This window comes from Amphritea sp. HPY (assembly GCF_050870985.1).
In the GTDB taxonomy this organism is placed as follows: Bacteria; Pseudomonadota; Gammaproteobacteria; order Pseudomonadales; family Balneatricaceae; genus Amphritea.
Genome location: NZ_CP194015.1, coordinates 633,042 through 690,712 on the forward strand (window position 1 = coordinate 633,042; position 57,671 = coordinate 690,712).

Genomic DNA, 57,671 nt, shown 5'->3' on the forward strand with positions numbered 1-57,671 from the left:
CAGTGATGAATGTCCGGTACCGAAATCATCCAGCGCCACCTGAATGTTCGCATCCCGCAGGCTGAGTAATTTATTCTGAGTTTCCTTACTCTGATCCATCAGCAGTCCTTCGGTGATCTCTATGGCGATCGCCTGACCACTGATCTGGGCTTCTTCTATCTGGATCAGCCAGCTCTCGAGCGTGGTGTTGGTCAGACTATTTTCGAAATGAACAGGTGATGTGTTGATACTGAGCTGGAATAACGGATCCAGGTTTTGGCGCCACTGCTTAACCTGTCCGATCGCCTGGCTAACCGTCCAGTTTCCGATATCCTGAATCAGGCCGCTCTCTTCGGCGATCGGGATGAACGCATCCGGCATGATAATTCCGCCGTCCGGGTGATGCCAGCGGATCAGGGCTTCTGCTTTATGGATATTTCCACTTTTCATATCGACGATTGGCTGAAAATAGAGTTCAAACTGTTCCTCCTCGATCGCCTTGCGCAGGTTCTTTATGATTTCGACCCGGTGTATCGCATCTTCCTGCATACTCTGGGTGAAATAATGCATCTGATTACGGCCGCGTTCCTTAGCTGCATACATCGCCTGGTCAGCATTTTGTATTAACTGATCGGAGCTATCGCCATCTTGTGGGTACAGGGTTACGCCGATGCTCGCGGTAACGTACACCTGTTGCTGATCCAGAGTGATAGGTTCCGCTAGTACGGTGAGCATCTTATCAACGACCCGTTCAACCTGATGGCTGCTGTCGATCTGCGGCAGGATTACGGTAAATTCGTCGCCCCCCAGGCGAGCGACTGTATCACTGCTACGCATCAGTTTTTTAAGCCGATTGGCGGCTTCCTGTAGCAGCAGGTCTCCCTGGGCGTGCCCCATCGTGTCATTGATCTCTTTAAAGCGGTCCAGATCAAGGAACAGCAGAGCCAGAGATTGATCAGCACGGGTTGTCAGCTTGATCTCCTGGGACAGGCGATCTAAGAACATGCGGCGGTTGGGCAGGCCGGTGAGTGGGTCAAAGTTGGCCTGCTTCCAGATCAGTTCCTCAGATTGTTTCTTTTCTGTGATATCGGAGAATACGGCAACTCGGCTGTTAACGGAGCCGTTGTCGTTATAGTGGGTACTGATATTAAGCCAGGCGATAAAGATCTGACCGTCTTTGCGGCGGTTCCATACCTCGCCCTGCCAGTGGCCGGTGTCGTTGAGGCAGCTCCACATTTCGCTATAAAAATCATTGCCGTGAATACCTGATTGCATCATTCTGGGGTTCTGATTTTGTACTTCGGCGTGGTTGAAACCGGTAATCTGGCAGAAGGCATTATTGACCTTGATTATCTTATCTTCGGCGTTGACGATCATGATTGCATCGTTGGTCTCAAATGCTGCTGCAGCCAGTCGGAGTTGCTCGGTCTGTTTCTGTTTATCGATATTGACGTGGGTACCGACAATGCGCAGCGGTTTACTATGGTTATCAAACAGAATGGGTCGGCCACGGCTCTGCACCCAGAGCCAGCCGCCTTGTTTAGTTCTTAGTCTAAACTCAGTTTCTACCGAGGTATTGCCAAGCAGCTGGGGCATGAAATTGATGAAAAAGTCGACCCGATCGTCAGGATGCAGCAGATTTTTAAATGACTCCCGGTTCAGTTCAAACTCTTTATTGCTATAACCCAGCATGATAAAACACTGGCTGTTCCAGCTGATCTCATCAAGGTGCAGGTCCCAGCTCCAGATACCGGTTCCGGTTGCTTCCATAGTCATTCGGTAGCGGGATTCTGAGTCACTCAGGGCTTGTTCATTATCAAGGCGGGTCTTATGCAGTTCGTTAAAAGACTGGATCAGGTTGCCGACTTCGTCTTGTTGGATGATTTCCAGCTCGTGGGTCGGCTGCTGACCGCTAGCCATACGCATAATTGTGTTCGAGGCCAGTTCCAGCGGCGTTAACTGGCGCTTTAGAAGGTAGGCAATAAATGAGGCCATAAACAGCATCAGGGCCAGTATCAGCGACGTGATATTGATGGTCAGAGTATCGACCGGGCTGGTGGCCATCTGTAATGGATAGGTGCGTATAACCAGCCAACCCATCTGTTTGATCTCGGCTGAGGCATAGAGTATTGGCTGATTGCCAGCGTCAATGGTGATACCTGAACTGTGTCCGCTCAGCACCTGATTGATGCAGCTGCAGCGGTCATTATTGTTGTAGCTGGTAAGGGCTGCGCCTTTATCGGAGTCGGTGACATAGATTTCCAGATTTGGATCGATGATCAGCAGCTGTCCTGCATTACCGAATGCCCGTTCGGAAATGTTTTTTAATACGTTGTCTCTGGCCAGAACGTTGACGCCAAAGATAAAGCCGATCACCTTTTTGTTAGCGTCCAGAATCGGGGTGTTGATGGCAAATAGCGGTGTTTGCAGGCCTTTACCGATCAATGGCCGGGAGATAACCGAACTGGCGCTGGCCCGGGCTTGTTGCAGATGTTGGCGGTCGGAGAAATTTATACCGGTGCGGCCTTTAACTACAGGATAGTCGACCACCGATATGCCGCTGCGGTTAAGTACTACCAGTCCGCCATTAAACAGCTGTTGTAGGTGACTTTCGCTGTTAAGTCGTTGCTGGATTTTACGGTTTGATAACAGACGCCCGTTACTTTGTAATTTGGCGGCGAATGCTTCCAGGTAATCAAGCCGGGATTGCAGGGCGCTATCCATGCGTTGCACTACCATATCAACCATGGTCTGTTGCTGTTGGATCAATATTTTTTGTACATCATTCTGCAAGTAGCGAACGACCAGAATTGCCAGGGTAACTGACGCGATCAGGAAACCCGCCAGGGTAAGCAGCAGGACCCGGTTGCGTAACGAATTAAATGAGAATCTTGGCAGATTCATAGCCTATCTTCCTTACGGATCTGTTATTGCTCTCGGCTCAGCTCCGGTAGATTGGATTAGTAATTAGCATCCGGTACGTGCTACAGCACTGGTAGCTTAGTTCAGTGCTGCTACTTTTATAAAGTTTAGTCACCCCGGTTTGGGTACTCCTTAATTTTTGTAATGGTTTGTTTTTGTACTTGATAATAGATCAGGTGCTGGATGTTAGTGTGCACTTAGATATATGCTTTTGTTGGCTTACAGAAGGAGTGAATACTTATTTATAAAGGTTCAGATAGTCTTAAACAGGTTTAGTCAGATAGTCTTAAACGGGCTTTAATCGGATAGCCTTAAACAGGGTTTAAAAAGAACCTTGTACGGTACAAGTATTTGTTTATACCTATTTGACTGGTTGAATTTTACTTCAGTCTTGAGGTTATGTGCCGATACGCAATAATGAATTATTACGTGCTACAGAATTGATCTGTTCAAATCTGTTGATCGGTTATCGTGACCCGGGGGGGAGCCACTTTGAATAACTGGAGTGGAGTGTATCTTGTCGTGCAGCTGTTAAGTACAGCGGTGCTGGCGGATGAACGGCAATTACTATTGGTGGGTAAAGGTGCCAATAGCTGTACTAATTATCTGTTTGAACTGCATATGTCGCGTATCAACGATGAACAGGAAACCGTTCGTGACTACCACCATTGGGCATCTGGCTATATCAGTGCGGTGAGTATGGTAACGCCCCGTGGGGAAGAACTACTGCGAATACACCGTAATGATAATGCTTATATCTATATCCGTAGCTATTGTCGCCGACATCAGGAATCTACCTTTGTTGAGGCGGTCGCCGGATATGTACTTGATTTAGCCGGGCGGTTGTAAGCTAAAACACAGTTTGTGGTGAGATCTTACCTTTCAGGCCCTGTCAATAAGAGCTGGAGGCCGTACATCGGTCAGGATGATGAGCGGCCTGGTCCGTTAAATTAGCCCCGTGTGGAACGGCCCTGGCCACCGGGTGAAGGCCGTCGGCGCTGATTTCGGGTGCTGTTTCCGCTCGCCGGTGCACCACTTCTGTTACCACCAGTGCTGCCACTTGTATTTCCAGCTTTATTACCAGAGGTTTTAGTCGAAGCTGATTTTTTTGCTCCTGCTGCGCTGTTACCGGAGCGGCTTTTCTGAGCGGAATCGCCCTCTGAGCGCTGTTTCTGGCCGGTATGTCTGCGGTTTTTGCCGGTTGGCTTATGGCCGCGGGCGTTTTCTGACGAACGTTGGCCGTCTTTATGCTCTGTTTTAGGCTTTTTCGGTTTCTTGGGCTTTTTGGCTTTGAACGGGCGCTTGTCCAGTGTTGATTCCGGCAGGGCGTGCATCGGCTCAAAGCCGACAATATATTCACGTTCCAGCAGTTTTCCGGTCAGGCGCTCGATATCCCTCAACTGATCGATTTCGTCTGCGGCGACCAGTGAGACCGCCTGACCAGTAGCGCCAGCACGGCCAGTACGGCCAATCCGATGAACATAGTCTTCAGCAACATTAGGCAAAGCAAAGTTGACTACCTGTGGCAACTGATCAATATCCAGACCGCGGGCGGCGATATCGGTTGCTACGAGAACCTGAACTTTGCCGCCCTTGAATTCAGCCAGTGCTTTGGTACGCGCGCCCTGGCTCTTGTTGCCATGGATTGCGGCTGCGGTGATACCTTCACCGTCCAGATGCTGGCTGAGTTTATTAGCGTCGCGTTTAGTCCGGGTAAATACCAGTACCTGGTGCCAGCTGTTATCTTGTATCAGTTGGGTTAATAGTCGTGATTTCTGCTTTTTGTCGACCGGATAGATCCACTGCTTTACAGATTTTGCCGTGGTATTACGCGGCGTTACTGAGATCTCAACCGGATCGTTTACCAAACCTTTCGCCAGGTTTCTGATCTGGTCAGAGAAAGTTGCTGAGAACATCAGGTTTTGCCGCTGCTTTGGCAGCAGTGCCAGAATCTTACGGATATCGTTGATGAAACCCATATCCAGCATCCGATCTGCTTCATCGAGAACCAGAACTTCCAGCTGATTGAAACGTACCGCTTTCTGGTTATACAGATCCATCAGGCGGCCAGGTGTTGCGACCAGAACATCGACGCCACGGCGCAGTTTCATCATTTGTGGGTTGATCTTAACGCCGCCAAATACCACCGCAGAACTTAGCGGGAGGTTGCGACCATAGGTTTCAACACTCTCGCCTACCTGAGCTGCCAGTTCCCGGGTCGGGGTCAGAATCAATGCCCGTACCTGATTCGGTTTGGCGCGCTCGCCGGTGCTTAGCTGTTCCAGCAGTGGCAAGGTAAAACCAGCCGTTTTACCGGTGCCGGTCTGGGCCGCAGCCATTACATCCCGGCCTTGCAGGACGGCAGGGATCGCCTGAGCCTGAATCGGCGAAGGGGTGTCGTAACCTTTTTCAGTTACAGCTTCCAGGATAGCGGGGGAAAGGCCCAGGTCAGCAAAGCTCATACGGTGTTCTCTTAATGAAATCGGGTCGCCTTAAGGCGGGGGTGCAGGATACAGCATGCGGGGAGCGAGGGCTATTATGTCGCCAGATATTGGCTGTTTAATCCGGCAGAGGGTGCTGCCGGAACAAGGTTCATGCAGAATCAGCTGAAGCGTTGTAATACTGCCTGGCTATGCTGGAATAGTGCCGGGAGTTCTTCCCAGTCAATACTGTCGAGCAGGTTCTTGGTGCCCAGGCCCAGTTCGGTATCGCCTTCGATCAGTAATTTGCGCTGAAAGAAAAGGGTATCCGGATCTTCGCTACGGTTGGCCAGCTTCAGAAATTCCCCGCTTTCACCTTTGATCCAGGCATCACAGCCGTAACCGGGTTGTACAATGAGTTGCTCATCGATACAGGTAAATGCCAGTTTCAGTTTAAGATCGGTGACCTCAAGGCCAAGTGCACGGCCTTCCAGGTAATCAAACTCGCCATCCTCCAGTGCCACAACAAAGGCCCGGTTCAATGTTTCCTCAATCAAACGCTTCTTCAGCTTGAAGGGGACTACTTTATCGACTTTTCTGAAGGCGGTTTTCAGCAGCGGTTTAATCCGGTCAGTACCTGGCAGAGAGGGGCGGGGCAGATCCGGAAAATTAGGCAGAGAAGAAATCAGGGCCATAGGTAAACCACTTAAATCAGATTTAAAAAGCTATTTTAGATGACTGGGGGGGGGAGTGCCTTGATCAAGCTCAAAGGTATAAGCAGTGGCTAGACCGGAAGGAAACCTTCCTCGCTAGAACGTCGCTACGCGACTCGCTAGAACGTAGCTCAAGCGCTACTGCTAGAAAAAGCGTAACGGCCTTTTTAAATAGCTAAGTGAAAACGTGCGATGTAAGCAAGGATTGGTTTTTAAGTTTTTAAGTTTTTAAGTTTTTAAGTTTTTAAGTTTTTAAGTTTTTAAGTTTTTAAGTTTTTAAGTTTTTAAGTTTTTAAGTTTTTAAGTTTTTAAGTTTTTAAGTTTTTAAGTTTTTGACTTTGCTTTTTCTAGCCACTAGCAGGAAGGCTTGCCTTCCGTTCTAGCAAGCGGCGCAGCCGTGTTCTAGCGACTGGTTCTTTCCCTCTACAGTCTGTAAGTAGCTTTGGCGCTATTTCTAGTCTCCGTTAACGAAGAGAATAACCAGCGCGATCGTTGAGACAAACCAGATCAGGAACAGGATCTGCCAGAAGATCATGGTGCTCTTAGTGGTGATCTTCTCTTCCCGGGGGGCGAGGAAGTCCGGGTTGGGGTGGGTCAGGTCCTGCATAAAGTCCTGCAGTGATTGATATCGTTTCTCGGTATCGATCGCCAGCCCTTTTTCCAGGGCGCGGTCGAACCAAAGGGGCAGGATTTCGTTATAACGATCTGACGGAACATATGACAGTCGTTTAAGTTGTTGTGGTTTTTCGCATTTTTCGAGAGCAATGCCATAGGGCAGGTGTTTAGTGAATATCTCATAGGTGATCGAAGCCAGGGAGAATATATCGCCTTGGATGCCGGTGTTTTCACCGAGGCGGAATACCGGATCTGAGTAGTTTACGGTACCCAGAATACGGTCCCGCTGCAGGGGGACGAAGATCTCGTTGACCCCGGCGACGAATACCGAGCCGAAATCGACGATTTTAGCCGTCATATCGTCACTGATCATGATGTTGCTGGGCTTGAGATCCTGATGCAGCGTCTCTTTCTGGTGAAATGCTTCCAGACCGTGGGCAACCTGTCGGATCACTTTAATGGCATCCGCAGGTGTCGGCGCCATATTGTCTTCGATCCAGGCCTCCAGTGTGTCGCCTTCTACCTTTTCCATCAGGTAGTAGAGGAAGTTTTTCGGTCTGTTTGGCGTGATGACTTCAACCACGTAGGGACTTTTGATTCGGCTGCCGACCCACTCTTCCATGATGAACCGCTCAATATAGGCCGGGTCATCATCGAAATTGCGGGATGGAGTTTTCATTACCAGCTCTTCTCCACCGGACATATCCCTGACCAGGTAGAGCTGACTGCGGGTGCTGGCGTATAACTCTCTTAAAACCTCATAGCCATCTATCTTCATCCCCCGGTTAAGTTCCGGCGGAAATGGCAGTTCGGTTAGCTTATCGGTCAGCTCATTGAGGCTTTCATCGGGCAGGGATTCGATACGTACCAGCTGACAGCTGAGGTTGTCCGGGCTGCCGGCGGCATGCGCAGCTTCAGTGAGGTCAATACAGGCCTGATGCAGGTCGGGTGCCTGGTTAATTATCTCTATTTTGCGTTCCGGCTTCAGGTAATCATGCACACCATCGGTGCTTAGCAGGAACAGATCACCGGGTTCAACAGAAACGCCGCGATAATCAATTTCCAGGCGGGTGTCCATGCCCATGGCACGACTCAGACAGCTGTTACTTTCGCTCAGGGGGGTAATATGATCGGTGGTCAGCAGTTCCAGCTGATTATTTCGCAGGCGATAAATCCGGCTGTCACCGATATGGAACAGGTGAGCAGTATGGGATTTGATAATAAGTACGCTGAGGGTACAGATATAACCCCTTTCGGCGGACAGGAATTCGTGGCTTTTGCCGTACAGGTTGCGGTTGATCGCGGTGAGCACCCGCTGTGCAGACTTCTTTACGGTCCAGATATCGGGTGTATCGAAATAATCGTTGATAAACTCCCGCACGCAGAGTTCAGCAGCTTCACCGCCTGCTTCGGCGGTACTGACGCCATCGGCGATCAGGCTTACCGCGCCTTTCGTGGTAAGCAGGTTACCAACGGGCATAAAAAAGCTAAGACAGTCCTCGTTGCGCTGTTTGCGCCCCGTTTCACTGTACTGTCCTGTGCTCAGCTTGATTTCACCGTTGATATGCATGCAGTTATTCCATTTTAACTGAAAAGCCTTTAGATAAGTGTCTCTTTATATAGATCACTTTGCTAAAGGCTCTGACAAACTGCCGAGGAAAATAGATCTGAAAACAAAAGGACCGGCATCTATAACCGGTCCTTTTTACATCCAGATTACTGGACGTCGATCAGTTCTACAGTACCGTCCGGCAGTACTTCTGCCATCTGTCCCTGTGGCTCATCCATAAACTGGACTAGCAGGAAGCAAACCGCAGCGGAGGCACTAATCACCATAAAGAAGGTGGAGTAGTCTACGAAGGACAGTACAGTCAGATAGCATACAGCACCCACGTTACCGTAAGCGCCTGCCATACCGGCGATCTGACCTGTCATACGACGCTTAACCAGAGGTACTACCGCGAATACTGCACCTTCACCTGCCTGGACAAAGAAGGAACAACACATAGTGGCGACAACCGCCAGAGGAATCCACCAGCCGGATGTGATTTGACTGAGGATGAAGTAACCGACAGCCAGACCAATAATCAGTACAGAAAGCGTCTTACGACGACCGATAGTATCACTCAGGTGACCACCAGTAGGACGGGCCACCAGGTTCATAAAGGCAAAACCAGATGCCAGCAGACCGGCCTGTACCGGGCTCAGATTGTCGAAAGTATCCATGAAGAACAGCGGTAGCATGGAAACAACGGCCAGCTCAGAACCGAAGGTTACAAAGTAAGATACATTCAATACTGCAACCTGCTTAAACTTATAGCGCTGAATCTCTGGTACGCCATGCTTAAGGTTTTCTTCGTTGACGTGGTAGATTGCACGCACCTGCACCAGGAACAGTACAAAGAGTACTATATAGAGTGCGGTTGCAGCAGTGTCAGTCAGCAAGCCAACGCCGGTTGGTGACAGTTTCCAGGTCAGTACTGCCAGGGCCGCATACATCGGGATATTCATACCGATATAGAAGAAGAAATCTGTTTTTGAGGTTACTTCCAGGCCGCCATGTTTCTTCGGCTTGAAGTAAGTAGAGCCCTTCGGAGTATTACGGGCAACACGGTAGTAGATGAAACCGTAAATGATAGCCATGCAGCCAGTCATGCCCAGGGCATAGCGCCAGCCGTCGTCACCGCCAAACATCAGTGCGATTGTCGGCAGGGACATCGCGCCGGCAGCGGAGCCAAAGTTACCCCAGCCACCGTAAACACCTTCAGCCACACCAACCTGTTTTGCCGGGAACCATTCGCCGACCATACGGATACCGATAACGAAACCGGCACCGATGAAACCACTCAGGAAGCGTAAAAGTGCCAATTGCTCATAGGTTTGCGCGGAAGCAAAAGCGAGACAGATTAAGCCGCCAATAACCAGCAGCATGCTGTAGATAGAGCGGGGACCGTACTTATCTACTAATGTACCGATAATGATCCGTGATGGAATCGTCAGGGCAACGTTCAGGATTAACAATGCCTTTACTTCTGGCGTTGTCAGGTCAAAGGCCTCTTTAATGAAGACCATAAGTGGCGCGTGTGAAAACCACACAACGAAAGTCAGGAAAAAGGCAAACCAGGTGACGTGAAGAGTTTTAATCTTTTCATCACTGAAATTTAGCAGCCTGAGTCTATCAGTGGACATTGAATTTCTCCTTCGAGAAAAAAGCGGTTAAAGCGGCTGAGTGTTAAGTGCAAAGAACGCCTTTCATCATTTTTGGCTGGTGGCATAACCATGCATCAGCGGGCGGTGTTCAATGCTTCAGAGTTGAAACTAAAGTAGAAGGGCAGGGGAGTTGTTGACTTATATCAATAATCAAAGTGGCAGGGTTTATGGTTCGAACTTCATATACTACTTTAGGGGTATTACTTTTGAATGTGGTTATCTGTTTGATAAATAAAGATTTATTGTTTTTTGGTCATGGCCTTGGAGAGGCTTGTTTCAGGGTTGTAAAACAGGTGATTCTTAAGGGGTAGATTTTACAGAAAAATGAGGGCAGGGCTATGAATTGAAAAAGGGGCAATATTTTGCATAACGGACCGTCACTAATAAATGATCGTTATCAAGCTTTTCAGGTTCGTTGGTGGTAGCCAAAATTTATCTCTTTAGGGTAGTGTTTTTGTATTCCCGGGCTGAATATAGTGAGTTGCGTTGTTAGGAGGTTCAGCCACTGTTGAAAGGTCAGTGGTATTTGCGGGATCTTCTCAGTCCGGTGAAATTTCTGTGCAGACCACCCCTCCCTCAGGTCTGTACAGCCCAACTTCCGGATCGGGCTCTCTGACTTTCAGACTATGTGGAGTAGTTCTGTTGCGAAGTCTTTATTGAGTAACAATGTTGTGGACACCCCCGGTGGGATGGACCCGATTATTCGGGTAAATAAGCGACCCCATCAGCGCTTCCAGGCTCAAAACCCGCCGGGGATTTTTTTGCAGGTAAAAAATCAGTAGTCAGATCGCGGCTTCGCCGCTGCGAGAATGGAAGCAGGCCTTCCTGTTAGTTGCCAGAAAAAGCGTATAATCCTTCTTTCTCTCCTTGTGCTACAGATTAAGTCTACAGTCGCTTTTTTATCGATGTATCTTTTTTGGTTCGTGTCTATTGAGAATCTAGTTGGCCCAGCGTATCTCCGTGATGACCATATAAGTGAAACCGTTATCGGTGCGGGTGCGATAAGCGCCCCTGGCTTTTAGTATGCGGGCAGTAACCGATGTCATCTCCCAGCCGTCGATCTCATCCGCACTCCACTGATCTGCCGTCAGAGCAGAGTAGCCATGTGCATCACCGTATTCGCGGACTCGGTGCATCTGATTTTTGACATTGTCCAGGACCGTAGTATTCGCCCAGGACCATAGCCATGTATCTGATTGAGTTGAAACCGATCCGACAAACTGCACCTGAGCAATTACTGTAGGATCACCATCGCTGGAAAAAATCAGTGAACCGGACTCCTGATCCCAGTTGAACCTTTTATGATCGCTGAGATTGTATTCCTGCATCAGGGATTCTTGTTTCTTAGACAACCGCAGATAGGCCTCATGGAGAAAGTTGTTCCACTCTTCTTCGGTAATAGGGTCGGACATAAGCTAACCAATCTTAATTGAAGTTATTCAGTTACTTAAAGGTATAGCAGAAGAAAGCGAGGGCTGGTGCCAGAACAACGAACAAGTTCCATTGCCGGATTGGTGAGATATATCTGGGTTGTTGTTACTTCGGCTTATTTCGATTAAAGTCGCGGCTATCAGGGTATTGCAGGCAGAGACTGTCGGGAAGGGGTGCTATGTCGTTCGATATTACCGCTGTCGTGAATTTAATGGGCTTATCTGCAGTGGCGGTCTTTGCCATCTCAGGCGCTCTCGATGCGGCCCGTCAGAAAATGGATATTCTTGGCTTTATGCTGATCGGAACGGCTACCGGTCTCGGTGGTGGTACACTACGCGATGTGCTGCTGGGTAATCTACCGGTGTTCTGGATTCGCGAACCGGTATGGATCGCAATTTGCCTGGTTGCGTCAGCAATAACCTATTTTATCGCGCCCAAGCTGGCCTCCCGAACGCGGGCACTGATCTGGATGGACGCGGTCGGTCTTGCATTGTTTGCGGTGGTTGGAACTGAGATTGCGCTGGAGTTTGGGGCTTCGCCTTTGATCGCGGTTAGCATGGGTGTAATGACCGCCAGCTTTGGTGGTATCGCCCGCGATGTACTCTGTGGCAGTAACCTGACGCTGATGAACGAAGAGCTGTATATCACCGCTGCGCTGGTAGGTTCAGTCGTGTATCTATTGCTCAATACCTTAAATCTACCTAACAGTTATGATTTGGTAGGTGGTTTCCTGATCGCGTTAATATTGCGTGCACTGGCTATTCAATTCCATCTTAAGCTGCCAAACCCCTATCGTAAGGACTGATCTGCTTACTAAGTGGTAAAAGAGTGTTATTGCAATGAAAGGGTGATAATAAATAGCCCTAACAGGCCAATTGTCAGCTCCTGAATAAGGTGGTTTGGGCTCGGTATGAGGCCGAATCGATTGTGCCTTGCTATGTTCGTAGTGGGAGTGAAACGCCCATTAAATTGATTGGTCTTTTTTTCAGAGTGATTATGATTCGTATCGACACGAAGCCGAAGTTCCTACCGTTAGAATCTTCACCTTGGGACTTTACAGAGCGTGATACATTTCGAGATTGAGGCTATGTTATTTGAATGATGGTAAGGGTGAAACGAAACCCTTCCTGATGCTGCTATAGTTTTCGATGACTAACGCGCAGGAAGACGTCCTGGAAATCTCTTTTTAATCCAATCCAAGAGGCACCATATGAATCTAGTCGATCCCTTTGGGCGTATGAAGGCCCGCCGCCAGAAAGAGTATGAGTCTCTACGGGGTTCATTGATAAAGGCGGGGATCACCAGCCCTGCTCAGGCCGAAGCCTTGCTAATCAATGCCCAGCGACGAGGAAGATGGTCAATTTTGGTCGCTGTGCTGGTGACTATTCTGCTGTCAGTGTTATTTCCAGAGGCCAGAATCATCTTTATCACCCTGGGCGCACTCTTTTGTTTTTGGGTTAATAAAGTAACCAGCAACGGCCAAAAATATATTCGACGCTATATTGATGAGGAGCTAAACGAGGGCTTGGGCAATAATTCGGTAGAATAGTAGTGTTTATTTCTCGTGTTCAGGGCTTCTCTCATCCTTATTCAGGATGTTGCCAAATGGCATTGTAGCGATCAGATCTTTGATCTACAGCTTCGTAGGAGCTGTTTAGTCGCCTGTCGAGACAAAGCGGACATATCATCAAGGCGGCTTGGGTTTCAGCTAGCGGCACGAAGCAGCCATAGTCTAACCACATTTATAATGGTCAAAATCACTTTGTCTAAGACTTAATTGCCTGAATACATTATAGCTAGATAGATTGGTCTGTTAGGCTTATGAGCGTCTAGAGAACTGGGGGGCTATTCACAAGCGCCTTCGGGTAAGCAGAATGTAACCCTCTCCTATCAAGTGATCTTATACTTAGGGTTTGATTATTTAATAATCTTTTCCAGTAGCTTTTCCAGACGCTGGGCAATCACATCCCAGATGTACATTGGACCTGTCATTTCCAGTGATTTCTCTGAGCGGTTCTGTTCCAGTTCTTTAAGATAGTCAGCTAACTTGTTACGCTCTGATTTTAGCTCAGCAAGCTCGTCCAGGTGACTTTCTTCCTCCAGAGCGGCCGCCTGCTCAGCCAGTTCATCAATATGTTTCAAACGCGAGTTATATTCCTTAATATGCTGGTCAACCAGATCGTCTAACTTAGTCATAAGCATCTCCATCGTATCGTTCGATTAGACATCAAATAATCACTCACAATACTAATTATTATCGACTATTTAGGCCCTTCGAAACAGCCCTTACTAATTGCTAATAATTTCCCTGGGTAAAATTCAACTGAACGATGCACAAACTGCTTGGGAGACCACGCTTTCGAGCGAGGAACCATCTAAAGAACTTCTGAGCAAGTCGCTACAGACTGCGCCTCGCATCTCGCCCAGCACCTAAGCCTGAAAAACGGCTAGCGAAGCCATATCATGGACTTAATCAGAGGCTTCCTAATACAACACGCTGAATCGCCACTCAATTTCAATGTTGTGAATGACCGTTTATGGCTGTGGATTCAGTGGATCGTTGCAACATACACAGCACAAAGCAGACAATAAAAAAAGAGAGCCTGCGGCTCTCTTTTAGATTTTTCTAGCTACTAACTAGCAGTGGCGCTTGCGCCACGTTCCAGCAAGCCGCGAAGCGGCGGTCTGGCGAGTAGCTCCGCTACGTTCTCAAAAAGGCGTTATGACAAACCTTCCTGTACAGCCCAAACCGCAACTTCAACCCGTGAGCGCAGGCGAAGCTTCTTCAGCAGATGCTTAACGTGTACTTTGACTGTGCCTTCGGTGATGTTGAGTTTACGGGCGATCAGTTTGTTGGGCAGGCCGCCGGCGATCAGTTTGATGATCTGTTTTTCCCGTGGCGTCAGGCTGTCGGTATCGGCGCTCTTGTCGGTACGGCCGGATTGCAGGGCCTGGGCGAGCAGGGCGGTCAGACGGTCGCTGATGACCATCTTGCCCAGCGCGGCCTGCTCCAGGTTCTGCACCAGTTCTTCCGGCTCCATATCTTTCAACAGGTAGCCATCGGCACCGGCCTTGAGTGCCGCAACAACATCTTCTTCGTTATCGGAGACGGTGAATACTACGATACGTGAGGAGACCTCCGCTTCACGCAGCATCTTCAGGGTTTCGATGCCGTTGATTTCGGGCATGTTGAGATCAAGCAGAATCAGATCAGGGTCCAGCTCTTGTGCTCTGGCAACGCCTTCGTGGGCGTTGGAGGCTTCGCCGATTACGTCCATGCTGTCTTCAAGATCGATAAGCTGTTTGACGCCTTTACGTAGCAGTGGGTGATCATCAATCAGCAGGATAGAAGCGGGGCTGGTGTCAGTACTGGAATCTGTGCTCATAATCAATTCTGTATCTTCTCGTTTGCCGGGTGCTTACGCACTCAGTTTTGTTGTTTTGGCTTGAACGTTACCTTAACCTGGAGGCCGCCTTCGGCCTGGTTATTCAGGTTGAGGGTACCACCCAGAGTGCTGGCCCGGTCGCGCATAATGATAACGCCGTAGTGATTTTTCACTTCGTGGTTATCCGGTATGCCGATGCCGTTGTCCTCAATCAGTACTTCGATAATATCTTTTTTCTGGGTCAGTAGCACGGCGACATCACTGGCCTGAGCATGCTTGACTATATTTGCCAGGGCTTCGCGCACTAGTTGCAGTACATGGATCTCTTCGTTGGGGGACAGAGACTGGTGTCGAATATCGTAGTTAAAGTGAATGGCAAAGCCGAGTCGGTCAGAAAATTCGGCAATAGTGGCTTCCAGTGCCGGCTCAAGTCCGGGCTTATCAAGCTTGAGGCGGAAAGTGGTCAGCAGCTCACGCAATTGACGATAGGCGTTGTTGAGGCCCTCGCGCAATTCAAGAATAACCTCATTGATCTGCTCTTCAGGTTTGTCTTTCTCGCGAAGGATCTGCAAGCGGGTGACCTGCATCTTAAGGTAAGAGAGTGATTGCGCCAGTGAGTCATGTAGTTCCCGGGCGATTACGGTGCGCTCTTCTATCAGCGACATCTTCTCTTTTTGCTGGGCTTTGAGTTCCAGTGAGAGTGCAGTGCTGAGGTTTTCAACCACGGTTTCGATCAGTTTAAGCTGGTCCTGATTAGGTCGGTTGGCAGGATTGAATTGCGCATTGAACTCGCCAAAATAGGTTTCGTCGGTCTGGATCGGTAGCGCCAGCGTTTGCTGAGGGGCTTCGATCATCTGCGGCACGATACAATTTTCACAGCTCTGATCGCTGCAGTCCAGTGGTCGCTCCAGCGACTGGGTACTGATCTGGCGGTAATGCTGTTTTTTGTTCGGCTCGTTAAGGGTGATCTGGATCGGACCGACCGGGGTAATGCTTTCCAGCTGTTTAAGTACCGGAATCATACGTCGACAGATATCGTCTTTGCGGGTGAATTGACGGCTGGTTTCATAGAGCAGTTGCAGTGACTCATTACTCTGGCGTAGCTGCGCGGTTTTTTGATTAACCCGGTTCTCTAGGTGGGAGTACATCTTAGAGAGTTCTTCCGCCATATCATTGAAGCTGCGACCCAGTACTCCAAGCTCATCTTGACTCTGATAGGTGGAGCGGGAGGTTAGCTTGCCGCGGCTTACCTGTCGAGCCATATCCACCAGTTGGCGCAGTGGTACAACAACGTTGTTGCGGATATCCAGCATTGCGATGAAGATGATCAGGATGGTCATAAACAGGCTGATGCCCTGTACCAGGCTGAGCAGCTTGATCTTGGACTCGGTGCTGCGCTCCAGCAGTTGTACCATCTTATCGATACGGGGCACGAACGCTTCGATATTGTGGATGTAATCGTCACCGCCGTCTGATCCTTTCTGCAGTGCCAGTTGCAGCGAAGGTGCCAGGTGTTGCTCCCACTCCAGGACGATATTTTTATACTGGCTGTAAAGTTGGTGATCCCGGGTTTCAGGGATGACTTCTGCCATAACCGGGCTGTTGATCCGCTTACCGAACTCTTTGATAGTTTCTTCTGCCTGTGCGCGCATCCCGAGAGATGGCCTGGACTGATATTGCTGAGTTTCCGAGACTATGCGAAATGAAAGCATGCGCAGTGAGCCGGCCAGATTGATACCGGCCGCATCACCCTGGGTGCTCTCTGCCACGATAACTGAGCCGATCATGCTGATCAGTGCCATCAGGCTGATAGCGAACATCGATGCGCCGAGGCGGGCGATTATTGAATGTTTAAATATCTTCATACGGCGAATGAACCTACCAACAGATTGCCAGGCTCAGATAGCGCAAGAGCGGATTGTCATCCGTGCAGCGAGTACAGGCCAGAAAGTATAAGCCAGATTATACCTTGGCAACCCATGAGGAAGTCCAATCTATTCTCGTTGGTTTGGTGTGTATTCATAGGCTAGCCGTTTTAATTCAGGATCGGTTGTGTCAGGTGTTAAAGCTTCGCTGAGAAATGCGGTGTACTCATAAAGAGTTGTGATTTTATTGTGATATTTTTATTCCTGTCTTGGATCTTGTTATTGTCTTTATTAAACAATGTCTTAGGGTTGTTTTGTTAGGTACTACTAAAGTGGTATTTGGTTGTTATTGGGTTCTTGTTTGATTCCGGTTCTTTGATTTCAATCAATATTCGCAAAGGGCTTTAGGCATAAGTTGGCCCTGTAATACAACGCAAAGCTACGGAAGCGCCTCTATGTTCGCTAATGAAACCCAACAACAGATCTCGGCACTGGTCATGAGTACCATCGCGTTTGCCGGCTGTTTTGCGGTCTGGACCTTGTTCTCGGTGATCGGTATTGAGATCAAGAGCGAGCTTGGTCTGAGCGAAACTGAATTCGGTATTCTGGTAGCGACCCCTATTCTGACCGGCGCTCTGACCCGCCTGCCCATGGGTGTACTGGTGGAGAGAATCGGTGGCCGACGCTTGATGGTAGTGTTGATGTTGCTGGTCAGCTTGCCGTTGTACGCCCTGTCTATCGCCGAAACGTACCAGGATTATTTGCTGGTAGGCCTGGGTATCGGCTTTGCCGGTAGCAGCTTCATCGTTGGCATTCACTATGTTTCCTCCTGGTCCAGCAGTGAAAATCAGGGCCTGAGTATGGGGTTTTTTGGCTCCGGTAATCTGGGCGCTGCGCTGACTAATCTGGTCGCGCCGCTGATTATTCTGGCTTATGGCTGGCGTCAGGCGCCGGTCGTGTATGCCTTCGTGTTGGTATTGCTGGCGCTGATGTTCTGGATGATGACCAGCGATGACCCTAAGCATGAGCGGCCTGAAACGACTCCGAAGTACCACTTGGCTGATCAGCTTAGTGTGCTTTGGGATCTGCGGGTGTGGCGTTTTGGCTTGTACTATTTTTTTGTTTTTGGTGGCTATGTTGCTTTGGCGTTGTGGTTGCCGGATTACTATGTCACCCACTACGGGCTGGATCTGACGACCGCTTCGTTTCTGACATTGTTATTTACCTTGCCGGGGGCTCTGTCCCGTATATTTGGCGGCTGGTGTGCCGACCGGCTGGGCGCAAGGCAGGTGAACTGGACAGTGTTCTGGATCTGCCTTGTGTGTCTGTTTTTCCTCTCCTATCCACCCACAACCATGACTATTCACGGCATCGAACGGGACGTAACTCTCAATATCGAAATGCCGGTCTGGCTGTTTACTGTACTGTTATTGGTTGTCGGTGTGGCGATGGGGTTCGGGAAGGCCAGTGTGTACCGCATCATCTATGACTACTATCCCGAGCGGATAGGGGTTGTTGGTGGCATGGTGGGCGCTCTGGGTGCGATCGGGGGCTTTGCGCTGCCGATCATGTTCGGCTTAGTCGCCGATGTTCTGGGGGTGCGTAGCTCCTGCTTTATGTTGCTCTATGGACTGTTAGCGGTGTGCATGATGGTGATGTTCTACGGTGTTCAGTTTGATGACAGGCGCAGGCGGTTGCGTGATGCGATCCAGAATAACTTTCTTAAGGAAGGTACAGATTTCAGGGACGTTTAGCACAGTTACCCAGTGGCTCTGGGAAAGTGTTTGGCTTAGCTGATCTCATCCGTTGCAGGATTAGTGTCAGAGGAAAGATTTAGAACAGTGTCTGCTAAACCGGGCACATAAAATATGAGAGTTCGTTTAAGTGTCAAAGTACCTCGCCCTTAAGGGCAGGACTGAGCACTGGGAGAAACTAAGGTATGGCTGATATTCATAAGTGGGATGTCGAAGACGACCAATTCTGGGAGTCTACCGGCAAGAGTGTTGCGAACCGCAACCTCTGGATCTCAATTCCGAGTTTGTTGTCTGGTTTTGCTGTCTGGTTGTACTGGGGCATCATTACTGTACAAATGCTCAACCTGGGATTTGATTTCGATAAAGCGGAACTGTTCACCCTTGCAGGTATCGCCGGTCTGACCGGTGCTACATTGCGTATTCCGAGTAGTTTCTTTATCCGTATTGCGGGTGGTCGAAACACCATCTTCTTTACCACGGCATTGCTGATGCTGCCTGCTGCTGGTGCTGGTTTTGCGCTGCAGGATAAGGATACACCACTGTATGTATTCCAGATCCTGGCATTCCTGTCCGGTATTGGTGGCGGTAACTTCGCCTCTTCAATGTCTAACATCTCTTTCTTCTTCCCTAAGAAGAAGCAGGGTCTGGCGTTGGGTCTGAACGCAGGTCTGGGTAATGCGGGTGTAACTACCATGCAGATCCTGATTCCGTTGGTGATGACTTTCGGTATCTTCGGCGGTGAGCCGATGATCCTGGAAAACACTTCCGGTACCCTGATCGGTAAGATTCCTGCCGGTTCTGAGACCTATATCCACAATGCTGGTTTCGTATGGCTGGTACTGCTGATTCCACTGGCGATCGCTGGCTGGTTCGGCATGAACAACATCCGTACCGATGCGGTATCGCCAGATATCGGTTCTCCTGCGGGTTCTATGGGTAAGATTGCTGGTCTGCTACTGATCGGTTTCTTCACCGCGGCTTGTGGTCTGTACATCATTCTGCCTGCGCCTGTTGGTATCGGTGCACCGGGCTGGGCTAAGTGGCCTGTCATCGCCGGTATTCTGTTCTCAACTATTATGTTGATGAAGCTGATTCCGGGTGATATCAAACCTAACCTGCAGCGTCAGTTCAAGATCTTTGATAACAAGCACACCTGGGTGATGAGTATCATCTACACCATGACCTTTGGTAGCTTCATCGGTTATTCCGCAGGTTTCGCGCTGGCGATCAAAGTAGTATTCGGTTACCAGCACCTGATGGTTGACGGTGCGATGACGCATAACGTTGTTAATGCTAACGGCCCGTCTGCTCTGATGTATGCCTGGATGGGACCTTTCATCGGTGCCCTGATCCGTCCGATCGGTGGTTGGATGGCCGATAAGATGGGTGGCGCAAAAGTAACTCAGTACTGTGCAATCGTAATGATTGGTTCTGCGCTGGGTGTAGCTTACTTCCTGAAAGCGGCTTACCAGTCTGCGACTCCGGAAGAGTTCTTCGTACCATTCCTGGTGCTGTTCCTGGTGCTGTTCGCGGCAACAGGTATCGGTAACGGTTCTACTTTCCGTACTATTGCTATGGTATTCCCGAAAGAGCTGGCGGGTCCTGCGCTGGGCTGGACTTCTGCGGTAGCGGCTTACGGTGCTTTCCTGATCCCTAAGATCTTTGGTGAGCAGATCAAACTGGCAACGCCTGAAAACGCACTGTACGGTTTCGCGGCATTCTACCTGGTTTGTCTGATCCTGAACTGGTGGTACTACTTAGGGCCTAAAGCTGAATTCAAAAACCCGTAGGTTTTTTGCTCTTCAGCTTCAGGCAAGACCGCAAAGCAAAGCTTTGCTCGCCAGACCGGTGAGCAAGCTCACCTAGCTAGATCGCCGAACAAGTTCGGCTAGCTAGAAAAGCAAAAGCAAAAACCGCCCCCGGGCGGTTTTTTTGTGTCTTGCAGAAAGTGTTGGGCATCGCTGCGCTCGGCACCAACCTACAATTCTTACAAAGTTCTGATGTTGAATCATGTACATATTGACTGAAGAAGGTAGTAACGTTTTTTCTAGCGAGCGGCGCAGCCGCGTTCTAGCCACTAGCTAGCAGAACTTGTTCTGCGGTCTAGCGACTCAAAAGCCTTCGGCTTTTGTGGGGGAATACCTACAAAGAAATGGTGTTAACACTATTTTCGTTACTTAAGGGTTGTATTGATTAAAAATAGATATAAAACAAGAGGTTAGGGCTTTTTAATGTTATACCTCAATGGTGGTATATCGGTGTTTATGGTGCATTGCAGCGTTTTCAAACATTGATCTGCGTCAACACCCTTAAATGGGAACTGCCGTACTTTGGAGCAACAGTAAGCTGCGGTACGGGTATGAGGTACCGGTACTGCTGTCTGCCAGAGTCAATTTCCGGTCTGTCATCCTAGCCAGATGACGAACTGGTTTTAAGCATAATAATAGAGTTCGGAGCTTGCTTCGTCCTGACCAACGAGAAGGTTTCAGGGGACACATTATGAGTCACTTGCTTGATCGATTAAGATTTTTGAATAAAAAAACGGGCACGTTTTCCAAAGGGCATGGTGATACCACTGCGGAAAGTCGTTCCTGGGAAGATGGTTACCGTAACCGCTGGCAGCACGATAAGGTCGTGCGCTCCACTCACGGTGTTAACTGTACTGGTTCCTGCTCCTGGAAGATCTACGTTAAAAACGGTCTGATCACCTGGGAAACACAGCAGACCGATTATCCACGTACCCGCCCGGACCTGCCAAACCACGAACCTCGTGGCTGTCCGCGTGGCGCCAGTTATTCCTGGTACATCTACAGTGCTAACCGTCTGAAGTATCCAACTGTACGTAAGAGCCTGCTGAAACTGTGGCGTGCCGCGCGTGCAACGATGGAGCCGGTTGAAGCCTGGGCGTCTATTGTTGAAGACGACGCAAAAGCACAGTCCTATAAGACTAAGCGTGGTCAGGGTGGTTTCGTCCGTTCCAGCTGGAATGAAGTGAATGAGATGATCGCTGCGGCGAACGTCTATACAACTAAGAATTTCGGTCCTGACCGGGTGATGGGCTTCTCGCCGATCCCTGCGATGTCCATGGTGTCCTACGCTGCCGGTGCCCGCTACCTGTCTCTGATCGGTGGTGTCTGCCTGAGTTTCTACGATTGGTACTGTGACCTGCCGCCAGCGTCGCCAATGACCTGGGGTGAGCAGACCGACGTACCTGAGTCAGCTGACTGGTACAACTCAAACTACATCATTGCCTGGGGTTCTAACGTACCTCAGACCCGTACACCGGATGCCCACTTCTTTACCGAAGTGCGTTATAAGGGTACTAAGACTGTTGGTATCACGCCGGATTACTCCGAAGTTGCTAAGCTGTGTGACCTGTGGATTAACCCTAAGCAGGGTACTGACGCGGCACTGGCGATGGCTTTCGGTCACGTTATCCTTAAAGAGTTCCACGTTGATAATCCAAGCGAGTACTTTACCGATTACGTACGTCGCACCACGGATATGCCATTCCTGGTAGAGCTGGAGAAGCGTGAAGACGGATCTTACGCTGCCGGTCGTTTCACCCGTGCCTCTGATTTTGACGCTGGCCTGGGCCAGGACAACAACCCTGAGTGGAAGACTGTAGCCTTTGATGAGCAGAGCAACAGCTTTGTTGTACCAAACGGTTCCATCGGTTTCCGTTGGGGTGAGAAAGGTAAGTGGAACACTGAAGAGAAAGAAGCCAGTGAAGGTCGCTCAACGACTCTGAAACTGTCTCTGCTGGATAGTCATGACGAAGTTGTCTCTGTCGGCTTCCCTTACTTCGGTGGTGAAGAGAATGAGCACTTCACCCACAACAAGTTTGCTGATGTAGTACATCACAACCTGCCGGCTAAGAAGATCAACACTGTTGATGGCGAAAAGCTGGTAGTAACCGTATACGACCTGATGCTGGCTAACTACGGTGTTGACCGTGGTCTGGGTGGTGACTTCGTTGCTAAGTCTTACGACGATAACGCGCCTTATACTCCAGCATGGCAGGAGCCTATCACTGGCGTAAGCCGTGATGTGGTTATCCAGGTAGCTCGTGAGTTCGCCGATAACGCTAACAAGACCAAGGGTCGTTCCATGGTTATCGTTGGCGCCGGTATGAACCACTGGTACCACATGGATATGAACTACCGTGGTCTGATGAACATGCTGATCTTGTGTGGTTGTGTTGGTCAGTCCGGTGGTGGCTGGGCACACTACGTAGGTCAGGAAAAACTGCGTCCACAGTGCGGCTGGTTGCCTCTGGCATTCGGTCTGGACTGGTCGCGTCCGCCACGTCACATGAACGGTACCTCTTTCTTCTACAATCACTCCAGCCAATGGCGTTATGAGCGACTGGATGTTGATGAGATCCTGTCTCCACTGGCTGATAAGTCTAAGTGGACCGGTAGCCTGATCGATTACAACGTGCGCGCTGAGCGTATGGGTTGGTTGCCATCAGCACCACAGCTGAGCCGTAACCCGCTGGATATCGTTAAGTCTGCTGAAGCAGAAGGTAAGTCACCACAGGATTACACGGTTGAGCAGCTGAAGTCCGGCGCACTGGGCTTTGCTGCAGAAGATCCTGATAACCCGCAGAACTTCCCGCGTAACCTGTTCGTCTGGCGTTCTAACCTGCTGGGTTCTTCCGGTAAGGGGCACGAATACCTGCTGAAGTACCTGCTGGGTACTAACAACGGCGTGATGAACAAAGATCTGGGTCAAGATGGTCTTAAGAAGCCAGAAGAAGTGGTATGGCATGACAAGGGTGCAGAGGGCAAACTTGACCTGCTGGTAACGCTTGATTTCCGTATGTCGACTACCTGTCTGTACTCCGATATCGTGCTGCCAACGGCAACATGGTACGAGAAAGACGACCTGAATACTTCTGACATGCACCCGTTCATTCACCCACTGTCTGCAGCAACCGACCCAGCATGGGAAGCACGCTCTGACTGGGATATCTACAAAGGTATCGCCGAGGCATTCTCTAAGGTTTGTGTTGGTCATCTGGGTGTTGAGAAAGATATCGTTACTGTACCAATGCAGCACGATACTCCGGGAGAGCTGGCGCAGCCGTTGGGCGTTATGGACTGGAAGAAGGGCGAATGTGAGCCTGTACCTGGTGTGTCTATGCCTACTCTTGCGGTGGTTGAACGTGACTACCCGAATACTTACAAACGTTTCACCTCTGTAGGTCCATTACTGGAATCTCTGGGTAACGGCGGTAAGGGTATTACCTGGGATACTAAGGAAGAAGTTGAGTTCCTGAAGCAGCTGAACTGGACGCACACTGAAGAGGGTGCTTCCGAAGGTCGTGCCAAGCTGGAATCAGCAATCGATGCTTGTGAGATGATCCTCAGCCTGGCGCCAGAAACTAACGGTGCTGTTGCAGTTAAGGCGTGGGAAGCTCTGAGCGAGTATACCGGTCTGGATCATACGCATCTGGCTAAGCCGAAAGAGGAAGAGAAGATTCGCTTCCGTGATGTACAGGCGCAGCCACGTAAGATTATCTCCTCTCCGACCTGGTCAGGTCTGGAAGATGAGCACGTGTCTTATAACGCTTGTTACACCAACGTTCATGAATTGATCCCTTGGCGTACCGTGACCGGTCGTCAGCAGTTCTACCAGGATCATGAGTGGATGCGTGACTTCGGTGAGAGCTTGCTGGTGTATCGTCCGCCGATCAACACCAAGTCGGTTAAGCCGCTGATGAACAAGAAGTCTAACGGCAACCCGGAAATCGCGTTGAACTGGATCACACCGCACCAGAAGTGGGGTATCCACTCTACTTACAGTGACAACCTGATCATGCTGACGCTGTCCCGTGGTGGTCCGATCATCTGGATGTCTGAAGTCGATGCTGAGAAAGCGGGTATTGAAGATAACGACTGGGTTGAGATCTTCAACGCTAACGGTGCGCTAGCTGCCCGTGCTGTTGTATCGCAGCGTGTCAACGAAGGTATGACCATGATGTATCACGCTCAGGAGCGTATCGTCAACGTACCAGGCGCTGAAACAACCGGTACCCGTGGTGGTATCCACAACTCGGTAACCCGTGTATGTCCTAAGCCGACCCATATGATTGGTGGTTATGCTCAGCAGTCTTACGGCTTTAACTACTACGGTACAGTAGGTTCTAACCGTGATGAGTTTGTTGTGGTACGTAAGATGAAGCGTATCGACTGGTTGGACGGCGAAAACAATGACACCGTTCAGGAGGCCGTGAAATGAAAATTCGTTCTCAAGTAGGCATGGTGCTGAATCTCGATAAGTGTATCGGTTGTCACACCTGCTCAATTACCTGTAAAAACGTATGGACCTCCCGTGAGGGTATGGAATATGCGTGGTTCAACAACGTTGAATCTAAGCCTGGTATCGGTTACCCGAAAGAGTGGGAGAACCAGGATAAGTGGAACGGTGGCTGGAAGCGTACTGCTACCGGTGATATCGAGCCGCGTATCGGTGGTAAATGGCGCGTGTTGGCGAATATCTTCGCCAACCCGGACCTGCCGGAGATTGACGACTATTATGAGCCGTTCGATTTTGACTACCAGCACCTGCACAATGCGCCGGAAGGCAAGCATCAGCCGGTTGCCCGTCCACGCTCACTGATTACCGGTGACCGCATGGAAAAGATCGAGTGGGGTCCAAACTGGGAGGAGATCCTGGGTACTGAGTTCTCCAAGCGGTCTAAAGATAAGAACTTCGATAACATCCAGAAGGAGATCTACGGCCAGTTCGAGAACACCTTCATGATGTACCTGCCACGTCTGTGTGAGCACTGTCTGAACCCTGCTTGTGTAGCATCTTGCCCAAGCGGCGCGATCTACAAGCGTGAGGAAGACGGTATCGTACTGATCGATCAGGACAAGTGTCGCGGCTGGCGTATGTGTGTCAGCGGCTGCCCTTACAAGAAGATCTACTACAACTGGAAAACCGGTAAGTCAGAGAAGTGTATCTTCTGTTACCCACGGATCGAATCCGGTTTGCCTACTGTCTGCTCTGAGACCTGTGTAGGTCGTATCCGTTACCTCGGTGTACTGCTTTATGATGCGGACCGCATTAAAGAAGTAGCGGCCAGCGGTAACGAGCAGGATCTGTACGAGAAGCAACTGGAGATCTTCCTTGATCCTAACGATCCGGAAGTTATCGCTCAGGCCCGTAAAGATGGTGTTACGGATAACGTGATCAAAGCAGCCCAGAACTCGCCGGTTTACAAAATGGCGATGGACTGGAAACTGGCTCTGCCACTGCACCCTGAGTACCGTACTCTGCCGATGGTTTGGTACGTGCCACCACTGAGCCCGATCCAGTCTGCAGCTGATGCTGGCAAGATCGGTATGAACGGTGCGCTGCCGGATGTTGATTCCCTGCGAATCCCGGTTAAGTATCTGGCTAACCTGCTGACTGCCGGTGACGAGAAGCCTGTTAAAGAAGCGCTCAAGCGTATCCTGGCGATGCGTGCTTACAAGCGTGATGAGCAGGTTGAAGGCAAGCTGAATCTGGAGGTTCTGGAAGAAGCTGGTCTGACCGAAAACCAGGCTAAAGAGATGTACCGCTACCTGGCGATCGCTAACTACGAAGACCGTTTTGTAGTACCGACCAGCCACCGTGAGCTGGCTAAAGAAGCCTTCCCAGAGCGTAGTGGTTGTGGCTTCTCCTTCGGTAACGGTTGTGCCGGTGGCGAGTCTGAGTTCAATCTGTTCGGTGCCAAGAAGCAGAACGTTACAATGGTCCAGAAGATCAGTGGCGTGACGCAGGTGGACCCGAAGGAGCTGACCGATGCGTAGCCTTAAAGTGATCTCATTGCTGATGGATTATCCTGAAGCTGAGCTCTTTGAGGGTCGTGAGGAACTGATTGAGGCGCTGCGCAGCGATGCGCAGCTGGCCGAAGACCAGAAAACGGCTCTGATTGAGTTCGTTCAGAAGATCTGCTCTCAGGATCTGCTGGATGCGCAGGATTATTACGTCGGTAACTTCGATCGTGGTCGCTCGCTGTCGTTGCTGTTGTTTGAACACGTGCACGGTGAATCCCGTGACCGTGGTCAGGCGATGGTTGACCTGATGTCCGTTTATGAGGACAAAGGTTTCGCAATCGACGTACGTGAACTGCCGGATTACATTCCGTTATTCCTTGAATACCTGTCGATGCGTCCTGCAGAGGAAGTGCAGCAGTGGTTAACGGAAGTCAGTGAAATTCTGGCGTTGCTGGCGACCCGTCTTGAGCAGCGTGAATGCCACTATGCGGTGCTGTTTAATGCGGTGCTGAGTGTGGCCGGCCTTGAGGTCGACCGTACTGAGTTGAAAGAGAAAGTCGAGAAAGAAGAGCGGGACGACACGCCTGAAGCCCTGGATAAGATCTGGGAAGAAGAGATGGTGTCCTTTACTGAAGGCAGTGCGGTCAGTGGTTGTGGCGATGATGCCATTACTCAGCGTCGCAAAGAGTTTGAATCTGTCTCAGTAGTGCAGGTTCTCGATAATTCGACTAATAACGCTCAGGCTGGCATAGCCGGTTCGTAAGAGCCCGGGAGAATAACAATGTCATATATTAATGATCTACTTTTTGGGGTTTACCCATACCTTGCCGGCGCAATCTTCCTGATTGCCAGCTGGATTCGTTATGACCGTGAGCAGTTTACCTGGCGTGCAAGTTCCAGCCAGATGCTGAGCTCGAAAGGGTTCCGTGCTGCGAGCAACATGTTCCACGTGGGCGTGCTGTTTATCTTCTTCGGACACTTAGTTGGTCTGTTAACTCCACACGCGCTGTACGAGCCGTTCATCTCTACTGGTAACAAGCAGCTGCTTGCGATCATTAGTGGTGGTGCTGCTGGTCTGCTGTGCTGGGTTGGCTGCTTCCTGCTGTTAAAGCGTCGCCTGGGTGATCCACGTGTTCGTGCTACCAGCTCCGGTGCTGATATCTTCATCCTGGTGCTGCTGTTTGTTCAGGTATCACTGGGTCTGTTGACCATCCCATTCTCAATGGGACACCTGGACGGCAGCGTGATGCTGATGCTGGCAAACTGGGCTCAGGGTCTGGTGACTTTCCAGGCTGATGCTGCACAGCATATCTACGGTGTTGGTATCATCTACAAGCTGCACATCTTTGTTGGCCTGACTATGTTCGTTGTGTTCCCGTTCACCCGGATGGTTCACATCTGGAGCGTACCGGTGAAGTACTTCGCACGTAACTACCAGATCGTTCGTCAGCGTTAATTCGCGCAACGTATCTGAAAGCCTTTAGAAAGGGTTAAACAGGGGTGGCGACACCCCTGTTGCATTTTTAAAGTCAGTATCAAAGCTTGATTATTGTCACAGATCATACCGCTGTTGATTAATCCTGAAATACTCCCCTATATACCTCTTTAGAGTACTTTTATAAGCCGGTTTTATCCTTAATATCCTTATAAAAGCACTTTCACAGATAATCGCGAAAGCCAGACCAGACACGTAATATCGAGGCACCCTTATGCAACTTATCGATACCAAAGCCATTGCCGAACAAGACTTTCCGGAAGTTCGGGTAAACCAGATCCTGATTCAGGAAAACGATATTATTGCTGAGATGCAATACCATCCGGCAGAAGAGCTGGAGCTGGCCCGAAATCAGGCCGCTCAGGCGCTGGTAGTTAAAGAGTTACTGCTGCAAAAAGCCCGTGAGCTGGACCTTAACACTGAGGGGCAGGATGCGGTTGAAAACGACGAAGCGCTGATCGCGGCACTGCTGTCACAGGAAGTAAAGCAGCCGGATGCCGATGAAGACGCCTGCTTCCAGTACTTTAAAGCCAACCCGGAAAAATTCCGTTCTCCTGATCTGATCGCCGCCAGCCATATTCTGCTGGGTGCCGATCCATCCGACCCGGAAGAGCGTCACAGCCGTCAGGAGCAGGCCGAAACGCTGATTGCTCAGCTACAGCAGGATCCAGATCAGTTTGCGGCACTGGCAATGCAGTTTTCCGACTGCCCGTCGAAAGAGCTGGGTGGCGAGATGGGACAGCTGAGCAAAGGTTCTACCGTCCCGGAATTTGAGCGCCAGGTATTTCCGATGGAAGAGGGCCTGTGCCCGAACCCGGTAGAAAGCCGCTACGGTTACCACATCGTGCGCGTCGACAAGAAAGTTTCCGGCGACCCGCTGGAGTATGAATTCGTGATGGACAAGATCCGCACTTACCTGCAGGAACAGGTCTACCGTCGCAGTGTTAACCAGTACATCTCGATCTTAGCTTCTAGTGCCGATATTACTGGTATAGATCTGCACGGTGCAGATTCAATGCTTGTTCAATAAAACAGACCGCGGCTGCGCCGCTAGCTAGAACGCTGAGCAAGCTCAGCTGCTAGTGGCTAGACTACATCGCAAGCGATGTTAGCTAGAAAAAGCAAAAAGGCCTTCTAAACTGGTGGCTTGCAGAACTGCCTGACGAACACTTCGTATGACGGGTAGGTTGGTCTGAGCGTAGCGAAGCCCAACAGGCTTTAAGGTTTTTTCTAGCTATTAGCAGGAAGGTTTACCTTTTGTTCTAGCTAGCTGAGCTTGTTCAGCGGTCTTTTTTTTCGAAGTCATTTCTTTCAGTTACCATTTAAAGGTTAGGTAGAGCCGATATGCTAAGCGACCTATTGGAAAGCAACAAAGCCTGGGCGGAGGAGATCGAGAAGTCTCATCCTGGTTTTTTTAAAGCGCTGGAGAATCAGCAGACGCCGGAATATCTCTGGATCGGTTGTTCCGATAGCCGGGTACCGGCAAACGAGATTGTCGGGTTGATGCCCGGTGAACTGTTTGTGCACCGGAATATCGCCAATATGGTGTTGCACACCGACCTTAACTGTATCTCAGTGCTGCACTATGCGGTAGACGTGCTTAAGGTTAAGCATATTATTGTTTGCGGCCACTACGGCTGCGGTGGTGTTGCTGCCTCTCTCAGCAATAAGGATCTTGGGCTGATAGATAACTGGATCCGCCACCTTAAAGATATCGGCTATAAACACCGTGAAGAGCTGAAAAAAGAGCCTGATCCTAAAAAACGGGTCGACCTGATGTGCGAACTCAATGTACAGGAGCAGGTTGCCAATATCTGTCACAGCAAAGTGGTTCAGAAAGCATGGACGAATGGCCAGGAACTCTCAGTTCATGGCTGGATCTACGGCGTAGGTGACGGAATTATCAAAGACCTGGGGGTGGATGTTTCGACTTATAAGGAACTGCCAGAGGTTTATAGAATAAATTTTGATTGAAAGCAGACCGTCTCGTTCCTCGACTAGCTAGACCGCCGCTGCGCGGCTAGCTAGAACGCGCTTCGCGCTTGCTAGTGGCTAAGAGAGCTTTCTTTTTGTACTTTGTAGGATAAGTGCTTTGTAAGCAGGGTGGGGTTGAGATTTTATTTTACTCTGACCCCATTTATACCTTTACTCTGACCCCATTTATACCTCATGCAGGTCTGCTTTTGTAGGAGCGACGCCCTCGTCGCGATAGGGAGTTAATCGCGACGGGGGCGTCGCTCCTACAGTACTATTTCAAGAAGGGATTTATGCTTTTTTTAGCTAGCCGCGCAGCGGCGGTCTGGCCACTAGCAAGCGCGAAGCGCGTTCTCGCTAGCTGAACTTGTTCAGCGGTTTGGCCCACCTAAGCCGTCAACTATGACGGAGCTCTCCTTCAAACCTGTCGTAAAAATCCTGCCGAACTACATTCATCCTCGTCCAGCCGTCTATGCCGACTGAGAACTCGAGCGCCGAGCGAAGGGTTGCCAATAGCTGTTGCCAGCCTGTTTCTGACCATTGCGCTTCAGGGGAGATTGGCTCCTTGGTTGGCAGGCCTTCTATCTGGAAGCCATATACTGTGGTATGCATGTGAAGTTGCATGATCATCTTGTCGCCTTCGGCCATGTTCTCGGTGGCTTTATCCCAGGCCTGATGGACGCTGTCCGGGGCATTGACCGGCGGAAATGTGACCATCTTAGCGATGCCAATTTCCACCACTCCGTCATTGTTAAGATCGACCATGCCTGTTTTATCGGGCTGGGCGAGCAGGTTTATCGCGCCTTCGTTGCTGAGAGAGCTGACGTTGATGTTACTGGCCAGACTGGTCGCTTTTTGCAACAGTGCCAGTTCGTCGCCGGACATCTCGGCGAGAACCTGTTTTGCTGATCTGTCCTGTGACTGCTGCTGGTGAGCTTTGTTCAGCAGTTCGCTGAAGTCATCCACTTGTTGAACAGATAATCCACGTACCCGCAACAGGCTGACTGATTCTGAACTTAAGCTGATTGATGGCAACATTATTTATCCTCCCTGTTTTCTGTAACAGGAAAGTAAGCAAGATCGACACCAGCTATTCGGTATTTTATTTTCGGGCTACAGCCCCAGGAAGTAGTAGTGACTCAGCAATCGGTAATACAGAGAGGGTTGCCTTAAGGTAACTTTACCGGCAGAAATATTGCCGCAAGGCAAAAGCTTGCCATTGTTGCAGGGCTGGGAAATAGTGCTACAAGTACTGAACATTGCTTGCGCAACTGTTGTTAAATGAACAAGCCGCTGGGTTCTGTTGTGCCTTTTTACGCTTTATCTGGCGGCTTTATTATGTTGGGCTTCGCTGCGCTTAAACCAACCTACCCGTCTTACAAAGAGACTGAGCAGACTGAACCAGTATTCTTTGTTAAGAAGGCCTGTATGCTTTTTCTAGCTAGCCGCGTAGCGGCGGTCTGGCCACTAGCAGGAAGGTTTTCCTTCCGTTCTAGCTAGCTGAACTTGTTCAATAGTCTTGCAGCGCGAAGCGCTGCGCTACCGATTTTTAACCAGGTCAGCGATATTAAACATCGGCTGTTTTAGCATGGCTTTGAGTTCGTCTGAGGCACCTATTTTCTCCAGTGCCTGGTCCATGCAGTCTAACCACTGATCCCGTTCGTTATTACCGATAGCATAGTTGGCGTGTGGGTTTGTCAGGCAGACGGTGCCGTATTTCTCAAAGTAAAGGTCGGGGCCGCCCATCCAGCCGGAGAGGAACATATATAGCTTATCTTCTATTAGGCTCAGGTCAGGCGCGTGCATCTCGCGGATTGTTTTAGCTTCAGAACGGCTCGACATCACGTCATAAAACTCTCTGGCCAGCTTTCGCACGCCGTTCTCGCCACCGATAAGATTATATGGAGTTGTCATGGTAAGTATCCCTTTTATCAATATGGTTCTGAGCAGGTTTTATGGCTATCTGTAGATCAATCTACTCCGTTCCTGTTGTTTCCGGCACACATAAACGGACTAGGTGGAGAAGTTTTATTTGTCCTGCAGAGGGAGTTCAGGAACAGGTCAAAAGGGATAAAAAGACCGGTACGGAATAAGACCTGACTTGCTCTTCTTACAAAGAACAATATCTGACTCATACTCATCAAAATAAAGAAGGATTTTGTGCTTTTTCTGTTCAGCGGTCTGTCCCACCTAAGTCGTTAATTGTTGCGGTGCTGTTCTTCAAGCCTATTATATAAGTCACTCCGGACTAAACTCGTATTAGCTACTGCAATGGCATATCTTCTGACCCTGGTCCCAGCGGCTGGCCGTAACTGAATTCGACGTAATTGCCGTTAGGATCCACCAGACCACAGTAGTATCCTACGGGATAGGGTTCCTGTATAGGTGGCCAGATCAGGTCGCCTCTTTGTTTCGCTTGTTTTGCAATAACATCTACTTCGTCCTTGCTGTTAACGGCGAAGCCCAGGTGACTGTAGTCGTTCTCCAACTGCGGTCGCGCAGGGCCGCCGCCGAGAATGACCATAATTAACTCATGCTCACGGCCCGGTTCTGCCAGCCAGACAACTCTATGGCCAGGCGTTTTCCGCTGGTGGATGATCTGCATATGGCAGTAGTTTTGATAAAAACTGATGCAGGCCTCGATATCCGCGACATGAAGGGCAAAATGGGTAAGGCGGGGTTGCATAGAGAATTCCTCCGGGGTAAGCCTGGAAGTAGCAGCTGTCTGGCAGTATAGAAGAATTGGATTACAACCCGGCTACTGCATTGCGTTACGTATAGCTGACGTTTAAATATGCTCTGGCAGTCAGTGCCTGCGAACAAGGCATTGTGGGTGTTAGGTTCTGATATGTTGCTCTTTTCCTAGTATCAGGTCTTTAGCGATAAAACCCCAATAAATCAGTGGATTAATGAATACCCAGATTGGGTAGTGCCTGTTTGTTGAATGTCAGATTACATCTTAGGCTTGTAGCGGAATGAGTCGGTTTCTGGGGGAAGTAGATATGTTTAGATTCAGTTTTCATTTTTTGGTAGTGGTTAGCATAGCTCTGATGAGTTATATGCCGTCGGCTAGTGCGGGTGAACGTCAGTTAATCATCCTCAACTGGTCTGATTATATGGATCCGGCATTAATCGAAAAATTCGAGCAACGCTATGATGCGAAGATCAGCGAGGTATATTACAGTTCTGACGATAATCGTACCGAAATGCTGCAGGAAAACAGCGCCGAAGGGTATGACCTGATACTGGCCAGTGACAGCGACCTGTATTTATACGCCAAACATCAATGGATAGCTGAGATCGATTACAGTCAGATTCCCAACATTAAACATATTTCGCCACGCTGGCGGGAAGCTACCGAAGCGGCAGGAAAATATGCCGTACCCTATTTTTGGGGTACCACCGGAATTGTATACCGTAGCGATCTGGTGAAAACGCCGATCACCAGCTGGCAACAACTTTTTCAGCCAGCACCCGAACTGCAGGGCAAGGTGGCTATGGTCAAGAATGCCAAGGATATTATCGGTATGGGGCTGAAAGCGCTGGGCTACTCTGCCAACAGCGCCGATCGTGATCAGCTTAAGGAAGTCGAGTCACTGTTGCTGGAGCAAAAACCACACGTTGCGACTTACGATTCCATTAACCTGGATGAATCCTCAACGATGCTGAGTGGTGATATTGTTGCAGCATTAATGTATAGCGGCGATGCGTTAATGCTGGCAGAGCATAATGAACACATACGCTATGTTCTACCGCAGGAGGGCGGCAACATCTGGGTCGATTATTTCACCCTCGCCAGTAAGGCAAAAAATGTTGAGCTTGCCTATGCCTTCCTTAATTTTATAAATGAACCAGAAAATGCAGCTCAGATGGCCCGGTATGTTTACTACGCGTCGCCTAACCTTGCTGCTGAAGCGTTGTTGTCGCCTGAGTTCCTTAGCGATCCTGTTATTTATCCCGATCAATCTCAATTAAAGTCTTCTGAGTTTTATCAGCGCCCGGCGCCTCGCGCCCAGCGCTTACGAAACTCTATCAGTGCTAACGTATTGAGGTAGAGAGTTGAGGTAGAAGATTTAGCCATGTTTCTGAATTGAGTCAATCTCGTTATGAAGCTGCGTACCAAGTTACCACTCGTTGTCGTACCGCTGATTGCCGGGCCTTTGCTGCTGGTCGGTTTGCTGGCATATATCGAACTTAAAAACAGTTCTGAAAACACAGGTCGTCAGCAAGTTGATACACTGATAGAGCAGTTCGATAATCAGCTGCAGCAGACAATCGCTTCAGCTAAGGCCAATGTATCAATCTTTTCTGATGATCTGCTGCTCAAGAACTATCTGTTAACCGAGGATGCCGAAGAGCGCTATGGCTTGCTGCAACGGCCACTGCAGAAGAAGCTGTTAACTATTCAGCGGGTGTATCCCGAGTATTACGAAATTCGGGTTTTACTGCCGGATGGCTATGAAGATCTGCGCCTGGTAAACCGGGATCTGCCGAACCTGATTGAAGAGGAGGCCAGTAGCCCAACTTTTCAAGCCATGCGTTCTGTAGAGCAGGATACCTTAGCCCAGGTCGGTATTAACCCAGATAACGGAGCGTTGGCGCTTTATGTTTCTTGTCAGATCCGTTTAGTTAATATTGCAGTGGACTCGTTCAGGGCAGCCCCTAAATTGCGTGGATACCTGAGTCTCACTATCAGCCTGCAACGGTTGATCGATGCTTTGAGTCCTTCTCCCTGGCCGCAGGGGGGGATTATACTGACGGATACCTCAGGTGCTATATTAGCCGCCTCAAAGGAGCTTGATACGCCACAGTTATTGGCGGACTACGATCTGGCCCAAAATATTATACAGCAGGCTGATATGAGCCTGCCTCTTCTGAATAATCAGCAATATCATCATCACAGTCGGCGACTGCAAGAGGGACTGTGGGTTCATATGCTGTTTCCGCAAAGTGAATTGCTTAAGGATTCCAGGGATATAAGCCAGCTGGTGCTGATCGTCTGTCTTGCCGCAATAACATGTTCTATACCATTACTTTTGTTTTTACTGCGCAGACAGTTTTTAAAGCCGGTAGAAAATCTGAACCAGGCGTTAGCCAGTTTGGGAGAGCAGCAGCAACTGGTTCAGGTTGCGGTACAAAGTGATGATGAAATTGGCGAGCTCAGTCACTCCTTCAATAATATGAGCCTGGCGCTGAATGAATCAAATGAGAAGATTCGCAATCTGGCGTTCAGTGACAGCCTGACCGGGTTACCTAATCGACTGATGTTCGCAAAAAATCTGCGTCGGGAAATTGAAACTGCCCGTCGTAGCAAAGGCAGCCTGGCTTTGCTGTTTATTGATCTGGATAATTTTAAACATATTAACGATACCCAGGGGCATCAGGCCGGTGATCAGCTATTGGTGAAAGTAGCCGATATTATTCAGGCCAATCTGCGTGGCTATGATTCTCTGAGTCGTGTTGTCGGTGGCGATGAGCTCCTCAGCGTGGCGCGTCTTGGTGGCGATGAGTTCACCTTGCTGCTGCAACATCTGGATACAGAGTTGATGGCCGGTCAGGTTGCCGATCGGCTTATCCGCGCGATATCTGAGCCCATCGATGTTCTTGGCAAGCCTTGTTACATCGGTTGCAGTATTGGTATAGCGACCTACCCAAATGATGGTAATACCGGTGAAGATCTGATTAAACACGCGGATATGGCGATGTATCAGGCGAAAATGCGGGGTAAGGGCAATTATCAGTTCTTTTCGAATACTATTGCCACGCTATCGGAGCAGCGGGTTTTTCTCGATCAACGTTTGCATCAGGCAGTGGATGAGCTTAATTTTGAGCTGCATTATCAACCTATTATTGACAGTAAGACACAGGAAATAGTGTCCGTAGAAGCGTTAATTCGCTGGAATGATGCACAGTTGGGGGCGGTGCCGCCGGATCAGTTTATTCCACTGGCCGAGGAGAATGGCCTGATCTTAGCAATTGGGGCGTGGGTGATGGAGGAAGCTGCGCAACAGCAGAGTGTCTGGAAAAAATCCAACCTTCCCTGTCTGAAAATTGCGATTAACGTATCCAGCATACAACTCAACCAACCGGATTTCGCCCAGCAGATGGCCGACTTGTTGATTAAATATAAATTATCAAAGGATGACCTGTATGTTGAGTTGACGGAAACAGCACTGTTGCAAGGGGAGGGGTTGGCTTTGGATAATCTGCACAAAATGCATCAGCTAGGCATCAGCATTGCCCTGGATGACTTTGGTACCGGTTATTCTTCGCTGAGTTATCTGCAAAATCTACCCATCGATATTCTAAAAATTGATCGTAGCTTTATTATGAATCTGCAGGAGCATAACAACGGCGTTATTCTCTCCGCCATTATCACGATGGCCCATGCTTTAGGTATGAAAGTGGTTGCTGAAGGTGTGGAAGATCATCAGCATCTGGCTTTTCTGGATACTGAAGGTTGCGATCTGTTACAGGGGTATCTGTTTAGTCGACCTTGTCCAGCCCGTGAGATCGAACAGCTGCTAGAAAAGTCTCCGCTGTTACCTGCTCTGGCATAGACTGCTTTCAGGCTTCTTCGTTTTCTGGATTTACAGCTTTATCCGGCTGCAGCAGATGGACTTGGTTGCGTCCGGATTTTTCTCTTTCTAGCAGGCGGGATCGGCTTGCTGGAGAACGCCCGTCATGCTGGTAAAGCTGTTATCTTTTCCAGTTAATTACATGCTATGAACGCTTATTTTGGTGATTTATTGCTTAAATACTGATTGAGAGTGAAGGGGAGAAGCGTGCTCGCTTTATCTATTGGGGTATGACTATTTTCGCTTTCAGTTGTTGCTTCATAAACGACTTAAATTAACTCCGGCTGCGCTTTGTTAAACAATATTTTTAGTTTGTTTGGCTCCAGCGGATGGTGCCTGAGTAATAGTTCAGAAGGTTTTCAGTTCGGATGGGTAACCGCTTTAGGGTGCTTACCGTCCAGCCTGGCAGTAATTGTTGCCTGATCTTCGATTACAGGGGTCGGCCTGCCGATCAGGTAGCCCTGGGCATAGCGGACCCCCAGTTGTTGAAGTGTTTGCATTATTTCCGGGGTTTCGACAAATTCACCAATGGTCAGCATGTCGAAGCCTTTAACCATTTCGGTCAGGCAGCGGACAAAGGTTTGCTCCTGTGGGCTGTCAACGATCTCGCGGATATAGGAACCATCCAGTTTGACGTAGGTCAGCGGCATCTGTTTGAGATAACTGAAAGAGGAAAAGCCGACGCCGAAATCATCCAGCGCTATTTTGCAGCCATGTTCAGCTAGGGTTCTCAGGATTGCCTGGGCTGATTCAAAGTCTTCCAGGAAAGCCGTTTCGGTTATCTCTATGATCAGCTGTTCGGGTGGGATGCTGTATGACGCGCATAAGGTCAGGAACAGGCTAATGAAGTCGGGTGACTGAATACTCGGTGCCGAGATATTAACCGCCAGGCTGATCGGCTGATCAGGGCAGACCCGGTTATGCTGCGCCAGGTATTCCATGGTCTGGGTCAGTACCCATTTATCGATATTCCAGATCAGTCCGGTGCGTTCCGCGACCGGGATAAAGTCGCCCGGCAGAATGATCTCACCATCGGGCATCTGTATCCTTAGCAGGACCTCATAGTGACAGACCTTACGGGTATTAATATTCAGAATAGGCTGGAACCAGAGCCGGAACAGGTCGTCGTTAAACGCCAGGCGAATTTTCTCCTGCCAGCTGACATCAGACTGGATACGGTGAATGATCGCTTCGGTCGAATCGTACAGGTGCCAGCGTCCCTGGCCGCTCTGTTTGGCGTGATACATCGCCATGTCGGCACTGGCCAGCAACTCTTCATCGCTGCTGCCGTGATCCGGATACATAGCGCAACCGATACTGCAGCTGAAGTGTTGTTGACCACCGTGGTTGATACTGACCTCTGTGTTGAGAAAATCACTCATCTTAGCCATAACTTTGGAGGCTTCAATTTTGTCTGCGCGAGGTAACAGGATAGTAAATTCATCGCCCCCAAGGCGGGCAACGAAGTCGGTACCGCGAGTATTTTTTTGCAGTATACGGGCAATTTTTCTCAGTACCTGATCGCCCACGCCATGCCCGGCAGTATCGTTGATCGATTTGAAACGATCGACATCGATGAATAGCAGGGCGCCACTCCAGCCATTATTCAGTGCTTTGCTCAGGTGGTTCTGAAAATCCCGGCGGTTGTGCAGGCCGGTCAGGGTGTCGTGGCTGGCCAGCCAGGTCAGTTTATGCTCGGCTTCCATGCGGTCGGTCAAATCCATTCCCACCGAAAGAATGGATTGCTCACCGTTATCATCCTCAATCAGGGAGTGCATCCAGGTGATATATCTCAAGGTACCGTACCGATCATGAAGTTGTGCTTCATGCTGAAATACCGATAGCTCTTTACGGCTTAGTAGCAGTACTTTATCGAGATAGTCATCCGGCAGGGAGTCTTCCTTATGCAGACTGAGGAATGAGTCAGTGTGTAGCGGATCTTGTTCCCGGTGTGTCCAGCGGGTCATCTGCCGACCCCAGTGGTTCATCGTATGTATCTGGCCGTTACCGGCCTGGGTGATAATGATCAGTGGTGCGGTGTCCAGTAGCTGAGCCATAAACTGGCGGGCTCTGATCTGTTCGGTCATTTGCTGTTCCAGCCGCTCAGCGTGTTGCTTTACTTCGCGCTGTAACACTTCAAATTCATCCGATACCTGCAACACAGTATTTTCAAGCAGATCCAGTTCATCCTTTAGCCTGTTATTTTCAGAACAGTGGATGATATGACGTACCGCATCAAATTTATGTTCGGATAACAGCGGCAGGGCTGCAGCGAGTCGATGCAGGCGCCGGGTTGGCCGCCATATAAGCAGCAACAGGAATAGTTCTGACAGCACTAAACCACTGATACCGGAAAGTACGCCGTTGCGAATGGAGCTATGCAGAGCTTCTTCTTCTGCAGTTATATCAGTCAGCGAGAGAATGATGGGCGGGTTGCCGATGCTATTTTGTTGGGGGTTAGCAATGCGATGGATCCGATAGGGAACGTTAGAGTCTGTTTTTAAGCGGATATTACCTGGCTCGGACAGAAGCGCCATGCTCTGTTTTATCAGCGGGTTCAGAGTATTGAATTGGCTTAACGCCCAGATACTCATTCCCCAGGTTGGCAGGTTCCGGTTTTCATTAATAACCTGTCCTGGTTTAAGAATGGCCAGGCTCCTGCCTGTGAGTGAATTAAAGCGGGTCACCAGGCTGGCGATGCTCTGACCGATAGCGATCACTCCCTGGGAACCGTCACTGAGAATAAAAGGCTCGATAACGAATAAAGTACATTGCGTATCGCAGAGTGTCAGGCGGGCGGGTTGTTCAACGGCTGCGGCTTGTATCACCTGCTGCCTGATAAGTTGAATCTGCGATTCTCTGACCTGGTGTTCCGTATGATAGCCGCCGCGATTTTGCCCGCTAGCATCAAACAAGTGCAGGTAATGGATATCGAGATCCAGAGATAAGGTTTGCCAGTGAGCCTGCAATGCCTTCTCAAGTGCTGACTGATCCTGTTTCTGCAGCGATTGCTTAATGTTTTCCATGTTCGGGATCAGCTGGGCCATCTGCTGCATATGCTGGTAGGAGTTGGCCAGCAGTTCGGAAATCGCCAGGTCATCCTGGGTATTTGCGCTGGAAGCACGCACTTCAGCCTGCTGCAGCAGTGTATAGGTGTACAGCATTACCATTGAAGTGCAGATGCACAGCAATATGGCACTGAGGAAAGTCACCGCTTTCCACTTAATGCTGAAACCGATTTTATTCATCTGTTATTCGGGTTGTAACCCTCTCCTGCTTCGAAGACTGCTTAATTTGGTTTAAAAGCTATAGACCAGTTGTAATACCAGCATCTGCCATTTTTCATTTCTTTCTGGCAATGATGGGTTATCGCTTTTCGGCAACCATAAAGTTCCCCGTGTATCATGAATTTCACCGCGTATCAGCCAGTTATCGGCAAAATCCCAGCGTCCTCCGAGTACTGTGTTTTTACCAAAAGCGATATGAGCCGCACCGAAAAGTGGTTGGTAGAACTGTGTACCATCAGGGTCTTTGGTATCAAGGGTTTGTTCTTCATAGCGCAGATAAACCGTGAGATCGGAATTGATCCGGTAGTCGCCCTGTATATAGAAGGCCTCGGTATTGCTGAAACGATCGGGTAAAACGCCAAACGCCGTCACCTCATTATCCGCGGTGAGGTATTCAGCTGTAAGGGACCACTTTTCAAGGTTGTACTGAACCGAATACAGCAGCATGTCGGATGCCACGTGACCGGCGCTGAATGGGTCGAACGATCCTGGTTGGTAATCGAATTCGGGATGGGCATAAGTCAGTGCCAGACGCAGGCTACCCCCCATGTTCTCGTACAATAATCGGGCGCCCCGCATGGTGGCGTCATCGAATTGTCCGGGCAGGTCCTGTTGCAGAACATAATATTCCATCTCTACGTCGGTCTCGGTCTGGCCACTGTACAGATCGAAGCTGAGACTTCCCCAGTCCCGGTTCAGGTTGCTGTAGAAGTTACCACCATCGGTCGAAATCAGAGAGTTGCGCAACTGCTCAAAATAGATCGAAGAGGGCACCGATACACCGGATCGGGCATTAGGAATGTCCCGGGTCAGGTTATAAAAGCCGTAGGGGGTTTTGGTACGCCCGAGGCGGATACCGCTGCGCCAGCCATTCTCATCGAATAAGTTATAGTCCATCAGGGCATAGTCCAGATGCGGACTGCCGTCATTGGTTTTACCGGCCTTGCGGGAGATAACCTGAGCGGCAAAGTGCAGATCGGGGGTTGCTTCATGAATAATATTTATGCCGGCTTCGCGGAAGTCAAAACTGCCATCTTTTGACTGGCCGAAATAATTGTTGCCATCGGTGCTGATATAACTCTGGCTGACAAAGCCATGTACTTCAGTGCTTTCGGTCAATTCAAAAGCGGATATCTGAATACTCAAGAAAGCCGATGCCAGGGCACACGCTTTGAGGATGAAGCCGGTAAACGTGTTATTGAATCTCAATAACATGGCTTGCTCCTTTATCTGTTGCTGCATTGATATAGCCTATAGCGCCGGGCGTCGAACTGACCGCCTCAATCATTGCTTGTTCTGATTCGACTTCCGTGGGCGCCCTGCCGGTACCGGAATACATCAACCGTTGCCAGACCCGTTCCAGCTGATAAGGGTAAGTTTTGAGAACCTGAATAGCAAAGCCCCGATGTTGTGGATGCTTTGATGGCAGGACAAAGACCTTGATACGGCTGCCGTCTGGCCAGCTACGGGTTTTCATGCCGTAGATAGCCCATAAACTTTGTGGGGATAGTTGTACGGAGGATTGATCCGAATGGACGATTACATGCGATGACTCAGCCCGGGCTTTGTTATCGGGTAACAGGCATAGCAACATCATAAACCCGGTTAAAAACCAGGATCTATGATCAGCCAAGCATTGCCGAATCACGCCCATGACCCCCCCATATTCTGAATCCACTTAAATACCTGATTCAGAACTCTTCTCTGATCAATAAAGGGAACAGAATCCTTTTAGCCCAGATTAGAAAGGTTTTACTCAGAGGTAAATTAAAACCCGCCTTATGGATGCCCATTATGAGGATGTTAATAACCTTGGTAATAAGTGGTTTTTCTGCAGGAGTGTAATTAGTCCCTTTTGTTAATGTTGATCCATATCATGAAAGTACCTTTCAGATGGTGGTGACAGGGTCGGTCTACCTCTTATTACTCCTTAATAGGTATATTGGCAGGTTCAGAGTTTGACATAATCGGCTAATCACCCGTATTGCGGGATAATCACTGCTTTAATTCAGGGCTGCAGGAGGCCGGATGACTACCCAGAATATACTGACCGACAGCTTTGGCCGGACGATCGATTACCTGCGACTTTCGGTAACCGATCGTTGCGACTTTCGTTGCGTGTACTGCATGTCTGAGGATGTTCGTTTTCTGCCCCGGGCCCAGGTACTGACGCTTGAGGAACTAGCGACGCTAGGTCAGGCCTTTACCGAACTGGGGGTCAAAAGAATCCGCCTGACCGGAGGTGAACCGCTGGTACGGCGGGATATCGTCTCACTTGTTTCAAGAATCGCGGTATTGCCGGGCCTCAATGAAGTTACCCTGACCACCAACGGCTCTCAGCTGCAGGAGTTTGCCAAACCGCTGCAGCAAGCCGGACTGAAGCGATTGAACATCAGCCTGGATACATTGCAGCAGGATCGTTTCAGTTCTTTAACCCGGCGCAATAAGCTGGATCAGGTGCTGGCCGGAATCGATGCTGCAGTTGCGGCTGGTTTCGAACGAATCAAATTGAATGCTGTAATTCTCAAGGGCCGCAATGATGACGAAATCGTGCCGCTGGTCGAGTATGCCCGTGAGCGTGGTATCGATATCAGTTTTATCGAAGAGATGCCTTTAGGACAGATTACCGAACATGACCGGGCAGCGACCTATTGCTCAAGCGATGAGGTGCAGCGAGTTATATCGCAACAGTATCCTTTGGTGGCCAGCACCGAAGCGACAGGTGGACCGTCGCGTTATTTCCGCATGGCTGATTCTAAAAGTCGGGTTGGGCTGATCTCCCCTCATAGCCATAATTTCTGTGGTGCCTGTAACCGGATCCGGATTACGGTGGAAGGACAGCTGCTGCTTTGCCTGGGTCGGGAAAATGCAGTCGATCTGCGTGCCATATTACGGCGCTACCCTGGCGATACTGAGCCCTTGAAACAGGCGGTAGTAGAGGCTTTGCAATACAAGCCTGAACGCCATCGTTTTGATGTCGAAGATGAGCCACAGATAGTGCGCTTCATGAATATGACTGGCGGTTGAGGTGAGTATTCCAGTGAACAACTTTGGTCGTAATAGCTGTGATCTCAATATCGGTGTTCGCAATACCTGTGATTACAACACCAATGCATATACCCAGGAGACGCTATGAGTCAGCCGGTATCCGAATATGGCTATAAATTAGCCCGTAAAAATGTCCTGTTTCAGATGCTGGAAGATGATGTATTCAGCTGGTTGCTTGAGAATGCCCGGCAGCTGACCCTGAATAAAGGGGATAGCTTGTTCTCCCAGGGAGAGAAGGCTGATCGCTTTTATCTGGTAACCAGTGGCCGTATTAAGTTATTTCATCTGTCTGTCGACGGCCAGGAAAAAGTTGTCGAAGTGATCAGTGAAGGGGATACCTTTGCCGAAGCGGTAATGTTTATGGAGCAGGGTAAATACCCGGTGCATGCAGAAGCTCTGGGGCCTGCCCAACTGATTGTATTTAATAACCGTGACTATAAAGCGATTCTGCAGGACTCCAGCGACAGTTGTTTTCGTCTGATGGCGAACATGGCTCGTCGCTTGCACCTGCGGCTGAGCGAGATCGAGACCCTTACCGTACAGAACGCCCGCCATCGGGTGGTGCGTTTTTTGTTGGGACAGCTTGAACAAACAAAAGGTACTTTGATTGAGCTGCCGATGGCTAAGCGCCTGGTCGCTTCCCGTTTAGCGATGCAACCGGAGACGTTTTCCCGGGTGATTCATGACCTGAAAGAGCAAGGTATTCTGGATGTGCAGGGGCGTAACTTGCATGTTTGTGATGTTAAGGCTTTGAAATCATTCAATTAATATTCAGGTAATGATGAAAGCGAAATCTCTGCCACTGGTATATTCCTGCTCTGGTTGCTCCAATGTGGCGCAACTGGCGAATGATGTCGCTCTGCATATCGATCAGAGCGGCAGAGCTGAGATGTCCTGTATCGCTGGGGTCGGTGGTGGTGTTCCTGCGCTGGTTAAAATTGCACGCTCTGGCCGACCGGTCATCGCAATCGATGGTTGCCAGCTGCACTGCGCAGAAGCCTGCCTGAAGAATGCCAATGTGAACCCCGATCACCATATCCGCCTATATGATCTTGATTATAAGAAGCGGAAGAAGCAGAAAGCCTCGCAGGCCCAGTTTATCGAGGTCGTTGAACTGCTGGAAAACCTCCTTCCCCAATAATCTGTTTCTATCTGAATGGATTATCCCATTCTGTTTGAAGTTCAGTTATTTCCGAATAGCGGACTTTCTTCGATTGTTTGTGCCAGGCGTCGGGTTGCTTCATTTATCCGGGCTGCGGTAAACACTGCGACCTCTGTTTCCGGCAGAGCGGGCAGATCCTCCTCAATTACCACCAGATCCTCTTCCAGGGTATGCCGTGGGATAATGCCAACGCCGATACCGGCCCGTACTGCTGCCAAAACACCTGCTCGACTTTGGCTGGTGAAAGCAATTCGGTAAGGCCTGGCCGATTGTTCCAGCGCCTTGCGGGCATAGTTTCTGTGATAGCAGCCCTCATCAAATACTGCCAATGGCAGGGTCGCCTGCTGATGGACATTATGGTCTTTAGCGCGAACCCAGACCAATTCATCCCGCCGCAGTCGTATGCCACCACCGGAATTTGCGGGCATCTCTACCAGTGCGATATCAATCTTTCCCTGTTCCAGCATGTCGGTCAGATAGTGCGGCCGGTGGTCACAGAACACTTCTAACTGTGCCTCCGGGTAGCTCAGGATAAAGGCTTTCAGCAGGGGCGTCAGGGTTCTGCTGGCATACTGATCGTGGGTGCCGAGGCGAACCTGCCCACTGATATCAATATTCTGAAACGAACCGACAATCTGATCGTGCAGGTTAAGCAGTTGCTGGGCGTGGGATTTCAGTTGCATACCTGTAGCGGTCAATCTGACGCCGTGCTGGCCCCGCTCCATCAGCGGGTTAGCAACCAGATCTTCTAATCTGTTCAACTGCATGCTGATGGTTGAAGGGGCTTTGTGCAGCTGATTTGCCGCTGCAGTGAGGTTAAGTGTTTCAGCAACGACCATAAAGGTTCGTAACAGGGCAATTGGCAGATCACGCATATGTCAGAATTCACTTAAATTGAATGTAGGCGTCAATATTTATCGATTTACCGAATAAAGGCAAGTGCCTAGGATAGCCAGTCCGGGCTTCAGGCCGGTATTTCCAGGATCCCGAAAAAATAATTTCTTGAACAGTGACCCGACAGTCATGGAGAGTGTTTGATGCGAATGACCACCACCTTTGGAATAAACCAGATAATCAGCCACGGTTTCGGCGTATTCCTGTTCGCAGCTCTGGTGCCGATGATGCGGGAGTCGATCGCGATCAGCCACTGGCATCTGGCGGCGATCGGTGCGTTGACCCAGTTATCTTATCTTGGTGGGGCGATGCTGCTGGGGCTGATCGGACACCGTATCGATTCCGGACGGCTGGTGCTGATTACCGGTTCTGTAACCAGTTTGTTGCTGTTTGCCATGGCGACCCTGGATGAGCCGATGGCGGTTTTACTGGTGCTGACCTGTATGGCCGCCAGTGCTGCGATCAGTTGGGGTGCCATAATTGAGCTGATAACCCGATATGCGCGTCCAGCATTTTGTTCGACCTGCTTATCCAGTGCCTCCAGCGGCACGGCCTGGGGCTACGGCCTGAACGGTTTGCTTATTTTGCTGGTGGTGCCGCTGCTGGGCTGGCGCAGCAGCTGGTTGCTGGCCGGAATGTTGGGGACTGTTACCGTTATTCTGACTTTATTACTGTTGAAAAATCTTAAACAGCGTGCGGTCACTAATTCGACAGAAGCAACTGCAGCCCTGTCGGCACGGCAATTGTTTCGTACTATCGTGCAGGAGCGTGCGGCGTTCTTCGCTTGCCTGATCTGTTTCATGGTCGGTTTTGCAACGATGCCGTTCTCGACCTGGCTGAATACCTACCTGGCGGAATTAATGCTGCCTCCTGCGCTCGGTGGCTATACATGGACGATAGCAGGCGTTACCGGCATGGCGGCCGGCTTTTTGTCGGGTAAGCTGGCCGATAGCAAAGGGCATGGTGTAGCGCTGTTGATCGTATTTGCGGGTTTTGCCCTGGGCTTGCTCGCATTTGTCTACGATCCTGCTTATTTTGCGGTGTTTGCCGGGTTTGGCTACGGCCTGATGTATTTCCCTATGTGGGGGATTATTGCGGGCTGGGTTAACCAGCATTACTCCTCTACAGCGACGATGCAGATAAACGGTATCGGCATGGTCACCTTCGGCCTGGGTGGCGCACTGGGTAATCTTATGGCGGGATTTATACAGGATATCAGCGGCAGCCTGGCGGGGGTCTATTGGGTAATCACAACCGATGCACTGCTGTTGGTTGCAGTCGCAGTGTATATCCTGATGACGGAATCAAAACGGGCGCATGCTAAGGAAAATCAACTTGCCGGTAGTTGTTAGAGGTAGTTGTAATAGGTAGTTGTTAGAAGTGGTTGCTAGAGGTCGTTGTAATAGGTAGTTGTTAGAAGTGGTTGCTAGAGGTCGTTGTCACAACAGAAAGCTGTTCAGGATAGTCGTGGCAGAGAGTAACGGCTATTGCCTGAGGAGTTCTGTCTCTATCTGCCCGGCTCTTTCTTTGCCCTGTCCAGTTGCAGGCTTATCTCAGCATACATTCGTTTCAGCCGTTTATTCTCCTGTTCCAGTTCGGTCAAGTCCCGGGTGGTCTGCTGTTTAGCCATTTGGTGTTCCAGGGTCTCTCTGTATTGCTGGGCCTTTAGCCGGTACTGATGGATATCCTGATAGCGCTGATCAAGCCGGTCCAGCAGCTGTTCAATCTCCTGTTGCTGTTGGCTGACGGCGCGTTCCAGTTCTGTGATCTGGGAGTGCAACATATCGATAGTCTTATCTTTCTCTCCGCCTGAAGCTGTCTTTTCAGCGGCCTTAAGTTCACTGGATATATGATGGAATACGGCCTGCAGTTCGTTGGACTCCTTCGTGCTGTAATGAACATGATTCTTTATGGCACTGTGAGAGCTGGCAGCGCCAATGGATCCGGCCAGCTCATGCTCGATCATCCTGTGGTATTCGACCAGTTCGATAATGTTGATCTGTTCTTTATCATATATCTGCAAATTGGCTTCGATATGTCGCAACAGGTTGATCGCTTTCTTCCGGCGCAGGTAGCGACTAAGTAACTGCAGGGCTTCTTCCCGTTTGTCTTCAAGGAGGATGTGATCATCCAGTCCGATCGGACGCACTGTCCGCTCCGGGGCGATCTCACTGCTGAACAGTTGCATAAACTCCTCTGTCAGGTTGCGTTCTTCCTTGTGGGGGCTAATAAATATAGACAGAGTGATATACAGCAGAGTGTTTATGCCCAGTGAAAATAGCAGGCCGTGCGCTGTGTTATCCAGGCCGGTAAGGCCTAGCAGGCCATCGGGTCGTAACCAGCCGATTCCGAAAGGACCATTAAGCAGTACCTCCGGTTGCAGGCTGTATTGTTGCAACAGGATAGGTAGTAGCAGGGTATAGAACCAGATCAGTAAACCCGCCAGCATGCTGCAAAGGGCTGCCCGAAAGTTTCCACGCTGCCAGAACAGTCCACCGAACAGTGCAGGTACCACTTGCAGCATGGCAGTAATAGCCAGGGTGCCGATAGACAGCAACAGATAGGAGGCGGTCAGGATTGTAACAAACAGGTAGGCCATCACTATCACCAGAAATGCAGCCAGCCAGCGAACCTGGAGCAGATAACCGCGCAGCCAGGACAATCGATTCCAGTGTTCTGCGGCGGGTAGCACCAGGTGGTTGGTTACCATAGTGGAGACCGTTGTAGTGGTGATTATCACCATGCCAGAAGCCGCTGCAAACCCTCCGATAAAGGTGCCCAGGGCCAGCAGGCTGTTACCGGATTGCAGGGGCAGCAATAACATTGTCATATCCGCCTGCTGTGGCGTTATGCCTTGTAATACGCCTGCAGCGGCGATGGGCCCTATAAACAGGGAAAACAGAAACAGGTAAAAGAAGAGGATTATTGCTGCGGGTTTGATATCTTTCTGACTGGCGTTTTCTACTACCGCGATATGGAACTGGCGGGGCAGCATCAGTATTGAGAAAAAACCGATAACAAACAAAGAAAGCATGGCTGAGGTACGTTGCTGCTCGGGTCCCAGCCCCTTGATATGCTGCAGCCTGTTCAGGTCCAGCTGATTAAATATATCGCCGAAGCCCTGATACAGCCCGAATGTGACAAAGATCCCCACCGCCAGCATCGCCGCCAGCTTTATTATGCACTCCATGGCCAGTACGACCAGCATGCCATAATGATGTTCGGTTGGGTCAAGGCGGCGGATACCGTAGAGGATAGTGAAGAGGAGCAGGATCAGGCTGCTGCCAATACCGATAAGGTTGATTTTTTCACTATCAGCCGGGGTTGAGGTGAGCACGCCGATCGACTCAACGATGGCTTTAATCTGCAAGCCGATATAGGGCACGCTACCCAGTACTACAATCAGGGTCACCAGTGCTGCCAGCGTGCGTGAGCGGTTATATCGGGCGGCGATCAGATCCGCAAGGCTGGTGATATGCAACGCTTCCTTGACCTGGACCATACGGCGCAACAGTACCCACCACAGCGCAATACAGCAGTAACTGCCCAGTTCTATCATCACAAACAAAAAACCGTGGCTGGCTGCGTAGCCAACATTGCCATAAAACCCCCACGAAGTCTGGTAGACCCCCATCGAGATGGCATAGATCCATAGATAATAGTTGTGTAGCCGTTGCTGATGACGTTCAGCTTTGGTTGCAACGGCGAACAACAGTGCCATATAGAGGCAGATGACGAGAAATACTGTGAGTACGCTGAACATAGGCGGCGTGGTACCCAGTTCGGGTTTAGTGACCGGCAATATTGGAGTTAAGTATAGCAGTGGGGGGAGGGGATCAGTTGCCAGAACCGCCGAACAAGTTCGGCTCGCTAGAACGGCGCTGCGCGCCTTGTTAGTCGCTAGAAAAAACGTAAAAGCCCTCTTAAAAAGCACCGAGGTACAACATGCTCAGGTTCGTTGTAAGATGGTAGGTTGGTCTGAGCATAGCGAAGCCCAACAGGTTTTAAGGTTTTTCTAACTAGAACAAGCGGGAGGTATTCTATTAATGTAATCTTTTGTATCACACTCCTTACTTTGTAATATTTGTAGGTTGGGGCAGCGAAGCGTAGCCCGCTATCCGGTGGCGGGATGGAAACGGATGAGAGTGGATATTGGCTTTATCTCAGTAGGACAGTAAATATAACCTTAGGCGTCCGGGCTGAGTTTAGTTACTATCCACAGCAGTAGGAGTTGTAATTTTTTCATCCGCTGTGGCGTGCAGCGGATTCAGCGGAAAGTAAGATGCTTAATTTTTTCGAACGCCTGATCCCCCCATTCGTAAAAGCCCAGCCAGAGCAGCCACCCGGGGGGCTATACGCTTTTTGTCGTCACTATACCCGGGGCATGGAGCTGCCATTGCTGTTAATGACGCTTTGTTCGTCGGGGTTGGCAATTACCGAAGTCTATCTGTTTGGCTTTCTCGGACAACTTGTCGACTGGTTGAGCACTAAGCAGCCGGAAACCTTATGGCAGCAGGAGGGGGATACCCTGATCGGGGTCGGTCTGTTACTGCTGGTCGGGTTGCCGTTGCTGGTTTTACTGCATTCTGTGATTGTGCATCAGGCGCTGCTGGGAAACTTTCCGATGTCGATTCGCTGGCTGGCACACCGTTATCTGCTGCGCCAGAGCCTGGCTTTCTATCAGAATGACTTTGCCGGACGAATTGCTACTAAAGTGATGCAAACTTCACTCGCGGTCCGCGAGGCGGTGATGAAGTTGCTGGATGTTCTGGTCTACGTCGCGATCTATTTTATCTCGATGCTGGTGTTAGTCGCGCAAGCGGATATACGTCTGATGTTGCCGCTACTGGGCTGGTTGCTGGTGTATATCGGGTTGATGAGTTACTTCGTGCCGCGTCTTAAACGCATTGCCTCTTTACAGGCGGATGCCCGCTCCTCGATGACCGGCCGAATGGTCGATAGTTATACTAATATTTCCACCGTTAAGCTGTTCTCCCACAGCCAGCGGGAATCCGACTACGCCCGCGAGAGTATGGATGAGTTTCTCGATACGGTATATCGGCAGATGCGTCTGGCGACCGGTCTGAATGTGATGGTGCAGAGCCTGAATTATGTGCTGGTGTTTTTTGTCGCGGCCACTTCAATCTGGCTGTGGAGCGATAGCCTTGTGACGGTCGGCGCTATCGCTATAGCGATCAGCCTCGCGTTGCGGCTTAACGGTATGTCGCAATGGATTATGTGGGAAGTGAGTATGCTGTTTGAGAATATCGGTACTGTAAACGATGGCATTACAACGTTGTCGCAGCCATTGGACGTGGTGGATGAGCCCGATGCAAAAGACCTTAACGTCAGTGCCGGTGAGATCCGTTTTGAGCAGATGGATTTTCACTACGGTAAAGACAGTGGCGTAATCGATGCCCTGAATCTGATGATCAAACCGGGCGAAAAAGTGGGCTTAGTCGGCCGCTCCGGGGCCGGTAAATCGACCCTGGTTAACCTGTTGCTGCGCTTTCACGATCTGGCCGACGGCAAAATTCTGATCGATGGTCAGGATATCAGTAAGGTTCGGCAGGAAAGTTTGCGGGCTCAGATAGGGATGGTGACCCAGGATACTTCCCTGCTGCATCGCAGTGTGCGGGATAATATTCTATACGGACATCCGGATGCCAGCGAGGCTGAGGTTATTGCTGCTGCCAGGCGGGCAGAAGCCCATGAATTTATTCTCGAGCTGAGTGATCCGCAGGGGCGTACCGGCTACGATGCCCAGGTTGGTGAACGGGGCGTGAAACTGTCTGGAGGCCAGCGTCAGCGTATCGCGATAGCCCGGGTTATCCTGAAGAATGCACCGATTCTGATTCTTGATGAAGCAACATCTGCACTGGATTCGGAAGTCGAGGCGGATATTCAACGCGGCCTGTCTAACCTGATGAAGGGGAAGACCGTGATCGCTATTGCGCACCGCTTATCGACCATTGCGGCAATGGATCGATTGATCGTGCTGGATCAGGGGCAGATCGTGGAGCAGGGGACGCATCAGGAGCTGATCCACAGCGGTGGTATCTACGCCCAGTTGTGGGCCCACCAGTCTGGTGGCTTTATCGGCGTGGAAGCTTAAGGGCAAGATCAGGAAAAGCGCTTAGACTGTAACAGTTAAGTATTAAACTGTTCTGTTAATAGTCCTGCAAGGGAGTTTCTAATGGCGACTATATCCTGGCTATCACTGGCCTGGTGCGCTTTACCCGTATTGCTTATTGCAGCTATCTATATGAGCTGGGCTGGTAATGTTTCTGAGATATTACTGGCCAGTGCGCGGATGACTCTGCAACTGGTGGGTGTCGGGTACGTACTGGTGGCACTGTTTGAAAACCCTTCGCCGTGGATTACGCTGGCTGTACTCACAGTGATGATCTGTGCGGCCAGCTGGATAGCGATCCGGCCGGTCAGTCACCACAACGGTTTTCTTCGACCCGCGGTTATTGCCCTGGGAGTGTCGGTGGCGCTGCACCTGACGATATCGTTGCTGTTGGTACTGGAGGTAGAAAGCTGGTACGAACCGCGGGTGATTATCCCGCTGGCAGGAATGTATTTTGCCAATACCATGAATGCGATCAGTCTGGCGGCGGAGCGTTATCATGCAGAACTTCATGAAGGCAAAGATGAGAAAAAGGCCCGTTTAACCGCCTTTAAAGCGGCGATGATTCCGCAGATCAATACCCTGATGGCAGTTGGATTGGTGGCGCTGCCAGGTATGATGACCGGACAGATCCTGTCCGGAGTATCGCCACTGATTGCAGTGCGTTACCAGATCATGATTATGACCATGATTCTCGGAGCTGGCGGACTGGGTGCAGCCCTTATGCTGTGGCAACTGGGGCGGCACTATATTCGGCAGCCGATGGTGGTCAGAAACAGATCGGATGCTGAGTGATGATAGCGGTTCATTTAAAATCTGAAGGTAGTCGTGATTCATGAAAGTAACGCCTGTAAAAACCACTATATTCACCCTGTTTGCCCTACTGGCATTTGCCGGCAACTCTGTACTCTGTCGCATGGCCCTGGGTGAAGAGGTCATCGATGCGGCTAGCTTTACGGTTATCAGATTGTTATCCGGTGTTCTGGTATTACTGATTATCACGGCACTCATGGCAAAAGGACCTGATGTTAAACCGGGAGCTGAATCTGGTGTCGGGAAAACGTCGAAAGGTAGCTGGCTGGCAGGCTTTATGCTGTTTCTTTATGCCCTGACATTTTCATATGCTTATGTTTCTTTAGATACCGGCACCGGAGCGCTGATTCTGTTTGGTGCAGTTCAGATTACGATGATCCTTATAAGTCTGTTCAGGGGTACCCGGCTACATTACTCGGAGTGGCTGGGGATGACTGTTGCCTTCGCCGGCTTTGTCTATCTCGTGGCGCCTGCGGTAAATACACCGTCACTGACCGGCTTTATCCTGATGACCGTAGCGGGAATCGCCTGGGGAGGCTACACCCTGAAAGGCCGGGGCTCGGTAAATCCACTTGCCGATACGCATTATAATTTCCTGCGCACAATTCCTTTTATCCTGATCGTTGCGGTGCTGGCTTTTCAGAATATTGATATCAGCCTGAAGGGGCTGGTACTGGCGGTATTGTCGGGTGCCGTTGCATCCGGTATCGGCTATGCCGTCTGGTATCAGGCGCTACGCGGGTTATCCGCGACCCAGGCAGCGGTATTACAACTGCTGGTGCCGGTGATTGCCGCCGCTGGCGGGGTTATCTTTACCGATGAGTCGATTTCATTGCGTTTTATTATTGCCTCAGTATTGGTTTTGGGCGGGATAATGATGGTGGTCTTAGGCCGTTATTATCTGACTCGCGCAAAAATTGACAAGGTGAGTGTCTGATCATGAAGAGCGGTTTGAATAAAAGTACGTCCAGTGATCTTGCAGCCCTCAGAGGTTTAGGCAAAGTGTCCGCCGGATGGCTGATTGAAGCAGGTATTTCCAGCGCTGAAGAACTGGTTGAGGTGGGGGCGGTGCGGGCGTATCTGCGGGTACACTCTTTGCCTGGTATTAACTCTGGAGTAAAGCCGGGAATGAACCTGTTGTATGCGCTGGTCGGAGCAATTGAAAACCGGCCATGGCAAGAGGTTGCCCGCATAGAAAAAGGCCGCTTGTTGAGTGAGCTTGAGAGCTATAGGGAGATGGATCGGTTGTTTGACGGTAGCGGGTCATAGCCGTCGGTAGTGCTGCAAATTTCTCTGGAGCAGCTCCCTGTAGCAGTGACTTCGGCTGAGTTAAGCGTTATCTTGATCTCCTTTTTCGTACAGAATTGAGCTTATTATGGAACTTCAGCTACTACTGACCTATCTGGTGGCTATCACCTTGCTTACCATTACACCGGGTGTGGATACCATGATTATGATCCGCAATAGTGCCCGCGGTGGCTGGCAGGATGGAGTGGCTACCAGCACCGGAATTTGCTCAGGACTGTTCTTGCACGCGGCGGTTTCGGCCATGGGGATCTCGGTTATTCTGCTGCAATCCGCCTATGCGTTCAGCGCATTGAAGCTGGTGGGTGCCTGCTACCTGATCTGGCTGGGCGGCAATAGCCTGTATGCCCTGTTGAAGGGGCGGGGCGCTTTTCATATTGGTCCGGCTCAGGCCGGCAAGTTTAAACTGCGCCGGTCATTGCGCGAAGGTTTTCTTTCAAATGCGCTGAATCCGAAGACGGCACTTTTCTACATGGCGTTTCTGCCACAGTTTATTGATCCTGCCGGTTCTGCACTGCTGCAGTCGCTGTTTCTTGCAGGTTTACATTTTATTATCGCTATGATCTGGCAGACGCTGCTGGCAGTCGGAGTTAACCGGGCTAAAGACTGGCTGCAAAGACCCCGTGTCAGCCAATGGTTTAATGGCCTTACCGGCAGCGTGCTGGTATTTCTTGGATTGAAACTGGCTACTAGCGAGTAAGTTGAATTTAAAGGAAATAATGGAATGAACATTCAACAATTATTTGGTATTGAACTGCCAATTATTCAGGCACCCATATTAGCCGGTGTACAGGGTAGTAGACGGATAAGAGTATGATTAGTCAGGTTTTAAAGGGGTATGGAATGAACATTCAACAGTTATTTGGCATTGAGTTGCCGGTTATTCAGGCACCCATATTAGCCGGTGTACAGGGTAGTAGACGGATAAGAGTATGATTAGTCAGGTTTTAAAGGGGTATGGAATGAACATTCAACAGTTATTTGGCATTGAGTTGCCAGTTATCCAGGCACCCATATTAGCCGGTGTACAGGGCAGTAAACTGATAAGAGTATGATTAGTCAGGTTTTAAAGGGGTATGGAATGAATATTCAACAGTTATTTGGCATTGAGTTGCCGGTTATTCAGGCACCCATATTAGCCGGTGTACAGGGCAGTAAACTGATAAGAGTATGATTAGTCAGGTTTTAAAGGGGTATGGAATGAACATTCAACAGTTATTTGGCATTGAGTTGCCGGTTATCCAGGCACCGATGGCCGGCGTTCAGGGCAGTGAGTTAGCGATTGCTGTATCTGAAGTGGGGGGGCTTGGCTCCCTGCCATGTGCCATGCTGACGCCGGATGCGATAGTTGCTGAACTGGATAAAATCCGTCAGGCAACGGATAAGCCGGTTAACCTGAATTTTTTCTGTCATACCCCGCCGGGATCTGATCAGCAGCAAGAGCAGCAGTGGCGTAAGGCTTTAAGCTCCTACTATGAAGAGTTTGATATTGATCCTGACAGCATTACTGCCGGTGCTGGTCGTGCGCCTTTCAGTGCAGAGATAGCGGAAGTTGTCGGCCGTTACAAACCTGAAGTGGTCAGTTTTCATTTTGGGCTTCCGTCACCACAGCTACTGCAGCAGGTGCGCAGCTGGGGTAGTAAGATTATCTCCAGTGCGACCACTGTTGCAGAGGCGGTATGGCTGGAACAGCAAGGCGTGGATGCGATTATCGCCCAGGGCCTGGAAGCGGGTGGCCACCGGGGTATTTTTCTGACTAACGATATGACTACCCAGATGGGGACTTTTGCGCTGTTGCCGCAAATTATAGCCGCCGTCGAACTGCCGGTAATTGCTGCCGGTGGTATTGCCGACGCTGGCGGGGTTAAGGCGGCTCTGGCGATGGGGGCAGCCGGGGTGCAGGTAGGCACAGCGTATCTGTTATGCGATGAAGCTAACACCAGCGCAGTGCATCGTGCAGCGCTTGTCTCCGCAGGGGGTGAGCATACCGCACTGACCAATATTTTCTCAGGCGGGCCGGCGCGGGGTATTGTTAACCGTGTTATCCGGGAGCAGGGGCCGATAAGCCCTGATGCCCCTGCATTTCCTCTGGCGACCTCTGCTATAGCACCCTTGCGGGCTGCGGCTGAGGCACAGGGCTACGGTGATTTTTCACCGTTATGGTCGGGTCAGAACAACCGCGGCTGCAAAGCAATTCCGGCGGCTGAGCTGACCTTACAATTAATGGGCTAAAAATTAATGTTATCGGGTTGATATCGCTTCAGTGAACCCCATATCGATAGCATTGTTACTTTTATAAAACCGAGGCCTTTGTCAGTGTCTGCTGTCCCGGTCCTCTCAACTGAGATTTAAATAATGCAAGTTGCTGACAAGAAAATCGTACGGATTCACTACACCCTGAGCAACGTTGATGGCGAAGTGATGGATTCATCTGAAGGCCAGGAGCCGTTGGCTTACCTGCACGGTACCGGCAGCATCGTACCGGGTCTGGAAAAGGAACTGCTGGGTAAGCAGGCTGGCGATAAGGTTAACGTTGAAGTGACGCCTGAAGAGGGTTACGGCGAGCTGAACGCTGAACTGGTTCAGGAAGTTGACCGCGCCGCTTTTGAAGGGGTTGATGATATTCAGGTTGGTATGCGCTTTATGGCTCAGACCGCCTGGGGTGAGCAGCCGGTTATTGTTACTGCAATGACAGAAGAGACCGTTACTGTTGATGGTAACCACCCATTGGCTGGTCAGACGCTGAAGTTTGATGTTGAGCTGGTTGAGGTGCGTGATGCTTCTGAAGAAGAGCTGGAACACGGCCATGCCCATGGTGAAGGTGGCCACCACCACTAAGCTTTAAGGTATACCAGATTAAAAAGGGCGCCTGGCGCCCTTTTTTGTGCCCATAAATAACGGATGGCTCGATCTGATACATTTTCACGGATACAGGGAGATCCGGTGATGGAATTGTCGGCTAAAAGTATTAATTGCAGCTGTATGAAAAGGTAGGTTTTAATACAAAGCGGGTCAGCTATTGTGACAATGACATAATACTTTAGTCACAATTGGTCAGGCCAGTTCTGTTTTAACCGTTGTAATAACCGCGGCTCTCCTATAGATTGGCCCAGAATCTAAAAGTCTGATACATAATTCAGTGCAAAAAAATAAAAATTTGTACATGAATATCTTCCGATTCAAGTTTAGCTGTAAAGCATGCTTGTAATGATTTTTTTAATCCTGCTCGTAATATTTTGCTCCGATAGTGGCGAACTTATTATCTGAATTCTCGAAGCAGGGGCATTGGGTTAATGGTTGACCCGATCTAACATAGGACGTCTGGCAGTAAGGAAGTTTTTAGTTTTTAACACAGTTTGTGAGATCTGAAGTCTCAGCCTGTGTTTGTTGTATGGTTTAGATTAGTATTTGAGCGAATTACCTGTATTACCCGTAAAGAAACGTCACCTCTACACTTTGCTAATTTTCCTGCTGTGCCTGATCGTCGGATTGTTCTGGACCCGGCAGGCGATCAAAGCTGACGAAAAAGATTACCTCTCACTTTTGAATGATGTTGCCCAGGCTCAGGCTGACCTGATCGAGCGACGGCTTTCCCGGTCGATGCTGGCGACTAATTTTCTTGCCCATACTGTCATCGAAAATGGCGGCTCAGCGCCTAAGTTTGAATATCATGCCCGGCGGCTGATCGAGACCCTGGGCGGTATATCCAATCTGCAGCTGGCACCGGACGGCATAGTCAGTTCTATCTACCCTCTGGCCGGCAATGAAAAAGCGATCGGTCACAACATTCTTGAGCACGATGCCCGCCGTGATGAAGCCTGGCAGGCGATCAATGAAAACCGGACGATTATGGCGGGGCCTTTTGAGTTGATTCAGGGCGGCGTGGCGGTTATCGGCCGGCGACCGGTGACGATCAGAGATGATACCGGCGAACATTTCTGGGGCTTTGCTTGTGCCTTGATCTTCCTTGATGAACTTATCTCGGCCACCGATCTACCGGTGTTGGAAGACAAAGGCTATCGATTTTCTCTGCATCACAATAGCAGTGCCGGTCGGGGCGAGTCATTTTACCGTACCGCAAACTGGCCAAGCGTACCAAACAATGAACAGCAAGTAGAACACCGCGTTCAGATTCCCGGGAGTTCCTGGTCTCTGGTGGTCAGTAAAGATTACCCTCTGATTCCGTCGTATATTACCGGCGCATTATTGAGTGTGTTGCTGGCAGGCTTGGTAAGTTTGCTTGTATACCGCATCCTGCATCAACCGGAGCTGCTGCAGCAAAAGTTGCGTGAGAGCAGAGCCAAGCTGGAGCATTTGTCGTTTTACGATATTCTTACCGGGCTGGCAAACCGCAAACTGTTTAAGCAGGAGTTGCTGCGCCTGAATGAAGATAATCAGCACAGCCAGCAGGGCGCCGTATTGCTATATATGGATCTGTCGGGTTTCAAGCGGATCAATGATTCCTATGGTCGTAAAGCTGGAGATCAGGTGTTGATCGAGGTAAGCCAGCGCTTACGTAGCGGGGTGCGAGCTAATGATATGGTTGCCCGGCTGGGGGCTGACGAATTTGCGATTTTGCTGAAGAACGTAAAGTCTACCCAGGGAGCTCGACGGATTGCGGAGTCGTTGCAGTTTGCTATAGGCCAGTCATATTTACTGGAACAGCAGGAGGTACAGATCTCGGCTTGTGTCGGTATCACGATGCTGCCTGCCGATAACCCTGATGCCGGTTGCTGGCTGCAGAACGCTGATCTTGCCCTGTATGCGGCTAAGCAGCAAGGTAAGGATGGGATATCATTTTTTGATCCGCATATTCAGACCGCTGTGACGCAAGGCTTGCAGCTTGAGCAGGAGCTGAGGCAAGCGCTCGAAGAGGATCAGCTTGCTCTGTTTTATCAGCCCCAGGTTGATCTCA

General features: G+C 50.0%; 42 protein-coding genes (2 of these 42 cut by a window edge). 25 read left to right on the plus strand and 17 right to left on the minus strand.

Annotation, left to right across the window (positions count from 1 at the left end):
* A protein-coding gene (locus tag ACQUQM_RS02615; protein ID WP_432472923.1) for an EAL domain-containing protein crosses the window boundary here: on the minus strand, nt 1–2,883 show its 5' portion. The gene continues 291 nt to the left of window position 1, outside the view; the window shows 2,883 of its 3,174 coding nt (coding positions 1–2,883); the start codon lies at nt 2,881–2,883; its stop codon lies off the left edge, out of view.
* A 510-nt stretch (nt 2,884–3,393) separates the two neighbouring features.
* Between ACQUQM_RS02615 and ACQUQM_RS02620 the strand changes: the two genes are divergently transcribed.
* On the plus strand, nt 3,394–3,750 hold the full coding sequence (locus tag ACQUQM_RS02620; RefSeq protein WP_432472924.1) for a hypothetical protein: 357 nt from the start codon (nt 3,394–3,396) through the stop codon (nt 3,748–3,750).
* A gap of 101 nt (nt 3,751–3,851) precedes the next feature.
* Here the strand turns inward: ACQUQM_RS02620 and ACQUQM_RS02625 are convergent, their stop codons facing one another.
* From ACQUQM_RS02625 to ACQUQM_RS02645, 5 genes are all read right to left on the minus strand, one after another.
* Entirely contained in the window at nt 3,852–5,363 is a 1,512-nt protein-coding gene (locus ACQUQM_RS02625) for a DEAD/DEAH box helicase (RefSeq protein ID WP_432472925.1), read from the minus strand.
* 140 nt (nt 5,364–5,503) lie between these two features.
* A complete protein-coding gene (ubiT, locus tag ACQUQM_RS02630; protein WP_432472926.1) occupies nt 5,504–6,016 on the minus strand; it encodes a ubiquinone anaerobic biosynthesis accessory factor UbiT in 513 nt (170 codons plus the stop codon).
* 472 nt (nt 6,017–6,488) lie between these two features.
* Nucleotides 6,489–8,219, minus strand: a complete 1,731-nt coding sequence (locus ACQUQM_RS02635; protein WP_432472927.1) for a protein kinase domain-containing protein — start codon at nt 8,217–8,219, stop codon at nt 6,489–6,491.
* 146 nt (nt 8,220–8,365) lie between these two features.
* The gene (locus ACQUQM_RS02640) at nt 8,366–9,838 is read right to left on the minus strand and encodes a NarK family nitrate/nitrite MFS transporter (RefSeq protein WP_432472928.1); all 1,473 of its coding nucleotides are present in this window, start codon (nt 9,836–9,838) and stop codon (nt 8,366–8,368) included.
* A gap of 959 nt (nt 9,839–10,797) precedes the next feature.
* Complete coding sequence (locus ACQUQM_RS02645; protein WP_432472929.1) at nt 10,798–11,271, minus strand: DUF6882 domain-containing protein; 474 nt, start codon at nt 11,269–11,271, stop codon at nt 10,798–10,800.
* Between the two features lie 197 nt (nt 11,272–11,468).
* Here ACQUQM_RS02645 and ACQUQM_RS02650 point away from each other — a divergent pair, with 197 nt between their 5' ends.
* Both ACQUQM_RS02650 and ACQUQM_RS02655 read left to right on the plus strand, forming a co-directional pair.
* Nucleotides 11,469–12,095, plus strand: a complete 627-nt coding sequence (locus ACQUQM_RS02650; RefSeq protein WP_432472930.1) for a trimeric intracellular cation channel family protein — start codon at nt 11,469–11,471, stop codon at nt 12,093–12,095.
* Nucleotides 12,096–12,500: 405 nt separating this feature from the next.
* On the plus strand, nt 12,501–12,839 hold the full coding sequence (locus tag ACQUQM_RS02655; RefSeq protein WP_432472931.1) for a hypothetical protein: 339 nt from the start codon (nt 12,501–12,503) through the stop codon (nt 12,837–12,839).
* A gap of 368 nt (nt 12,840–13,207) precedes the next feature.
* Here ACQUQM_RS02655 and ACQUQM_RS02660 read toward each other — a convergent pair whose 3' ends face one another.
* From ACQUQM_RS02660 to ACQUQM_RS02670, 3 genes are all read right to left on the minus strand, one after another.
* On the minus strand, nt 13,208–13,486 hold the full coding sequence (locus ACQUQM_RS02660) for a hypothetical protein (RefSeq protein WP_432472932.1): 279 nt from the start codon (nt 13,484–13,486) through the stop codon (nt 13,208–13,210).
* Between the two features lie 524 nt (nt 13,487–14,010).
* Entirely contained in the window at nt 14,011–14,676 is a 666-nt protein-coding gene (gene narL / locus ACQUQM_RS02665) for a two-component system response regulator NarL (RefSeq protein WP_432472933.1), read from the minus strand.
* Between the two features lie 41 nt (nt 14,677–14,717).
* Nucleotides 14,718–16,541, minus strand: coding sequence for a histidine kinase (locus ACQUQM_RS02670; protein ID WP_432472934.1), 1,824 nt, complete (start codon nt 16,539–16,541; stop codon nt 14,718–14,720).
* Nucleotides 16,542–16,996: 455 nt separating this feature from the next.
* Here ACQUQM_RS02670 and ACQUQM_RS02675 point away from each other — a divergent pair, with 455 nt between their 5' ends.
* The 8 genes from ACQUQM_RS02675 to can all read left to right on the plus strand — a co-directional run bounded on the left by ACQUQM_RS02675 (nt 16,997) and on the right by can (nt 29,536).
* Complete coding sequence (locus ACQUQM_RS02675; RefSeq protein WP_432472935.1) at nt 16,997–18,295, plus strand: nitrate/nitrite transporter; 1,299 nt, start codon at nt 16,997–16,999, stop codon at nt 18,293–18,295.
* A 185-nt stretch (nt 18,296–18,480) separates the two neighbouring features.
* Entirely contained in the window at nt 18,481–20,085 is a 1,605-nt protein-coding gene (locus ACQUQM_RS02680) for an MFS transporter (protein WP_432472936.1), read from the plus strand.
* Nucleotides 20,086–20,794: 709 nt separating this feature from the next.
* Nucleotides 20,795–24,541, plus strand: coding sequence for a nitrate reductase subunit alpha (locus ACQUQM_RS02685; RefSeq protein ID WP_432472937.1), 3,747 nt, complete (start codon nt 20,795–20,797; stop codon nt 24,539–24,541).
* Nucleotides 24,538–26,100 (plus strand): nitrate reductase subunit beta, encoded by a 1,563-nt coding sequence (gene narH / locus ACQUQM_RS02690; protein ID WP_432472938.1) that lies wholly within the window; start codon nt 24,538–24,540, stop codon nt 26,098–26,100. Before ACQUQM_RS02685 ends, narH begins: the two co-directional genes overlap by 4 nt.
* On the plus strand, nt 26,093–26,830 hold the full coding sequence (gene narJ, locus ACQUQM_RS02695) for a nitrate reductase molybdenum cofactor assembly chaperone (protein ID WP_432472939.1): 738 nt from the start codon (nt 26,093–26,095) through the stop codon (nt 26,828–26,830). The genes narH and narJ overlap by 8 nt, the downstream gene beginning before the upstream one ends.
* An 18-nt stretch (nt 26,831–26,848) precedes the next feature.
* Nucleotides 26,849–27,523 carry a respiratory nitrate reductase subunit gamma gene (narI, locus tag ACQUQM_RS02700; protein ID WP_432472940.1) on the plus strand — a complete coding sequence of 225 codons (675 nt, stop codon included), beginning with the start codon at nt 26,849–26,851 and terminating at the stop codon, nt 27,521–27,523.
* Between the two features lie 253 nt (nt 27,524–27,776).
* On the plus strand, nt 27,777–28,592 hold the full coding sequence (locus ACQUQM_RS02705; protein ID WP_432472941.1) for a peptidylprolyl isomerase: 816 nt from the start codon (nt 27,777–27,779) through the stop codon (nt 28,590–28,592).
* Nucleotides 28,593–28,906: 314 nt separating this feature from the next.
* Nucleotides 28,907–29,536: a carbonate dehydratase gene (gene can, locus ACQUQM_RS02710; RefSeq protein WP_432472942.1), complete on the plus strand. Its 630-nt coding sequence runs from the start codon at nt 28,907–28,909 to the stop codon at nt 29,534–29,536.
* A 396-nt stretch (nt 29,537–29,932) separates the two neighbouring features.
* Here the strand turns inward: can and ACQUQM_RS02715 are convergent, their stop codons facing one another.
* The 3 genes from ACQUQM_RS02715 to ACQUQM_RS02725 form a co-directional block, all read right to left on the minus strand.
* The gene (locus ACQUQM_RS02715) at nt 29,933–30,574 is read right to left on the minus strand and encodes a hypothetical protein (RefSeq protein WP_432472943.1); all 642 of its coding nucleotides are present in this window, start codon (nt 30,572–30,574) and stop codon (nt 29,933–29,935) included.
* A 501-nt stretch (nt 30,575–31,075) separates the two neighbouring features.
* On the minus strand, nt 31,076–31,450 hold the full coding sequence (locus tag ACQUQM_RS02720) for a group II truncated hemoglobin (protein ID WP_432472944.1): 375 nt from the start codon (nt 31,448–31,450) through the stop codon (nt 31,076–31,078).
* 349 nt (nt 31,451–31,799) lie between these two features.
* Nucleotides 31,800–32,222, minus strand: coding sequence for a VOC family protein (locus ACQUQM_RS02725; protein ID WP_432472945.1), 423 nt, complete (start codon nt 32,220–32,222; stop codon nt 31,800–31,802).
* 316 nt (nt 32,223–32,538) lie between these two features.
* On the opposite strand from ACQUQM_RS02725, the gene ACQUQM_RS02730 reads away from it, so the two are divergent.
* Both ACQUQM_RS02730 and ACQUQM_RS02735 read left to right on the plus strand, forming a co-directional pair.
* Entirely contained in the window at nt 32,539–33,591 is a 1,053-nt protein-coding gene (locus ACQUQM_RS02730) for an ABC transporter substrate-binding protein (RefSeq protein ID WP_432472946.1), read from the plus strand.
* Nucleotides 33,592–33,642: 51 nt separating this feature from the next.
* Nucleotides 33,643–36,096: a bifunctional diguanylate cyclase/phosphodiesterase gene (locus ACQUQM_RS02735; RefSeq protein WP_432472947.1), complete on the plus strand. Its 2,454-nt coding sequence runs from the start codon at nt 33,643–33,645 to the stop codon at nt 36,094–36,096.
* A 377-nt stretch (nt 36,097–36,473) separates the two neighbouring features.
* Here the strand turns inward: ACQUQM_RS02735 and ACQUQM_RS02740 are convergent, their stop codons facing one another.
* Genes ACQUQM_RS02740 through ACQUQM_RS02750 form a run of 3 tightly spaced genes read right to left on the minus strand, consistent with a single transcriptional unit; the run spans nt 36,474 to nt 41,079 of the window.
* On the minus strand, nt 36,474–39,362 hold the full coding sequence (locus ACQUQM_RS02740; protein ID WP_432472948.1) for an EAL domain-containing protein: 2,889 nt from the start codon (nt 39,360–39,362) through the stop codon (nt 36,474–36,476).
* A gap of 51 nt (nt 39,363–39,413) precedes the next feature.
* Entirely contained in the window at nt 39,414–40,616 is a 1,203-nt protein-coding gene (locus tag ACQUQM_RS02745) for a hypothetical protein (RefSeq protein ID WP_432472949.1), read from the minus strand.
* Complete coding sequence (locus tag ACQUQM_RS02750; RefSeq protein WP_432472950.1) at nt 40,597–41,079, minus strand: hypothetical protein; 483 nt, start codon at nt 41,077–41,079, stop codon at nt 40,597–40,599. Before ACQUQM_RS02750 ends, ACQUQM_RS02745 begins: the two co-directional genes overlap by 20 nt.
* A gap of 350 nt (nt 41,080–41,429) precedes the next feature.
* Between ACQUQM_RS02750 and moaA the strand changes: the two genes are divergently transcribed.
* The 3 genes from moaA to ACQUQM_RS02765 all read left to right on the plus strand — a co-directional run bounded on the left by moaA (nt 41,430) and on the right by ACQUQM_RS02765 (nt 43,590).
* Nucleotides 41,430–42,428, plus strand: a complete 999-nt coding sequence (moaA, locus tag ACQUQM_RS02755) for a GTP 3',8-cyclase MoaA (RefSeq protein ID WP_432472951.1) — start codon at nt 41,430–41,432, stop codon at nt 42,426–42,428.
* Nucleotides 42,429–42,533: 105 nt separating this feature from the next.
* Entirely contained in the window at nt 42,534–43,217 is a 684-nt protein-coding gene (locus ACQUQM_RS02760) for a Crp/Fnr family transcriptional regulator (RefSeq protein ID WP_432472952.1), read from the plus strand.
* A gap of 10 nt (nt 43,218–43,227) precedes the next feature.
* On the plus strand, nt 43,228–43,590 hold the full coding sequence (locus ACQUQM_RS02765) for a putative zinc-binding protein (RefSeq protein WP_432472953.1): 363 nt from the start codon (nt 43,228–43,230) through the stop codon (nt 43,588–43,590).
* Between the two features lie 41 nt (nt 43,591–43,631).
* Here ACQUQM_RS02765 and ACQUQM_RS02770 read toward each other — a convergent pair whose 3' ends face one another.
* Nucleotides 43,632–44,486 (minus strand): LysR substrate-binding domain-containing protein, encoded by an 855-nt coding sequence (locus ACQUQM_RS02770; protein WP_432472954.1) that lies wholly within the window; start codon nt 44,484–44,486, stop codon nt 43,632–43,634.
* Nucleotides 44,487–44,648: 162 nt separating this feature from the next.
* Between ACQUQM_RS02770 and ACQUQM_RS02775 the strand changes: the two genes are divergently transcribed.
* Complete coding sequence (locus tag ACQUQM_RS02775; protein ID WP_432472955.1) at nt 44,649–45,857, plus strand: MFS transporter; 1,209 nt, start codon at nt 44,649–44,651, stop codon at nt 45,855–45,857.
* Nucleotides 45,858–46,012: 155 nt separating this feature from the next.
* On the opposite strand, the gene ACQUQM_RS02780 is transcribed toward ACQUQM_RS02775, so the two are convergent.
* Nucleotides 46,013–48,268, minus strand: a complete 2,256-nt coding sequence (locus ACQUQM_RS02780) for a hypothetical protein (protein WP_432472956.1) — start codon at nt 48,266–48,268, stop codon at nt 46,013–46,015.
* A 519-nt stretch (nt 48,269–48,787) separates the two neighbouring features.
* Between ACQUQM_RS02780 and ACQUQM_RS02785 the strand changes: the two genes are divergently transcribed.
* From ACQUQM_RS02785 to ACQUQM_RS02820, 8 genes are all read left to right on the plus strand, one after another.
* A complete protein-coding gene (locus ACQUQM_RS02785; RefSeq protein ID WP_432472957.1) occupies nt 48,788–50,620 on the plus strand; it encodes an ABC transporter ATP-binding protein in 1,833 nt (610 codons plus the stop codon).
* 81 nt (nt 50,621–50,701) lie between these two features.
* A complete protein-coding gene (locus ACQUQM_RS02790) occupies nt 50,702–51,433 on the plus strand; it encodes an ABC transporter permease (RefSeq protein ID WP_432472958.1) in 732 nt (243 codons plus the stop codon).
* Between the two features lie 40 nt (nt 51,434–51,473).
* Nucleotides 51,474–52,388: a DMT family transporter gene (locus tag ACQUQM_RS02795; protein WP_432472959.1), complete on the plus strand. Its 915-nt coding sequence runs from the start codon at nt 51,474–51,476 to the stop codon at nt 52,386–52,388.
* 14 nt (nt 52,389–52,402) lie between these two features.
* Nucleotides 52,403–52,720, plus strand: a complete 318-nt coding sequence (locus tag ACQUQM_RS02800) for a TfoX/Sxy family DNA transformation protein (RefSeq protein WP_432472960.1) — start codon at nt 52,403–52,405, stop codon at nt 52,718–52,720.
* Between the two features lie 106 nt (nt 52,721–52,826).
* Nucleotides 52,827–53,456, plus strand: coding sequence for a LysE family translocator (locus ACQUQM_RS02805; protein ID WP_432472961.1), 630 nt, complete (start codon nt 52,827–52,829; stop codon nt 53,454–53,456).
* Between the two features lie 500 nt (nt 53,457–53,956).
* Nucleotides 53,957–54,988 (plus strand): NAD(P)H-dependent flavin oxidoreductase, encoded by a 1,032-nt coding sequence (locus tag ACQUQM_RS02810; RefSeq protein ID WP_432472962.1) that lies wholly within the window; start codon nt 53,957–53,959, stop codon nt 54,986–54,988.
* 123 nt (nt 54,989–55,111) lie between these two features.
* The gene (locus ACQUQM_RS02815) at nt 55,112–55,594 is read left to right on the plus strand and encodes an FKBP-type peptidyl-prolyl cis-trans isomerase (RefSeq protein WP_432472963.1); all 483 of its coding nucleotides are present in this window, start codon (nt 55,112–55,114) and stop codon (nt 55,592–55,594) included.
* Between the two features lie 570 nt (nt 55,595–56,164).
* Nucleotides 56,165–57,671, plus strand: partial view of a putative bifunctional diguanylate cyclase/phosphodiesterase gene (locus ACQUQM_RS02820; RefSeq protein WP_432472964.1) — the 5' portion only. It continues 737 nt past the right edge of the window; the window shows 1,507 of its 2,244 coding nt (coding positions 1–1,507); it begins with the start codon at nt 56,165–56,167; its stop codon lies beyond the right edge, outside the window.

What these genes read in the sequence shown, in the direction of transcription:
- ACQUQM_RS02625 (WP_432472925.1), bottom strand. Translation starts at nt 5,363, where the DNA reads ATGAGCTTTGCTGACCTGGGCCTTTCCCCCGCTATCCTGGAAGCTGTA.
- ubiT (WP_432472926.1), bottom strand. Translation starts at nt 6,016, where the DNA reads ATGGCCCTGATTTCTTCTCTGCCTAATTTTCCGGATCTGCCCCGCCCC.
- ACQUQM_RS02635 (WP_432472927.1), bottom strand. Translation starts at nt 8,219, where the DNA reads ATGCATATCAACGGTGAAATCAAGCTGAGCACAGGACAGTACAGTGAA.
- ACQUQM_RS02640 (WP_432472928.1), bottom strand. Translation starts at nt 9,838, where the DNA reads ATGTCCACTGATAGACTCAGGCTGCTAAATTTCAGTGATGAAAAGATT.
- ACQUQM_RS02645 (WP_432472929.1), bottom strand. Translation starts at nt 11,271, where the DNA reads ATGTCCGACCCTATTACCGAAGAAGAGTGGAACAACTTTCTCCATGAG.
- ACQUQM_RS02650 (WP_432472930.1), top strand. Translation starts at nt 11,469, where the DNA reads ATGTCGTTCGATATTACCGCTGTCGTGAATTTAATGGGCTTATCTGCA.
- ACQUQM_RS02655 (WP_432472931.1), top strand. Translation starts at nt 12,501, where the DNA reads ATGAATCTAGTCGATCCCTTTGGGCGTATGAAGGCCCGCCGCCAGAAA.
- ACQUQM_RS02660 (WP_432472932.1), bottom strand. Translation starts at nt 13,486, where the DNA reads ATGACTAAGTTAGACGATCTGGTTGACCAGCATATTAAGGAATATAAC.
- narL (WP_432472933.1), bottom strand. Translation starts at nt 14,676, where the DNA reads ATGAGCACAGATTCCAGTACTGACACCAGCCCCGCTTCTATCCTGCTG.
- ACQUQM_RS02670 (WP_432472934.1), bottom strand. Translation starts at nt 16,541, where the DNA reads ATGAAGATATTTAAACATTCAATAATCGCCCGCCTCGGCGCATCGATG.
- ACQUQM_RS02675 (WP_432472935.1), top strand. Translation starts at nt 16,997, where the DNA reads ATGTTCGCTAATGAAACCCAACAACAGATCTCGGCACTGGTCATGAGT.
- ACQUQM_RS02680 (WP_432472936.1), top strand. Translation starts at nt 18,481, where the DNA reads ATGGCTGATATTCATAAGTGGGATGTCGAAGACGACCAATTCTGGGAG.
- ACQUQM_RS02685 (WP_432472937.1), top strand. Translation starts at nt 20,795, where the DNA reads ATGAGTCACTTGCTTGATCGATTAAGATTTTTGAATAAAAAAACGGGC.
- narH (WP_432472938.1), top strand. Translation starts at nt 24,538, where the DNA reads ATGAAAATTCGTTCTCAAGTAGGCATGGTGCTGAATCTCGATAAGTGT.
- narJ (WP_432472939.1), top strand. Translation starts at nt 26,093, where the DNA reads ATGCGTAGCCTTAAAGTGATCTCATTGCTGATGGATTATCCTGAAGCT.
- narI (WP_432472940.1), top strand. Translation starts at nt 26,849, where the DNA reads ATGTCATATATTAATGATCTACTTTTTGGGGTTTACCCATACCTTGCC.
- ACQUQM_RS02705 (WP_432472941.1), top strand. Translation starts at nt 27,777, where the DNA reads ATGCAACTTATCGATACCAAAGCCATTGCCGAACAAGACTTTCCGGAA.
- can (WP_432472942.1), top strand. Translation starts at nt 28,907, where the DNA reads ATGCTAAGCGACCTATTGGAAAGCAACAAAGCCTGGGCGGAGGAGATC.
- ACQUQM_RS02715 (WP_432472943.1), bottom strand. Translation starts at nt 30,574, where the DNA reads ATGTTGCCATCAATCAGCTTAAGTTCAGAATCAGTCAGCCTGTTGCGG.
- ACQUQM_RS02720 (WP_432472944.1), bottom strand. Translation starts at nt 31,450, where the DNA reads ATGACAACTCCATATAATCTTATCGGTGGCGAGAACGGCGTGCGAAAG.
- ACQUQM_RS02725 (WP_432472945.1), bottom strand. Translation starts at nt 32,222, where the DNA reads ATGCAACCCCGCCTTACCCATTTTGCCCTTCATGTCGCGGATATCGAG.
- ACQUQM_RS02730 (WP_432472946.1), top strand. Translation starts at nt 32,539, where the DNA reads ATGTTTAGATTCAGTTTTCATTTTTTGGTAGTGGTTAGCATAGCTCTG.
- ACQUQM_RS02735 (WP_432472947.1), top strand. Translation starts at nt 33,643, where the DNA reads ATGAAGCTGCGTACCAAGTTACCACTCGTTGTCGTACCGCTGATTGCC.
- ACQUQM_RS02740 (WP_432472948.1), bottom strand. Translation starts at nt 39,362, where the DNA reads ATGAATAAAATCGGTTTCAGCATTAAGTGGAAAGCGGTGACTTTCCTC.
- ACQUQM_RS02745 (WP_432472949.1), bottom strand. Translation starts at nt 40,616, where the DNA reads ATGTTATTGAGATTCAATAACACGTTTACCGGCTTCATCCTCAAAGCG.
- moaA (WP_432472951.1), top strand. Translation starts at nt 41,430, where the DNA reads ATGACTACCCAGAATATACTGACCGACAGCTTTGGCCGGACGATCGAT.
- ACQUQM_RS02760 (WP_432472952.1), top strand. Translation starts at nt 42,534, where the DNA reads ATGAGTCAGCCGGTATCCGAATATGGCTATAAATTAGCCCGTAAAAAT.
- ACQUQM_RS02765 (WP_432472953.1), top strand. Translation starts at nt 43,228, where the DNA reads ATGATGAAAGCGAAATCTCTGCCACTGGTATATTCCTGCTCTGGTTGC.
- ACQUQM_RS02770 (WP_432472954.1), bottom strand. Translation starts at nt 44,486, where the DNA reads ATGCGTGATCTGCCAATTGCCCTGTTACGAACCTTTATGGTCGTTGCT.
- ACQUQM_RS02775 (WP_432472955.1), top strand. Translation starts at nt 44,649, where the DNA reads ATGCGAATGACCACCACCTTTGGAATAAACCAGATAATCAGCCACGGT.
- ACQUQM_RS02780 (WP_432472956.1), bottom strand. Translation starts at nt 48,268, where the DNA reads ATGTTCAGCGTACTCACAGTATTTCTCGTCATCTGCCTCTATATGGCA.
- ACQUQM_RS02785 (WP_432472957.1), top strand. Translation starts at nt 48,788, where the DNA reads ATGCTTAATTTTTTCGAACGCCTGATCCCCCCATTCGTAAAAGCCCAG.
- ACQUQM_RS02790 (WP_432472958.1), top strand. Translation starts at nt 50,702, where the DNA reads ATGGCGACTATATCCTGGCTATCACTGGCCTGGTGCGCTTTACCCGTA.
- ACQUQM_RS02795 (WP_432472959.1), top strand. Translation starts at nt 51,474, where the DNA reads ATGAAAGTAACGCCTGTAAAAACCACTATATTCACCCTGTTTGCCCTA.
- ACQUQM_RS02805 (WP_432472961.1), top strand. Translation starts at nt 52,827, where the DNA reads ATGGAACTTCAGCTACTACTGACCTATCTGGTGGCTATCACCTTGCTT.
- ACQUQM_RS02810 (WP_432472962.1), top strand. Translation starts at nt 53,957, where the DNA reads ATGAACATTCAACAGTTATTTGGCATTGAGTTGCCGGTTATCCAGGCA.
- ACQUQM_RS02815 (WP_432472963.1), top strand. Translation starts at nt 55,112, where the DNA reads ATGCAAGTTGCTGACAAGAAAATCGTACGGATTCACTACACCCTGAGC.